The sequence below is a fragment of the Mitsuokella sp. AF33-22 genome (genome assembly GCF_003475755.1).
Taxonomy (GTDB): Bacteria; Bacillota; Negativicutes; order Selenomonadales; family Selenomonadaceae; genus Mitsuokella.
The window spans coordinates 93,346-151,016 of the sequence record NZ_QRQA01000004.1; the positions used below are offsets into that span (position 1 = coordinate 93,346).

A 57,671-nucleotide genomic window follows, 5' to 3' on the forward strand; every position below is an offset into this window, starting at 1 on the left:
CGACGGCCAATGCCGAGATGATCATGCGCGCGACGCACGATGGGGAACTCCTGCATATACTCAACGACTGCGCCCTCGTCGTGCCGGATGGTGCGGGCACGGTCTGGGCCGCGCATCACCTCGGCCATGAGATGCCGGAGCGCGTGGCCGGATACGACCTCGCGCAGGAGCTCATGCGCCGTGCGCCGGAGAAGAAGCGCCGCATCTTCTTCTTCGGTTCGGCGCCCGGCGTCGCGGAGCTCGCGAAGAAAAAGGCCGAGACGCTCTATCCGGGCATCGAGATCGTCGGCACGCGCAACGGCTTCTTCGCAGAAAAGGACGAGCCGGAAATCATCAAAGAGATCCAGGCGGCAAAACCGGATCTTCTGCTCGTGGCACTCGGCGTGCCCAAGCAGGAGAAGTGGCTCTACAAGTACCGCCGGGAACTCGGCGTGCCCGTCTCGATTGGTGTCGGCGGCACGCTCGACGTCATGGCCGGCGTCATGAAGCGCGCGCCGCGCTGGATGCAGAAGGCTAAGCTCGAGTGGCTCTTCCGCGGCATGCTGCAGCCGAAGCGCGCCGGCCGCCTCATGGCGCTGCCGAAATTCGTGCTCAAGGTGCACCGTGCGAAACGCTGAACTTGCGGCTTTTTATGGACAAAGCGGAACCTATCCGTTATAATTGAAAGATAGCAGGCAGGTCAGTGCAAACTGGCCTGCTAAGTCTGTGCGTGATGTCATGTGCCGGCCGTTTTTCACGGCCCTGTCATGACTCAAGATTTGTTCAGGAGGTGGAGTTTTGGCTCCGATTATTTCAGAGGGATACCCGTTCATCGGCGGCTGTTTCCTGCTGACCCTGCTCATGGCCTGGTCGATTCATCCCGCCGTGGCGGTCATCCCGTTCGTCCTCATGCTGTACTTCTGTTACTTCTTCCGGAATCCGAAGCGCCACATCGTGCTCGATGATACGGCCATCCTGTCGCCGGCTGACGGTACGGTTACGGACATCGTGCCGCTTGAGTCGGACGAATTTGTGCAGGAACCCTGCAACAAGGTCATCATCTTCATGTCCGTCTTCAATGTGCACGTCAACAGGAGCCCGATTGCCGGCGAGATCAAGCTGCAGAAGTACTTCTGCGGCCGCTTCCGCCCCGCCTACAAGGATACGGTGGGCTTTGAGAACGAGCATCACCTGCTCGGCATCGAGAATGACCGCGTGCGCATCTCGGTCAAGCAGATCGCCGGCATCCTCGCACGGCGCATCGTTTCGTATGTGACGCTTGACGACAAGCTCCAGCAGGGCGAGCTCTACGGCATGATCAAGTTCGGCTCGTGCCTCGAGGTCGTCATGCCGAGAAACGTCGCGGTGACAGTCGAGAAGGGCCAGAAGGTCACGGGAGGCAAAACCATTATCGGGAGGATAAAAGACTGATGGATTATCGCAGGTTAATACCGAATATGTGTACTTCATCGAACCTTGTCTTCGGCATGTGTTCGATTCTTTCCACGTACAGTGGCAATTTCTTCTGGGGCTCGCTCTTCATCCTGCTGGCCCTCGTGGCCGACGGCATGGACGGCCGTACGGCGCGCTTCTTCGGCGTGGCCAGCGAGATGGGCAAGGAGATGGATTCCCTTTGCGATCTCGGCTCCTTCGGCGTGGCGCCGGCCTTCCTCGCCTGGGCCTTCGTGCTGCACAATCACGGCCCGCTCGGCGTGGCCGTCGTCATCTTCTTTGCCATCTGCGGCATGTGGCGCCTCGCGCGCTTCAACGTCAACGCCTCGGTCGTACACGGCTACTTCATGGGCCTGGCCATCCCGGCGGGCGGCAACATCGTCGCGATGACGACGCTGCTCTTCTATGAGCTCGGCGTCGATCCCATGACGTTCGGCATCGCGTACCCTCTCATCATGGCCTTTGTCGGCTGGCTCATGGTCAGCCATGTCCATTATCCGAACTTCAAGGGCGATGGAGCGGAGCCTGTGTACCTGCTTTCGAAAGTCATTGCCGTCATCCTGTTCCTCGCCATCCTCTGGCTCGGCCATGCGGCACTCCTGGCGGCTCTTGCGGTTGCCGTATTCTGCACGTATGCGGTACTGGGCATCGTCAATTCTCTGCTGGCAAGTTTTGCAAAGAAAGGCTGATTGTTTTTGTTCACACATCCTTTTGACATCATCATGGTGCCAATGCAGATCCTGATTTTCCTCTTTACGCTCTACTTCTTCCTGATCGGCTTTTGCGGCATGTGGCGCCGCAAGGAGGTAAAGATCAAGACCCCGCGCAAGACGTTCGCGCTCGTCGTCGCGGCGCACAACGAGCATGCCGTCATCGGCCAGCTCGTCGAGAACCTCAAGCAGCTCAACTATCCCAAGGACATGTACGACATCTACGTCATTGCGGACAACTGCTCGGACAACACGGCGGAGATCGCCGAAAAGGCCGGCGCACTCGTACACGTGCGCACGCATCCGACGAAGAAGAGCAAGGGCTACGCCCTGCAGTGGATGTTTGACCGCTTGTTCAAGATGGACAAGCAGTACGATGCCGTCTGCGTCTTCGATGCCGACAACCTCGTGCATCCACAGTTCCTCATGGAGATGAACAACCGCCTCTGCAAGGGCGACAAGGTCATCCAGGGCTACATGGATGCGAAGAACCCGTACGATACCTGGGTGTCGGGCACGTTTGCCATCGCGTTCTGGGTCATCTGCTACATCTCGCATCTCGCGAAGTCGAACATCGGCCTTTCAGCCTGCCTCGGCGGCACGGGCATGTGCTTTGACTCCGAGATCCTCAAGAAGCACGGCTGGCAGGCAACCTGCCTGACGGAGGACATGGAGTTCACGATGAAGTGCATGGCTGAAGGCATCAAGACGAGCTGGGCGCATGACGCCATCATCTACGATGAAAAGCCGCTGACGTTCAAGCAGTCGTGGAATCAGCGCCGCCGCTGGGCGCAGGGCCAGTTCGATGTCGGCAACCGCTTCATCCCGAAGATGCTCAAAGCCGGCTGGAAGCACAAGGACATCCGCATGTGGGATGAATGCATCTACCTCATGCAGCCGCACTTCCTGATGATCTCGACCATCTTCATCGTCATCAGCTACATCCAGCTCGCGTTCCCGCCGTTCTACACGAATATCTACAATTTCATGCCGTCGCAGCTCATGACGGCCATCATGCTCGGCCAGTACATCCTGCCGATGATCATCCTCATCAAGATTCGCGCCAAATGGAAGTCCTGGCTCTACATGCTCCTGTATCCGGTCTTCATCTACTCGTGGATCCCGATCATCTTCCTCGGCTTCATCCACCGCAACGAGCACGAGTGGAGCCATACGCAGCACACGCGCGCCATGAGCATGAACGATATCGTGGGCAACGTCAAGAACACGAAGTCCATCGACAAACAAGAATAAACGCAGCATTGCGTGAAACCTCCCTTGCTTTGCATGAGGGAGGTTTCTTTGCAATCGTTTTCGGGAGGAATTTTTCATGTATACCTTAAAAGTAGAGGGCGCCTTCGAGGCTGCCCACCGCGTCGTCAATTACCCGGGCAAATGCGACCGCCTGCACGGCCACAACTGGCTCGTCGAGGCCGAGGTGCGCGGCACCGAGCTCGATGAACTCGGCATGCTCGTCGATTTCAAGCTCGTCAAGCAGGCGCTCAAGTCGGTCCTCGACCGCTTTGACCACCGCTTTTTAAACGAGCTCGAGCCGTTCGCCTCGGGACTCAACCCGACGGCGGAGAACCTCGCACGCATCATCTTCGAGGAACTCGAGCCGCATGAGGCCTTCGTGCGCGACAGCCATCTTCATGCCATCACCGTCTATGAGACGCCGAAATCCAGCGTGACGTATACGAAGGAGTAAGCGATGCAGGAAAATCTCATTGAAATTTTCTCGTCCATCCAGGGCGAGGGCAAATACGTGGGCTGCCGGCAGGTCTTCGTGCGCTTCGAGGGCTGCAATCTCGACTGCCGCTACTGTGATACGGAGAATGCGCCGGGCAGCCATCCCGTCTGCGAGGTCGAGACGAGTGCCGGCTCGCGCCAGTTCGAGCATGTAAAGAATCCGCTGACGGTCCGCGAGGCCGCCGATGCGATCCGCCGCCTGCTCGAGGCCGTGCCGCATCAGGCCGTGAGCTTCACGGGCGGCGAGCCGCTCCTGCACGGCCCCTTCATCCGCGCGCTCGCGGAGCATCTCGATGCGCCGGTCTTCCTCGAGACGAACGGCACGCTCTACAGGCAGCTCGAGGAAATCCTCGATATCGTCGACATCATCAGCATGGACATCAAGCTGCCGAGCATCGTGCGCGAGCCGCAGTGGGAGGCACACAAGGCGTTCATCCGCCTCGCACGCGAGAAGGACCTCTACATCAAGCTCGTCGTCTCCGCCGAGACGAGCGACGCGGAATTCCACACGGCCGTTGGCATCGTGGCGGAGCTTGCGCCGGAGGTGCCGTTCATCATCCAGCCGGTCACGCCGTACGGCGGCTGCGAGGCGGCTGCCCCCGGGAAGATCCTCACGTATCAGGCGTATGCACTCCAGTATCTCAGGGATGTCCGCGTCATTCCGCAGACGCACAAGATGATCGGCCAGCTCTGAGTCTGAGACAGCCGTGTTGTTTTTGTTTTATTTTATTGAGGGGAAAGAATCGTCATGAAACTTTTGGAAGAGAGAATCAAGCGGGACGGCATCGTGCTGCCGGGCAATGTGCTCAAGGTGGACTCGTTCCTCAATCACCAGATCGACCCGGAATTGTCGCAGGCCATGGGCAGAGAATTTGCGCGCCTGTTTGCAGACGCCCATATCGACCGCGTGCTGACCATCGAGGCGTCGGGCATCGCCATCGGCGTGATGACGGCGCTCGAGATGCACGTGCCGCTCGTCTTTGCGCGCAAGAAGAAATCGGCGCTCATCAATGAGCCCATCTACACGCATCAGGTCTATTCCTACACGAAAAAGGAATACTCGGACGTTCTCGTCTTGCAGAAGTTCCTGCCGGCCGGCGAGAACATCCTGATCATCGACGACTTCCTCGCCAACGGCGAGGCGGCGCTCGGCCTCGCGAAGCTCGTCGAGGAAGCGGGCTCGAAGGTCGCGGGCATCGGCATCGCCATCGAGAAGGCGTTCCAGCCGGGCCATCAGCGCCTGCTCGATAAAGGCTACCACCTCGAAGCGCTCGCGAGCATCGCGTCGCTTGACGATGGCCAGGTCCGTTTCGTCGCGGAAGACTGAGGGGGAAAACATCGTGAATACTGCTGCTGCCGTCCATCCCGTCGATCAGAAACTGCCGTGGGGCAGGACGCTCGTCTACGCCTTCCAGCATGTCCTGGCGATGTACGCCGGTGCCGTGGCCGTGCCGCTCGTGCTCGCCGGGGCCGTCCATCTGACGACGGAAGAACTCATCTATCTCATCAATGCCGATCTCTTCACCTGCGGCATCGCGACCATCGTACAGGCGCTGAGCATCCGCAACTTCATCGGCTCCAAGCTGCCGATCGTGCAGGGCTGTACGTTCACGGCCGTCACGCCGATGATCATCATCGCCAATACGCACGGCGGCGGGGCGGCAGGCCTGCAGGTCGTCTACGGTGCAGCGATTTTTGCCGGCGTGGCCTGCTTCGTCATCAGCAATTTCTTCAGCAAGATGCTGCGCTTCTTCCCGCCGGTCGTCACGGGCTCCGTCATCACGGTCATCGGCCTTTCGCTGATGCCGGTCGCCGTCAACTGGATTGCCGGTGCGAATCCTTCAGCACCTGACTACTGCGACCCGGAGCACATCCTCATGGCAGCCGTCGTGCTCGCCATCATCCTCGTCATCTACCGCGTCTGCCGCGGCTTCCTGCGTCAGATTTCCGTGCTTTTAGGCCTTGTCATCGGCACAATCCTCGCCGATGCGCTCGGCATGGCGGATTTCCACGCCGTAGGGGAGGCGGCAATGCTCGGCATCACGACGCCGTTTGCCTTCGGCTATCCGGTATTTGAACCGGTTTCATGCCTCGCGATGACGCTCGTCATGCTCGTGACGATGGCGGAGACGACGGGTGATATCGTCGCGGTCACGGAGATCGTCGGCAAGCCGATGACGGAGAGCATGCTGACAAAAGCCCTGCGCGCCGATGGCTTCTCGACGGCGCTCGGCGGCATCTTCAACACGTTCCCGTACACGGCCTTCGCGCAGAACATCGGCCTCATCGGCATGACGGGCGTGCGCAGCCGCTACATCGTCGCCGTCTGCGGCGTCATGCTCATGATCCTCGGGCTCTTCCCGAAGATGGCGGCCGTTGTCGCGAGCGTGCCGACGATGGTCCTGGGCGGCGCGGGCCTCGCGATGTTCGGCATGGTGGCCGCCAGCGGCTTTCAGGCACTCTCGAAGGCCGAGCTCCACAAGAAGGGCAACATCATGGTCGTCGCCATCAGCGTGGCCGTCGCGCTGATTCCCATCGGCGTGCCGACGTTCTACAGCAAGTTCCCGACCTGGGTACAGATCATCTGCAACAGCGGCATCACGATTGGCAGCATCACGGCCATCCTCCTGAACCTCCTGCTGCGCGATGCCCCGGAGCCCGACGAGGAGAAATTGCCCTTCCGGAAGTCCAACGAAAAATAAAAGCGCATTAATTCTGCATTAAAATCCATCGCCGCCAAGTGGCGGCCAAGCCCTGTCAGCCCATACCTTCTGCGGCTGGCAGGGCTTTTTTGCAGGTTAAAAAGTGAATGCTGTTCATAATATATTCATTATGCCGTTTACATCCACATCCCGTTCTGCCAGACGAAATGCCTCTACTGCGCCTTTTATCAGCAGGCCAGCCGCCAGCAGGCCGAGGATGCCTACGTCGAGGCGCTGCTCAAGGAAATCGCACATGATGCGAAGCTGGAGCAGATCCGCACGGCCACGATTGACAGTGTGTTCTTCGGCGGCGGCACGCCGACTTCGCTCTCGCCGGCGAACGCGGGCAGACTGCTCGCTGCCGTGAGGGAGCAGTTCCATCTGGCACCGGATGCGGAGGTGACCATGGAAGGCCGCGTCCACGACCTCGTGCCGGAGAAGATCGAGGCGTGGCTCGCCGGCGGCGTCAACCGGATCTCGCTCGGCGTGCAGTCTTTCGACACGGCACTGCGCCGCCGCGTCGGCCGCATCGATGCCAGGGAAGAAGTGTTGCGGCGCCTGGCGCTTCTGCGCCGGGAGGATGTGACGATCATCGCCGACCTCATCTACGGGCTGCCGGGACAGGACCTTGCGTCGTGGCTCGCGGACATCCGGACGCTCGCGGAGGCCGATGTCGACGGCATGGACCTCTACCAGCTCAACATCTTCCCGGGCAGCGATCTCGAGAAGGCCCTGCGCACGGGCCGCGTGCCCGCCTGTGCCGACCTTGCCGGGCAGGCCGACCTTTACCTCGCGGCCCGCGACCAGCTGCTCGCAGAGGGCACGGAGCGCCTGAGCTTCTTCCACTGGCGGCGCCGTCGTCTATCCGTTTGGCTGCGGCGCCGGCGGCAATTTCGGCGGCCTAAGCTTTATGCAGCAGAGGGAACCTTCTGCCTATCAGCAGATGGTATCCCGCGGCGAAAAGCCCATCATGATGATGGCGCATCAGCTGGACGAGCGCGAGCAGCGCCTCTGCGACAGCCTGGTCAGCGACCTGGAGAAGGGCTTCGTCGATTTCCGCCGCCTGACGATGCTCGATTCGCGGCTCGAGGCGCTCGAATATGCGCTATGCGGCCCTTTACCTGCAGGATGAGTGGACGCCGCAGCAAAGATGGCTGCTGATCCCTTCGGTGCGCTGGGATTACAGCGACGTCTTCGGCAGCAAGGTGACGGCGAAAATCGGCAGCACGTACCAGCTCAGCAGGAATACCCGCCTCAAGGCGAACTTCGGCAGTGCTTACCGTGCGCCGACGGCCAGCGAGCTCTACATGGACTGGTCGCACGCAAGCTATGCCTATATCAAGGGCAACCCGGACCTGCGCCCCGAAACGGCGCTGAACTTCGACATCGGCCTCGAAGCCGAGCGTGGACGCACCTCCGGCAAGCTCTCGTATTTCCACAACAAGGTCAAGGACCTCATCGACTACGAATACGAAGGCGTCACATCAGGACTCTATACGTACCGTTATTATAATGTCGACCAGGCCGTCATCCAGGGCCTCGAGGCCGAGGCGAAGCAGCGGCTCGGCGATAAATTCTCGCTGCGCAGCACGTACACGTACCTCGACGCCGTCGACAGCACGACGGATGAACGCCTCGCGAACCGCGCCCGCCACAACGTCAAGCTCATGCTCACCTACGATGATGAAAAGGAAAGCGGCATCACGGCAACGCTCTGGCAGGACTGGCTGCTGAACTACCGCTATGAACTCGGCACGGACAGCGGCGTCACGCACCTCAACACGTTGAATTTCGTCATCAACAAGAAATTCAGGAGCGGTCTGCAGGCGTATTTCGGCGTCGACAACATCTTCGACAAGCGCAGTGTCAATCTCTTCAACGACGGCCGCGTCTGGCGCGGCGGCGTGAAGTACACGTTCTGAGACTCACGCAGCAGGCATCATCCGGATTCGATTGCATAGAAAACGCCCCGCCTGCGAAGGGAATATCCTTCGCGGACGGGGCGTTTCATTTGTTATATGGCTGCGGCAGTCCCGCGTGAGCGGGCTCAGTCGCCGGCGCCCTGCTCAATCTGGCGGATCTCGTCCTTGGAGGCCTGGTCGAGGGCGGCTTCCTGGAAGGCACGGTTGTGCGGGAGGTCGAGGACGAAGCGGTCTGTCTTGTTGATGATGGCGCGGCCGCTGACGAGGTGCAGGTCGAAGACGTGGCCGCCGACCTTGCGCGCGTCATCAATGAAGTGGAAGTGCCAGCCCGGCGTGTTGACGCCGTCGAGGTACTTCGGGAAGTAGAAGCAGACCAGCGTACCGTGGATGGAGTTGAAGCGGAAGCGGTCCTCATCCGTCTGCAGGACCTCGGCGAACGGCTTGAACGGCTCCTGCTGGCGGAGCTCCGTGCGGGCAGCGACGAAGTGGAAGTAGCCGTCGACGCGCATGACGTACATATTGTTGGGGCCGCGGTTCTCGAGATATTCGTCGAGTGCGTGGCGCAGGGCGTCGATGCTCGTCAGCGCATCGAACCGGAGGGAGTCGTTCGTCTCCTCGTCGAGGAAGGCGACGCTGGCGAACGGCGTCGTGTCGTGGGGGCGGGCCTCGATGGCCTTGCCGCCCTTGACGATGCGGTAGCAGTGGCCATCGATGACGACGAGCTCGCCGTCGACGGCATCGAAGGTGCCAAGGCCCGTGTTGCCGTGCGTGAGCAGGTCCTGGACTTCGAGGCAGCCGTAAAAATTGCCCATGACGAGGGCCTGCAGGGTGGAAATCTGGTAGACAGGATTCCGCTGGTCGGAAGGGACGAGGGCAGAAGATGATTCGGGTTTCATGAGCTCCTCCTTGTAGTATGATAGGGGTAAACGATTGCTTATTCGTTAAAGACAATAGCTTGGAGTTATTTCTTTTATATGTAATAATCCCTCTCAATATAAGGGAATATCCGGAAATTGTCAAATAAAATCTGCATATAAAAATATAATGACCTCCTAAAATGGATAAATGTCCATATAAAATATCCGGGCCGGCCGGCGACTTTTCCGCAGAAGACCGGGCGGCCCACTGGACGGCAAAGAATTTTTTGCGTATAATGAATAATAGACTACGTCGTATCAAACGGGGGACTGCCCCGCTGCGAATAGAGGAGGATTTTTTAAATGAAGAGCACGAAACCGATTTATGTCACTGGCCATCGGAACCCGGATACGGATTCCATCTGCTCGGCGATCGGCTACGCCCATCTGAAACAGGCTCTGGGCGAGAATGCAGTACCGGCACGCGCCGGCAAGATCAACGCGGAGACGAAGTACGCGCTGGAGCACTTCAAGGTGGAACAGCCGCTGCTTTTGACGGATCTCTACCCGCGCGTCAAGGACATCACGCTCGACTGCAAGATCGTCGTCCGCCAGCACGATACGCTGCGCCGCCTCGGCGAAGTCATGCGCGAGCATGACCTCAAGTCCGTGCCGGTCACGGACAGCAAGGGCGTGCTCGTCGGCATCGTGACGGTTTCCGACCTCGCAAAACGCTACTTCCAGGAACTCAGCATGCAGCACCTCTCCGAGATGCGCGTGCGCTATCGCGACGTCATCGCCGCGACGGACAGCGAGGTCCTCGTCTCGGGCAATGAGAGCGATTTCATCACGGGCAGCGTCCGCATCGCCGCCGGCTCCATCAAGATGATCCAGGAAGTCATCGAGGAGAACGACATCGTCCTCGTCGGCGACCGCCACGATGAGACACTCATCGATATTGTCAACCAGGGCATTTCCTGCCTGATCGTCACGGGCAGCGGCCGCGTCTCGGCCGATGTCATCGAGGCAGCAGAGGCAAAGCACATGTTCGTGCTCTCGACGCCGTACGATACCTACACGGTCGCACGCCTCATCAACCAGTGCGTGCCAATCCGCCGCATCATGCATCCGGATCCGGTCTGCTTCAAGCCGCTTGACCTCCTCTCCGACATCAAGGGCACGATGGAAGAGACGAACTACCGCAATTATCCGGTCATGGAGAACGGCCGCCTCGTCGGCCTCGTGAGCCGCGACCAGCTCATGCTGCCGGAGCGCGACCGCGTGATCCTCGTCGACCACAACGAGCGCGGCCAGGCCGTAGAGGGCATCGAGGAAGCCAAGATCGTCGAGATCATCGACCATCATCGCCTCGGCGGCGTCCAGACGGGCGAGCCAATCTTCACGCGCGTCGAGCCGGTCGGCTGCACGGCCACGATCGTCTCGAACATGCACTGGGAGCACGATGTGGAGATTCCGCCTTCCATCGCCGGCCTGCTGCTCTCCGCCATCCTCTCCGATACGGTCCTCTTCAAGAGCCCGACGTGCACGCCGCGTGACAAGAAGACGGCCGAGCGCCTCGCTGAGATCGCCGGCGTCGACATCAACGAGTACGGCATGGCCATGCTCAAGGCTGGTTCCGGCATCGGCGACATGACGCCGGCTGAGATCGCCAAGAACGACCTCAAGGAATTCCAGATCGGCGACTACCGCATCATCGTCAGCCAGATCTCCGTCATGGACCCGAAGGAGGTCATGGACCTTGAGCCGCAGCTCATCGAAGCCATGAAGAACATCTGCGAGAAGGAAGGCTTCGACATGAGCCTCGTCATGGTCACGGATATTCTGCAGGAAGCCACGTACCTCTTGTTCGCCGGTTCGCCGCGCACGCTCATCGGCGAGGCCTTCAAGAAGGATGCCAGCGGCACGCACATCTATCTGCCGGGCGTCATGAGCCGCAAGAAGCAGATCATCCCGCCGCTTTCCGAGGCCGTCAAGCGCATCGCCAAGAAGTAAGGCGCAGACCCTGCAATTTCATGCACGACATCAAGCCTTCCCCTGCCTTATCGGGGGAAGGCTTTCCTGTCGCGTACATCGTTTTCAGCATCAAGAGGAACTTAGGAGGAAATTTTGGATATTTTCAGCGGACTGAATCCAGCACAGAAGAAGGCAGTGGAGCACACCGACGGGCCTCTGCTCATCATGGCCGGCGCCGGCTCGGGCAAGACGAAGGTCCTGACCTGCAAGATCGCGAATCTCCTTGCCCAGGGCGTTGCGCCCTACAGCATCCTGGCCATCACCTTCACGAACAAGGCGGCCACGGAGATGCGCGAGCGCGTCGACCGCATGATCGGGGAGAAGGCCAAGGATGTCTGGCTCAGCACGTTCCACTCATTCTGCGCCCGCTTCCTGCGCCGTGAGATCGAGGCGACGGACATCTACAAGCGCAACTTTGTCATCTACGATTCGTCGGACAGCCAGACGGTCATCAAGGAGTGCCTCAAGGAACTCAATCTCGACGACAAGCAGTACACGCCTGCAAGCGTCCAGAACGCGATCTCGAATGCCAAGAACCAGCTCATGGGCCCGAAGGCCATGGAGCGCGACGCCGACACGTTCTTCCAGAAGAAGGTCGCGGAGGTCTACCGTCTCTATGCACAGAAGCTGCGCCTCAACAACGCGCTGGATTTTGATGATCTTCTGATGATCTCGGTGCTGCTGCTCGAGGAGAACGAGGACATCCGCACGAAGTACCAGGGACGCTTCCGCTACATCCTCGTCGACGAGTACCAGGATACGAACGGCGCGCAGTATCAGCTCACGAAGATCCTCGCGGCGCGCCACCACAATCTCTGCGTCGTCGGCGATGCCGACCAGTCCATCTACGGCTGGCGCGGCGCCGACATCCGCAACATCATGGATTTCGAGCAGGATTATCCCGAGGCGAAGGTCATCAAGCTCGAGCAGAATTACCGCTCGACGAAGAACATCCTCGCCGCGGCCAATGCCGTCATCGAGCACAACGTCAACCGCAAGCCCAAGAAGCTCTGGACGGAGAATCCGACGGGCGAGAAGCTGACCTCGTATCAGGCCATGGACGAGCGCGACGAAGCGCAGTTCATCGTGACGACCATCCAGAAGCAGAAGACGATCTTCAATGCCTCGTACGGCGACATGGCCATCCTCTACCGCACGAACGCCCAGTCGCGCGTGCTCGAGGAGACGTTCATGCGCACGGGCATCCCCTACACGATGGTCGGCGGCCTCAAGTTCTACGATCGCAAGGAAATCAAGGACATCCTCGCGTACCTGCGCATCATCTACAATCCGCTCGATACCGTGAGCCTCATGCGCGTCATCAACGTGCCGAAGCGCGGCCTCGGCGCGACGACGCTCGGCAAGCTCAACGCCTATGCCGAGGAACACGAGCTCACGCTCTTCGACGTCATCTCGAATCCCGATGCCCTCGACGAGATTCCGGGCATCACGGCCCGCGTCAAGAAACCGCTCGAGCTCTTCACGACCTTCCTGTTCAACTTCATGAGCACGCATATGAACATGCACCTCGATGACCTCATCGACCGCATCCTCAAGGAATCGGGCTACCTGCGCGAGCTCGAGAGCGAGAGAAAGCCCGAAAATGAGTCGCGCATCGAAAACCTCAAGGAATTCATCGGCGTCGCGCGTGACTTCGAGAAGTCGGAGGAGAACCCGAACCTCGAGACCTTCCTCTCGCAGCTCTCGCTCGTCTCCGACATCGACAACGCCGACATCGAGGACGACCGCGTGACGCTCATGACGCTGCATTCGGCCAAGGGCCTTGAATTCCCAATCGTCTTCATGGTCGGCATGGAGGAGGGGCTCTTCCCGCACGCGCGCACGCTCATGAATCCCGAAGAAATCGAGGAGGAGCGCCGCACCTGCTACGTCGGCATCACGCGCGCCCAGCGCAAGCTCTACCTGACGAATGCCCGCCAGCGCACGATCTACGGCCGCACGAACTCGTATCCGCCCTCGCGCTTCCTCGAGGAGATTCCGGACGAATACGTGGAGCGCCTCGTGCCGCGCGCCAACGCCTACGGCTTTGCCAATGCCAATCATTACGGCGCCCAGCAGCGCTCAGGCTTCATGAGTTTCCGCCCGAGTGCCAGCCAGATGGGGCCGGGCACGCACTTTGCGGGCAAGCCGCAGTCGGCGCTCGAAGCGCTCGAGGCCCTGCAGAAGCGCCAGAATCCCGTACAGCCGGCAGCCGGCGTCATCCGTCCGGATACGAGCATCCGCTGGAAGGTCGGCGACAAGGCACGCCACGGCAAATGGGGCATCGGCACCGTCGTCTCGGTCAAGGGCAGCGGCGAGGAAGTTGAGCTCAAGATCGCGTTCCCGGGGCAGGGCGTCAAGGGCCTCATGCAGAAATACGCGCCAATCGAGAAGGCCTGACAGCAGGCCGTCGTGTGATGTTACGGCAAAGGGGGATTTTTGATGGCAGGAAAGACAGAGGAGGCCGAGCGCCTGCGCGCGCTGCGTGCGCCTGACTTCCAGGACCTTGAGGCGAAGGAGGATATCCGGGAAGTCAAGCGCGGGCTCACGCTTTTGCGCAAGGTCATCCGTTACCACAACAACCGCTATTACAATGAGGACAATCCGGAGATCTCGGACTACGAATACGACCAGCTGATGCTGCGCTTAAAGGCCGTTGAGGCGAAATATCCGGAGCTTGTCACGAAGAATTCGCCGACGCAGATGGTCGGCGGGCAGGCCCGGCGCACGGCCGGCGTGCTCGTCCGGCACGATGTGCCGATGCTCTCGCTGCAGGATGTCTTCTCGAAAGAGGAAATCTTCGCCTTCGTCGCGAGCATGCAGCAGGAGCTCGACGCGCCGGAATTCGTCGTCGAGGAGAAAATCGACGGCCTCTCCATGGCCCTGCGCTATGAGAACGGCGAGCTCGTGCGCGCCATCACGCGCGGCGACGGCATCGTGGAGGGCGAGGACGTCACGGAAAATGCCCGCGTCATCAAGGACGTGCGCCAGCACCTTCGGGACAGGCTGCCGTACTTCGAGATTCGCGGTGAGGTCTACATGGAGAAGGAGGCCTTCGAGGCCGTCAACGCGCGCCAGGAGCTCCTGGGGCTCAAGCCCTTCGCGAACCCGCGCAACTGCGCGGCCGGCACGCTGCGGCAGCTTGACAGCCGCATCACGAAGGAGCGCCATCTCTCGCTCTTCATCTTCAACCTGCAGACGGCCCGCGGGCGCGACTTCCAGACGCATACCGAGGCGTATGACTTCATGAAGGCGCAGGGCATCAAGGTCATCCACAATTACAAGGTCTGCCGCACGGCGGAAGAAGTCTGGCAGGCCATCACGGCCATCGGCGAGAGCCGCGGCAGCCTCGCCTACGACATCGACGGCGCCGTCGTCAAGCTCAACCGCTTCGCCGACCGTGAGAAACTCGGTGCGACGGCCAAGGTGCCGCGCTGGGCCATCGCCTACAAGTACCCGCCGGAGGAAAAGGAAACCGTCATCCGCAACATAGAGCTCTCGGTCGGCCGCACGGGCCGCATCACGCCGACGGCCGTCTTCGACCCGATCCGGCTCTGCGGCACGACGGTCGAGCGGGCGACGCTGCACAACCAGGACTTCATCGACGGGCTCGACGTGCGCCTCGGCGACACCGTGCGCGTCTACAAGTCGGGCGAGATCATCCCGAAGATCAAGGAAGTCGTTAAAGAGAAGCGCCCCGCCGGCACCGAGCCCTTCGTCATCGGCGATACCTGTCCCGTCTGCGGGGCGCCAGCCGTGCGCGAGCCCGACACGTCGGACATCAAGTGCCAGAATCCGAACTGCCCGGCCCAGCTCGAGAGCCACATCCTCAATTTTGTCGGCCGCACGGCCATGGACATCAAGGGCCTCGGCGAGGCCGCCATCCACGTGCTCATCGAGGAAGGCTACATCAGGAACATCGCCGACCTCTACACGCTGCAGGAGAAGCGCGGAGAACTCATCGAGAAGGGTATCATCGGCAAGCAGAAGAACACCGACAAGGTCCTCGCGGCCATCGAGGCGAGCAAAGCGAATGAGCCGCAGCGCCTGCTGACGGGCCTCGGCATCCCGGGCATCGGCCGCACGGCCGCCCGCGAGCTCATGCAGCACTTCGGCTCCATCGACGCGCTGGCCGCGGCCTCCGAGGAGGAGATCCTCGCGGTGCGCGACATGGGCGAGATCAGCGCGAAGGCCATCGCAAGCTATTTCAAGGACCCCGAGGACCAGAAGATCCTCGCCGCCTTCCGCGCTGCCGGCGTCAACTTCACGCAGCGGCAGACAGGTCCCGTCGATGAGCGCCTCGCGGGCAAGACGTTCGTCATCACGGGCACGCTGCCGAGTCTCAGCCGCAAGGATGCCGCCGCGCTCATCGAGAGCCACGGCGGCCGCGTCACGGGCTCCGTCTCGAAGAAGACGGATTACCTCGTGGCCGGCGAAGCCGCCGGCAGCAAGCTCCAGAAGGCACAGGACCTCGGCATCGCCATCCTCGACGAAGCGGGGCTCCAGTCCCTGTGCAGGGAACATCCTTCAGACTGATGACAGGAATTTGAACAGCAGGTATATTCGTGCATTCTGTGCGGACGTGCCTGCTGTTTGTGGTATAATGATGGAAAAGGCCGTAACGGAAGGAGAAGGTGAGGAATATGAAGCAGCAGAAGAGACAGAGAAGAACGGTCATGCGCGGCTGGCGCATCCTGGCGACGGCCATGGCCCTGGAGGCCGGCATGATGTTCGGGGGAGGCGTCATGCCCGCTGCGGCCGCTGAAGCTGAAATCGCGCAGGACACGCAGGCCGCTGAACAGGGGACGGGCTCCCTGCACGGCTACGTCTACACGCACGGCTCGGAGCGCGGCATGAAGATCGCTTCGGCGCCCGATGCCTCGGCAGGCGGCGTGAGCTGGGACCTTGCGGCGCCCAAGCACAAATTCTACGACAAGCCGGCTGACATCTGGCTGATTGATGAAGGCTACGCCCTCGAGAACCTCGGCGACAAGGCGGCGGAGGAATGGTACCGCACGGGCAAGCCTCCTGAGGGGGCGCCCATCTACCATGTGCAGACTGACAAGGAGGGCAAATACGCCTTCCGCGATCTGCCGGCGGGCATGTACTTTCTCATCGTCATCGACAGCTACGGGCGCGATGCCGCGCAGAACCTCACGGAACTCGACGCCAAGAAGCAGCTTTTCGCACGGCTGCCGAACGTCGAGGAATTTGAGATGTTCATCATCGGCTCGCGCAGCTGCCTCGTGCAGAAGGCTCGCATCAAGGCCAGTGAGGATACGGAAATCAAGCCGGGCGTCATCTGAGTATCATGGACATGACAAAAAAGAATCGCTGCGCAGAAGGATAAGTATATCTGTTTGTCGTATATTATGTAGCAATAAGTTCAACAATATGCATCGAGCAGCGTGCACGACAGCCGCAAGATACAGATGAGCAACAGTAGATCTGGTTATGACGGCGACGGCCGCTCCGGCAGGTGATGCATCGCCCGTCTGGCAAGCAAAAAATGGGGGAGTATGTATGAGGAATGATGATTCCTGCCTGGCGGCTGTGCCCGGCGCGTTTTGCCTGATCCGGGCGGATGAATCCGAGCACATTGCCTGGTTCAATGATCTGATGCTCTCCCTCTACCAGTGTGAGACGGCGGAAGAATTCCGGCAGCTCACGGGCGGTCTTTTCCGCGGCATGGTGCTGGCGGAAGGCTACAAATCTCTCGCGGAACAGATGGCGGGCTGGCAGCAGGCAGATTCTCCCGTGCGCTACCTCGACTTTGAGATCTGCACGGCGGCCTCGCACATCCGCCGCGTCGATGCCTACGTCCGCCACATCGAGCGGGACGGGCTGCCCTTCTGGTCGCTCTGCCTCATTGACGCCGGCAGCCGTCAGATTGGCATCGAGTCTGACGAGGCGGAGGGCCTCATGAAGCGCAAAGCCTTCTACCAGGCTGCCTTGCAGCAGTCGGAGAAGGACCGGGCGGAGGGCTGCTTCGGCATCCATTGCCCCGTCTACTTCAACATCACGAATTTCAAGCTCTACAATTCCATGCATGGCTACCAGGCGGGCGACGAAGTGCTGCGCCGCATGGCCAAGGTGCTCAGCCAGTCCCTGCCGGGCGCGCTGATTGCACACCTCGCCGCGGACAGCTTCATCGCCCTGGCCCCTGCTGAACGGCTGACGGAGCGCGTCGAGCAGATCTGCCGGCAGATGAACCGCCTGCTCGATTCCCCGGGGATTGAGGTCAAGTGTGGTCTGCGCTTTTACCGGCGGCAGAACAAATCGCCCGTGATCTCGGCTTTCGACGAGGCGAAGCTGGCCTGCGATGCGGCCAAGAAGGATGCGGGGCGCAGCTGGCTCGTCTACCGCGAGGAAATGGGCCGTCAGCTGCTGTTGAAGAATTACATCCTCACGCATTTTTCCGAGGCCTTGCGCAAGGGGCAGATCCAGATTTACCTGCAGCCCTGCATGCGGGTGCTGACGGGAAAGCTCTGCCACGTCGAGGCCCTGATGCGCTGGGATGATCCGCAGCACGGGCTGCTCTCGCCGGGCGACATCATCCCCGTGCTGGAGGAATCGGGCCTCATCCACGAGCTCGACGCCTTCATGATCGAGAATGCCGTGAAGCTTCTGCACTACCAGCAGGAGAACGACCTGCCGATGCTGCCGATTTCCGTCAACCTGTCCTCGCTGGACTTCTTTGAGATGGATCCGTTCACCATTGTCGAAGCTGCGACGGAGCGGTACGGCATCTCGCATGAATACCTGCACTTCGAGCTGACGGAGACGGCCGTCGTGCGCGATAAGGGCGTACTCCTCCGGGCCATCCAGAAATTCCACCGCGCGGGCTACTGCGTCTGGCTCGACGATTTCGGCAGCGGCTATTCATCCCTGAATGTGCTCAAGGATTATCCGTTCGACATGCTCAAGATCGATATGGTGTTTCTCAAGCGATTCAGCCAGAAAAGCCAGGACATCATCGAATCCATCGTGCGCATGGCCAAGAAAATCGGTATCCACACGCTCGCGGAGGGGGTCGAGACGGAAGCACAGCTGCGCTTCCTGCGCGCCATCGGCTGCGAGCGCATCCAGGGCTATCATTACGGCAAACCCATGACGCCGGAGACGCTGCATGAACGCTGCGAGAAGGGACAGTACGTGCTCGAGACGCGCGCCGAGGCACGGCTCTACAACGAGATCGGCCTCGCGGACATCCCCGCGCATGTGGCCGTCGCCCTCTTCGTCTTCGATGGTGAGAACCCGTCGATGCTCGCGGGCAATGAGTGGTTCTGGAATCATTCCCGGGAGTATGGCGTGCGCGATCTCCGCCAGATGAATCAGGCGCTTCACACCGCGAATCATCCGCTCCGCGTGCGCTTCCTGCAACACCGGCGGAAGGTGGAGCTTTTGGGCCGGCCGCAGACGATGACGTTTGCGGAGCATGAACGGTATTTCCGCGTCACGCTCTCCAGGCTGGCGGCTGACCATCATCTGGCCATCTATCAGGCGCAGTTCCACAATGTCACGATGGAACGCCAGTACTATGCCAAGGTGCGGCGCTTCGACACGATCATGCGCAATCTCTGTCTGATGTATCAGAATGTCTTTTTCCTGAATCTGCAGCAGGATACGTGTGAAGTACTCGTGGGTACGCACAGCTGGCTGGCACCGGATCGGGATATCCATGCGGGCATCCATGACTTCCTGACGGCCTATGCCCGCCGGATGGTCTATCCGACGGACCGGAGCCGCTTCCTGGCGTATGCCAGCGTCAAGTCGTTCCGTCAGACGCTGCTCGCGGAAGGCAGGATGTCCAAGAGCGGCTGCTTCCGCATCCGCCGGCAGGACGGCAATTACGACTGGATGCGCTTCGATGCCGTGCGGATCTACATCAGCGAGCAGAGTATCCTGCTCTGCGTCCAGCCCATGATCCTCGAGCAGATGCCAGGCGCATTGGACTGCCTGAAGCGGATTGCGGATTCTTACGGTTTGTTTGCCGATGCGAAGCTTTCAGAAGGGTGGCGGCGCGATGCCATGCTCTGGCGCAGCTACAGTGTGCAGGACAAGGCCTGCGTGTTCTGGAAGGATTGCGGGCGTCGCTTCCTCGGGGCCAATGCGGCATTCCTGGATTTCTTCGGCTTCAAGGATGTGAGCGAGATCATCGGCAGGACGGATCACGAGCTCGGTCTGCACATACTCGACAGCGCGTTCGTCCTGTCGGAGAAACAGGTCATCGGGGAGGGGAGGCCGCAGTACCGCCAGCTCGGGGAATGCCTCGCGAAGGGCGTCCCGCATGTCATCCGCTCGGATCAGCATCCCTTTTATGAAAAGGGGAAGATATCCGGGCTGATTGGCCGTTTCCAGGAACTTGACGAGTCATTCGATGATTATCGGGAGGCGATACGCGATCAGGAGACGGGCTTCGTCAATTACCGCGGTATGCTCATGGCGGGCATCGAGTTCATCGACAATTACCTGCAGCACGGCGAGGATTTTACGGCTGTCTATTTCTGCGTGCCGGCCATCGACGCAGCCGTGCGCATGTACGGGCAGGCGTTCCGCCGGGAACTTCTGCAGCGCCTCGCCGCAGAGTTCCGTCAGGGCATCGTGCCGGGCAGCGTCGTCGCGCACATCGGCTCGGGACGCTTCCTGTGCTTCCATAAGCTCATCCACGAGCAGAGGCTGCGCGATCGCATCCTCCGGCTCACGAATGCCGTCCACAATATCCGCAATGTCAACGGCTGCCCGTGCACGTTCTACCTGCAGTATGCCGTGGGCTACGGCTCGGAAACGAAGAGCATCGAGGGCCTGCTGCAGCTCCTCGTGACGCGCGCGGAGGCCGCGCGCAAGGACCATCTCGGCGAATCCATCTACATCGGGGACCGCATCGCCTTTGACCGCGAGAAATTCGACCACATGGACGAACGCGTCTACATGTGCGACCCGGAGACGTACGACCTCGTCTACATCAATCAGGCCGTAGTCCGCGACTTCCATCTGCCCGAGGACTTCTCATGTGCGGGCAAGAAATGCTACGAGGTCATCGTGGGCGGCAGGGAGCCGTGTGAGTTCTGCACGAATCACCTGCTGCGGCGCGACAGCTTCTATACCTGGACATACCACAATACACTCTCGGGCATCGACTATCTGCTGCGCGATACGCTCGTGCCGTGGCGCGGCAAGAACTACCGCTTCTCGATGGCCATCAACCTCAACGAATACCTGGCGCGCGACATCGAGAGCAACGAGCTCCTCTACCGCGAGGCCTCGATCAACGATGCCCTGAGCATCGCGCTGAGCGAGGAGGATCCCGACAAGGGCCTGCAGAAGATGCTCTGGAAGATTGGCTCGGAGCTCAATGCCGACCGCATCTCCATCTTCGAGCTCGAGGACGACACGGGCTTCGCCGACAATACGTACGAATGGTGCCGCGCCGGTGTCGAGCCGAAGAAGGCCATGATGCAGCACATCCCGCTCGTGCCGTGCTATCTTTACGATGGCTTCTGCGCGCAGCACATCGTGAAGATTCCCGACTACGAGAAATTCCTTGCAGAGAATCCAGGGGTCGAGCGCTATCTGCCCGATATCCGCCGCTTCATCGCCGTGCCGCTCAAGCTCTCGGAGAAGATCATCGGCCATCTGCAGATCGTCAATCCGAAGCAGGATCTCTTCCAGGCGTCGAGCTATCTCATGATGACGCTGAGCCGCTTCATCGCCATCATGATCCGCAACCGCGACGCCGTGCGCGAGCTCGAACACATGGGCCTGCGCGACCAGATGACGGGGCTCATGAACCGCCGCGGCCTCAACAACTACTTCAACGAATTGCCGAAGGGCATCTCGTGTGCCTTCATCTTCGGCGATGTCAACGGGCTCAAGCGCATGAACGACGAACACGGCCACGAGGCGGGCGACCAGCTCATCAAGACGGTGGCCGGCATCATGCTCAAGGCGCAGCGGGAAGCGGGGGGCGGCCATGTCTTCCGCATGGGCGGCGACGAATTCCTCATGATCGTCGAAGATATCGATGAGATGCGCACGGCTTCGCTCGTCCAGACCATGCGCGAGTCATTTGCTGCGCATCATGTGAGCGTGGCGCTCGGGTCGCTCGTGCTCCTGACGCCCATTCTTGATATGGATGCGGTCATCACGAAGGTCGACCGCGAGATGTACAAGGACAAGGGGCACCGGCACCGGTAAACGGCCGGCCCTGCATAAATAAAATGAGCTCACCCCTGCTCGATAGGGATGAGCTCATTTTATGATATATCAGCTTCTGATATTATGCGCAAATCAGAGGGCACGCTGAACCTTGCCGGAACGCAGGCAGCGCGTGCAGACATTGATACGTTTTACCTCGCCGTCAACAACAGCGCGGACACGCTGGATGTTCGGTTTCCAGGCACGCTTCGTCTTGAGATGGGAATGGCTGACGTTGTTGCCAGACAGCTCACCTTTTGCACAAACTTCGCAAACACTTGCCATGTGTTACACCTCCTTATTTTCTTGCAGAGGCACGGGACCCCTGAACACAATATAAGTATTCTAGCATAATTTCAGGCAGGTTGCAAGTATTTTTCCTTGACACCCTGCCGAAATTTGCCGGTATAGCGCGAAGGCCTGGTATCACTCGGCGCAGGCCGCCTCGAGTTCGTCGAGGCACTGGCGGAATTTCTCGAACGTGATGGCAAAGGGCTCCGTGCTCATCATGTCGACGCCCGCGCGGCGCAGGAGCTCGATGGAGTAGTCGCTGCCGCCGCTCGCGAGGTAGTCGAGGTAGGCCTTTCTCGCGGGCTCGCCTTTCGTGCGCAGATGGTGCGAGAGCGTCATGGCCGCGGCGTAGCCCGTCGCGTACTGATAGACGTAGAACGGGCGGTAGAAATGGGGAATGCGGCTCCACTCGGCTGCGAGCTCCGGGTCGAGCACGACGTCTTCGCCGTAATACGTGCGGTTGAGGTCCATCCAGATGCCCTCGAGCTTGTCGGCCGTCAGGATCTCGCCTTTCTCCACGGCTGCGTGCGTCAAAAGCTCGAACTCGGCGAAGAGCATCTGGCGGAAGACGGTCGTGCGGATCTGCTCGAGGTAGAGGTTGAGGAAGTAGAGGCGCTCGCGGCCCTCGGCGTGCTGCAGCATGTACTCGAGCAGCAGGTTCTCGTTCGTCGTCGAGGCGACCTCGGCGCAGAAGATTGTGTATTCGGAATTGACGAAATCCTGCTTTTGGCTGCTGTACCAGCTGTGCATCGAGTGGCCCATCTCATGCGCGAGCGTGCTCATGGCCTCGTAAGTGTCGTTCCAGCTCATGAGCACGAACGGATGCACGCCGTAAACGCCCCAGGAGTACGCGCCGCTGCGCTTGCCCTGGTTCTCACAGCGGTCGACCCAGCCCGCCTCGAGCCCGGCGAAAAGGTCGTGCTCATACGTCTCGCCGAGCGGCGCGAGGGCTTCCTTCAATATGCCCTTGGCCTGCCCGTACGGGTACGCGGCGGCGGGCCGTTCGACGACCGGCACGTAGAGGTCGTACATGTGGACCTTGTCGAGCTTCAGCAGCTGCTGCTTGATTTTCATGTAGCGGTGGAGCTCGGGCAGGAAGTCGTGCGTCGCGCGGATGGCGGAGTCGTAGACGGAAAGCGGGATGTTGCTGGCATCTAGTGCGGCTTCGCGCATCGTCTCATAGTGGCGCATCTCTGAAAGGAACTGGCTGGCCTTGACCGACGAGCTGTAGAGCGAGGCAAACGTGTTGCGGAAGCTGCGGTACGTCCGGAAGAGTTTCTCGAACGCATCCCTGCGGACCGCGCGGTCCTTCGAGCGCAGGAACGAGGTGTAGCGGCTCTCGGAAAGCGGCGTGAGACTGCCGTCCTCGCCGAGCGTGTCCGGGAATTTGAGATCGGCGTTGACCATGACGGTGTAGGTGTTGCGCGCCGTGCTGCGCAGTTCGCCCGTGCGCGCGAGGAAGGCCTCCTGCTCCGGGCTCAGGATATGCGCCTTCATGCGCAGGAGCTCCTGGAGCCGGAAGGCATACTTCTGGAGCCCCGGCAGGGCAGAGGGGAGGCTTTTGAGCACATCTTCGGGCAGGGCGAGCAGCTCGGGCTCGATGAAGGCCGTGGCGGCCGCGGCCTCGTCGAGCAGCGGCATGACGCTCGCGGCATCCGCCTGGTATTCCTGATTGGCCGTATCGGTATCGGCCATCATGCGCGCCCAGGCAAAGACGGCGGAGAGCGCGATCTCCATCTCATCCTCTTTCGTCAGGCAGTCGAGCAGGGCCTGGGGCTCATGGAGCCTGCCGGCAAAGGCGCGGATGGCGTCGAGCTGGCCGCGGATGCCGTCGCGGGCCTGTGCCCATTCTTCTTTTGTCGCGTAAATATCGGAAAGCTGCCACTTCTCATTGGCCGGGCAGTCCTTGCGGGCGGGAATTGTCTGGTTGTTCATGCAATCCATCCTTTCTGCGGGGCGCATCTTTGCATCCCCGGCTTTCGTGATCGCGGCGCCAAAGCGCCACCACCATTATATCATATTCCAGGCAAAAGGCATGAACACGGCCTCCTCCTGTTTCTTTCGACCGTATGTTTGTTTTTAAGATTGCTTTCTGTTGGATTTTCTTCTATAATGTAAAGTATGATAAAATATCGCAGAACGTGCGAATCGGATTGAACTGTCCGTGGCGGCGGCGTCAGACGCATGCACCGCAGACCATGGATAAATAGGAACGCGAGCAGGTGAACTCCATGAAAATCGATCGTATCAATCGTATTTATGAATTATTAGAACAAGTCCATCACATCTCCATCGATGAACTCTGTGACACCTTCAAGGTTTCCAAGAACACCATCCGTCGGGATATCGCAGAGCTTGACAAGAAGGGGCTCATCCAGAAAGTGTACGGCGGCATCCTGCTGGCCGAGGATGAAGGCGCGGCGGTGGAACCGCTGCTGTCGTCGAAGGGCCGGCATGCTGAGGCGCAGAAGACCATCGCGCGCCTGGCGGCTGAACGCGTGGAGGACGGCGACGTCATCTACATCGATTCGGGTGCGACGGCCATGCAGATGATCCCGTACCTGACGGAATGCCACCATCTGACCATTGTGACGGCCAGCCTGCATGTCATCAATGCGGCTTCGGCCTACCGGGACCTCAACGTCATCGCGACGGGCGGCTCCCTTTTCCTGCCGGCCAAGGCCTTCGTGGGGCCGCAGGTGCGCCGCTGCCTGTCCTGCTACAACATCACGAAGGTCTTCCTGACCAGCTCGGGGATATCCCTCGAGCATGGTGCGACGGATGATTCGCTGCTCGAGTGCGAGGTCAAGCGCTGCCTTATCGAGAAGCCATGCCGCCATTATCTCCTCATCGAGAGCTCGAAGTTCGACGTGGCCTCGCTGAAGGATTACTGTGCGCTCAAGGACCTCGACAGCGTCATCACGGACCGGCTGCCGTCTGAGAAATACCAGTCGTACTTTGAGGAGCACGAGGTGGAACTCATCACGCCGAAGCCAGCAGCGGTCTCTGCGACGTGAATCGGATTGCGGGAAGACAAACAAATGACCTGCTGAAGCACAGCACATGCCTTGTGCCCCGGCAGGTCATTTTTGTGTTCTTTTGTCCCGGCAAATGTCAAGTCTGGAAATTTTTCGTCAGCATGTTACACTAGAGGGAGTCTATTTGCACAGATCGTGAGGGATTGAGATGAAGGTAATCAATTTTTACGGCGGCGCGGCAATCGGCAAGAGCACGATCGCAGCCGATATGTATTCGAAACTCAAGCGCATGGGGTACCGCACGGAACTCGTCGGCGAATTTGCCAAGTGGCTCTGGTATCAGCAGGCGACGGATATCGTCGAGGACCAGCTCTACCTGTTTGCCGAGCAGGCGCACCGCACGCGCACGCTCGCGAAATACGGCGTGGATTTCGCCATCTGCGATTCGCCGCTGCCGCTCAACATCATCTACAACCGCGAGCCGTCGGAGGCGTTTGACACGCTCGTCATGCAGGAATTCAGCCGCTATGAGAATCTCAACTACCTGCTGCGCCGCAACGACGAGTTCCTGGCCGTCGACGGCCGCCCCGAGACGGACCTGCCGCAGGCAAAAGAAAAGGACCAGCAGATCCTGGACGTCCTTGAGAAATACGATGTGCCGTACCGCATCATCTCTCCCTGGGAGACGGACCGGGTCCTGCTGGACCTCAAGATCAAGCGCTGAGGCTCAATACCAGCGCGTCATCGGCAATTCGTTGTTGTTGCCCTTCGTCATGAGCACCTGATGGATGTCGATGTAGCCGATGTAGAACGCTGCCGCGCAGCCGCAGAGGTAGAGATCCCACATGCGCACGAACTCCTCGTTCTTCCAGCCCGCCACCGTGTCGTGGACCTTGAGGAAGTTGTGGTACCAGCACATGAGCGTCTTGTAGTAGTGGCGGCGCAGGCTCTCGACGTCGATGACGCGGAAGTCGGCGTCGTAGGCATCGGCGATGAGTTCGCGCAGCGACGGCAGCGTGCCGCCCGGGAAGATGTACTTGCGGATCCACGGCTCCGAGACGACCTCGTCGTGGCCCGTGATCGTGTGCAGCAGGAAGATGCCGCCGTCCTTCAGCAGGTGGTTGGCCGTCTCCATGTACGTCGCGTAATTCGAACGGCCGACATGCTCCATCATGCCGACGCTGACGATGCGGTCGAATTTGAGGTCCCTGTCTTCAAGGTCGCGGTAATCGACGAGATCGATCGTCACCATGCCTTCGAGGCCCTCCGCCTTGATGCGCTCCTGGCTCTTCTTCCACTGCTCCTTGCTGAGCGTGCAGCCGTAGCCCTTGACGCCGTACTTCTTGGCGGCCTCGATGAGCAGGAAGCCCCAGCCGCAGCCGATGTCAAGCAGCGTCATGCCCTGCTTGAGGTAGAGCTTCTCGAGGATGTAGTCCACCTTGTTGCGCTGGGCCTGCTCGAGCGTATCGTCCTCGTGCTTGAAGTAGGCGCACGAATAACTCATCGTCGGATCGAGCCAGAGCTTGTAGAATTCATTGCCCAGGTCGTAATGGGCGGAAACTTCCTTGGCCTGGTCTTTTTTCTTTTCGGACATGTAGAGGATGCCGCGCAGCCCCTTGCGGTCGAGCGAGAAGCGGTCGGCCTGGTCGAGGAAGGTGCAGAGCATGTGGAAGAGGTCGCCCTGGATCTCGATGTCGCCGCGCATATAGGCCTCGCCGAGCGCGAGCTCCGTGGAGGAGAGGAGTTCACTCTTCGGGATGTCCTTGTGGACGATGACCGTGAACTCCGGCTCACCCTTGCCGATCGTATACGTTTCATCGTGGAGCCTGATGTTGAAGCAGTGCTTGTCGAACTGGTTCAGATAGTGGATTAAAAAATTGTCCATCAGTTTCTTGAATTGCATTGAGAAAACTCCTTTCCTGTATTTCAAATAAGAAGGTAAGAGGGCAATTGCTCTCAAAGACAGCGGCATGGCTATTTCTTGGCTGTCTCTTGCCTATATCTTATCAAAGCATTCGACAATGTGCAGATGAACTCCTCTTTCTTTTTGGAAAAGTTCTCATTTTCTCCGTGAAAAAAGTTTTTCGCTGACAAGGATATATGCTTGACACAAGGGGCATAGTCCGCTATAATAGCCTATGTCAAGCAGAACGCCTTGGCACATAAGAGTTTACAGGCAGGGTGAGGGCAGGATGGAGCAGCTTTTGTATTTGTCAGCGCTATTCGATATATACGGGGCGCTGCTGACAGAAAAGCAGCAGGAATGCCTGAAGATGCATCTCTTTGAGGATTTCTCGCTGTCGGAGATCGGCGAGGCGCTCGGGATATCCCGGCAGGCTGTCTACGACAACATCCATCGTTCGGAAAAGGCCATGGAATCCTACGAGGAGAAGCTCGGGCTCGTCGCGCGCTACCAGAAGGAGCGCCAGGAGCTCGCCGGTATCTTTGATGACGTTGCCGCGCTCCGGACCGCAGCGAATGCCACGGCAGTCGACGCGGTGCTCGGACGCCTTTCGCCGTTGCTTGGGAATGGCCAGGAGGTATGAGTTTTGATTTTTGAAAGTTTATCCGATCGTCTGCAGGCGACGTTCAAGAAACTCCGCGGCCATGGCAAGCTCACGGAGGACGATGTCAATGAGGCCATGCGCGAAGTGCGCATGGCCCTGCTCGAAGCCGATGTCAACTTCAAGGTGGTCAAGGAGTTCATCAAGCGCGTCAAGGAACGCGCGATTGGCCAGGACATCCTCGAAACGCTGACGCCGGCACAGGTCGTCATCAAGATTGTCGATGAGGAGCTCACAAACCTCATGGGCGGCACGCAGAGCCGTCTGAACATCAGCCCGAAGCCGCCGACGGTCATCATGATGGCAGGCCTGCAGGGCGCCGGCAAGACGACGTCGGCGGGCAAGCTCGGCCTTGCGCTCAAGAAGCAGGGCAAGCATCCGCTGCTCGTCGCGGCGGATATCTACCGCCCGGCTGCCGTCACGCAGCTGCAGGTCCTCGGCAAGCAGCTGGGGATCCCGGTGTTCTCGATGCCGGCCGGCACGGACGCCGTGACGATCGCGAAGGACTCGCTGCCGTATGCGCTCTCGCATGCCTGCGATGTCGTCATCATCGATACGGCCGGCCGCCTGCAGATCGACGAAGCCCTCATGCAGGAGCTGCGCGACATCAAGGCCGCCGTTCACCCGCATGAGATCCTGCTCGTCGTCGATGCGATGACGGGCCAGGAATCCGTCAATGTCGCCAAGGCGTTCAACGATTCCCTCGGACTCGACGGCGTCATCATGACGAAGCTCGACGGCGATGCCCGCGGTGGTGCGGCACTCTCCGTCAAGGCCGTCACGGGCGTGCCCATCAAGTTCATCGGCCTCGGCGAGAAGCTCGAGCCGCTCGAGGTGTTCCATCCGGACCGCATGGCTTCGCGCATCCTCGGCATGGGCGATGTGCTCTCCCTCGTCGAGAAGGCGCAGGCCACGTTCGACATGGAAGAAGCCAAGAAGATGGAGAAGAAGCTCCGCAAGGACGAGTTCACGCTCGATGATTTCCTCTCCCAGATGCAGCAGGTCAAGAAGCTCGGCTCGCTCGAGAACATCCTCGGCCTGATCCCCGGCATGGGCGGCCTCAAGAAGCAGCTCGCCGGGCAGGACATCGATCTCGACGGCAAGGAAATGCGCCAGATTGAGGCCATCATCAAGTCGATGACCCCGAAGGAGCGCGCCGACATCAGCATCATCAACGGCAGCCGCCGCAAGCGCATCGCCATGGGCTCCGGCACGCGTGTCCAGGACGTCAACAAGCTCTTGAAGCAGTTTGGCGAGATGAAGAAGATGATGAAGAAAATGAAGAAGATGCAGAAGGGCAAGAAGGGCGGTTTTCCGGGCCTCGGTGGCATGGGACTCCCGAAGATGCCGTTCATGCGTTGAATATATCCTGAAACACGAAAGGTGGTGAATTGACATGGCAGTAAAGATTCGTTTGAACCGTATGGGTGCAAAGAAGAATCCGTTCTATCGCATTGTTGTAGCTGACTCCCGCGCTCCGCGTGATGGTCGTTTCATCGAGGTTCTCGGTAACTACGATCCGTCCCAGAATCCGGCAGCAGTTACGGTCGATGAGGACAAGGTTCTCGATTGGATGAACAAAGGCGCTCAGCCGACGGATACCGTCAAGAATCTCCTCAGCAAGCAGGGCATCATGGCTAAGTTTGCTGAAGCAAAGAACGCTAAGAACTGATTGGAGAGGACGACAGCATGAAAGAGCTGGTTGCAGTTATCGCCAAATCCTTAGTGGATCATCCGGAGTCTGTGCAGGCAGAGGAACGTGTTGAGGGCCGCGAGGTCATCGTTTCGCTGCATGTGGCAGAGGATGATATGGGGAAGGTCATCGGCAGGCAGGGCCGTATCGCGAAAGCGATGCGCACCGTTGTCAAAGCCGCGGCCACCCGGGAGAACAAGAAAGTCTCGGTTGAGATTATTTAAAGAAGAGCGGCATTGCCCTCCGCCATGGATCTTCTACGGTGCATGGTGGTGAAGGCATTGCCGCTGTTTTCATATCAGCAGAGAGAGAAGTATCAGCAAAGAAGAAAAGAGGGCAAATTATGGATACGATTTCGCTCAAGATGCCGGTAACCATCAAGGCAAAATTAACGGAGAAACTCAAGACGAAGATGCTCAAGGAACTCACGGAGGGCATCAACCGCGCCGAGCTCGAGATCCAGCAGATTGGCATTCAGGAGAAGCGCGTCATGCAGGAGAATACGCCGGCTGACCCGACGCCGCAGGACATCCAGCGCCTCAACGCCATCCGCCAGCATTTCGAGCAGGAGCGCCAGAAGCGCGCCGAGTACTGCGAGCAGGCCAAGGCACGCAAGGAAGAGACGGAGAAGCTCGTGCTCGGTGCGGAGATTGTGCAGGGTACGCTCGAGCGCCAGGTGGAGGTCCATGTGGGCGACAACATGCGCGAGCTCATGAATGTGGAAGTGCTGGTGGAAGATGACAAGATTATCGCCATCCGCGGCTGACAAGAAAAAGAAGCGGGCTATGGCGGGCCGCATCACCATCGGCAAGGTGGGTGCGGCGCACGGCATCCACGGCGAGATGCGCATCATCCCGCTGACGGATTTCGTCGAGCGCTTTGCGTCCATGAAGGAAGTCATGGTCGGCGATGAACTGCTGCACATCGAGAGCTGCAAGTACCACAAGCAGTTCGTGCTGCTGAAGTTCCGCGAGTACCCCGTGCGCGAGGAGGCCATGCAGCTGACGGGACGTCTCCTTACGATCGACCGCAGCGAGGCGGCGCCGCTTGAAGAGGGTGAGTTCTACACCTTCGACATCATCGGCCTGACGGTCTATGACGAGGCGGGCAGGGAGCTCGGCACGGTCGAGAACGTGCTCCGGACGGGCAGCAACGACGTCTATCAGGCGCGCACGCCGGACGGCGGGGAGCTCCTGATCCCGGCGCTCAAGGCCGTGGTCAAAGCCATCGATATCCCGGGCGGCCGCATGGTCGTCGCGATGCCGGAGGCGACGGACGATGCGCATTGACATGGTCACGCTGTTCCCCGACATGTTTGCGGGGCCGTTCGGCGAGAGCATCACGAAGCGCGCGGTGGACAAGGGCATCCTCGACATCCACTTCACGAATTTCCGCGATTACTCCTTCGACAAGCACAGGCATGTCGACGATTCGCCGTTCGGCGGCGGCGCCGGCATGGTCCTGAAGCCCGAGCCCCTTTACCGGGCCGTGCGCGATGTGCTCGCGAAGACGCCGGAGCACGAGGGCAGCCGCCGCGTGCTCATCATGGATCCGTCGGGGCCTGTCTTTAACCAGCAGAAGGCCAAGGAACTCGCGGGCTGCAGCCAGCTCGTCTTCATCTGCGGCCATTACGAGGGCTTTGACGAACGCATCTACCGCCTGGCCGACGAGGCCATCTCCATCGGCGATTTCGTGCTGACGGGCGGCGAGCTGCCGGCCATGGTCATCACCGACGCCGTCTCACGCATGCTGCCGGGCGTGCTCGGCGATGAGGATTCGGCGCCGACGGACTCGTTCTACGACGGCCTGCTGGGCTTCCCGCAGTACACGCGCCCGCGCGATTTCGAGGGCATGGAGGTGCCGGAGGTCCTGCTCTCGGGCGACCACGCGAAGATCCGCCAGTGGCGCCGCGAGCAGTCCCTGCGGAAAACACTCGCGAAGCGCCCGGACCTGCTGAAGGACGTCGAGCTCAGCGAGAAGGAGCAGCAGTTCCTCGCGGAGCTTTCGTCGCAGATGCAAGTCGAATGAGTCCACGGATCAAAGCAAAATCAGAATGAACACTGCTTTTGTCACCGGACAGGAGGAATCAGGTGTCTGGGAGTTGTCGCAGGTACGGCGTGCACGGCATGCCATAAGACAATTCCCGGGCACCTTTGTTTTTGTTGGGAGGAAATCATCATGATTCAGACGCGCATTCAGCAGGGGCTGCCGCAGGACGCCAGGGCGATCCGGCAGGAGGTATTCATGCAGGAACAGGGCTTTCAGCAGGAATTCGACGAGGTGGACCGGACGGCCTGGCACCTGGTCCTCTATCAGGAGGGCGAGGCTGTGGGCTGCTGCCGCTTTTTCCACACGGATGAATCGGACGCCTATACCCTGGGGCGCCTGGCCGTGCGCAGGGCCTGCCGGGGACGCCATTACGGAGAGCGGATCGTGCAGGAGGTGGAAGACTGGCTGCGCCGCCACCGTGTGAGCAGACTCGTCCTTTCTGCGCAAGTCCAGGCAAGGCCATTTTACGAGAGGCTCGGCTACCGGGCCTCGGGCGAGGAATACCTCGATGAACATTGCCCGCACATCCACATGGAAAAGGAACTTCTTGGGGCCCATCTGTCATAAATGCCACGATAAAGAGATCGGCATTTTCACGTGCTCTTTCTTTTCGTCATCGTATCTCGTATACTATAAATATAAGGATTTTTTGGAAAAGGGGGAGCCATCATGCAGGGACTGCCAATCGGTATGGATGATTTTGCCAAAGTCCGCAAGAGAAATTATTATTTTGTCGACAAGACCATGGCGATACGTGATTTTCTGGACAATCATGGAGAAGTCCTGCTGCTGACACGGCCGCGCCGCTTTGGCAAGACACTGTTCCTGTCCATGTTCTATTACTTTTTTGCTGCCGCGCATGGAAAAGAGCATCGGGAACTCTTTCGCGGCCTGGCTATCGAGGCAGCTGGCGAGCGATACATGGAAGAGCAGGGGACACGCTGCGTTCTTTTCCTGACCTTGAAGGATATCAAGCACAGGAACTGGCCGGATATGCTGGCGAAGTTCCGCTTTCTGCTCAGCGATCTCTATGACCAATACGCCTATCTGATGGAGGCTTCCATTTTTTCGCAGGCTGAGCGCCGCTATTTTCAGCGTGTCCACGACGGACTGGCGTCGCCCGTCGAGATGGAAGAAGCTCTGCGGCGCCTGATGGACATGATGAAACGCTATCATCATCAGCCCGTGGTCCTCTTGCTCGATGAGTACGATATCCCGGTACAACAGGCCTGGGAGCACGGCTTTTATGAAGACTGCATGGCATTCATGCGGAATTTCCTCAGTGCTGCCCTCAAAACGAATCCGTCTTTGGATTTTGCCGTATTGACGGGCGTATGGCGAATCGCGAAGGAAAGCATCTTCAGCGGCCTTAACAATCTTGAAGTCAGCAGCGTCATCAACGGGACGTATGCCGACTGGATCGGCTTCACGCCGGAAGAGGTGCGCGCGCTGGCTCATACACAGCAGCAGGATGCAGCGCTGCCTGTTCTCCACGACTGGTATGACGGCTACCGTTTTGGTGAGCAGGAAATCTATAATCCATGGTCGGTCCTCTGCTTCTTCAAGGAGCAGGGGCAGCCCCAGCCTTACTGGGCGCATACATCGGGAAATGCCTTGCTGAGCGAGTTGCTCAAGCAGACGGACCCCGTACAAGAAGAGAATCTGCTGCGTCTCATTCAGGGGCATACGGTAACGGCAGTCTTGACGGAATATACGATTTATCCGGAATTGGCCGATAATCCCGATGCCCTGTATACCATCCTGCTGCTGACGGGGTATCTGAAGATTGTTTCCCGCCGGCTCATCGTCGATACATGGGTCTACGTGCTGGCTATTCCCAACCGGGAAGTACGCAGTATCTACCGCAGTGAGATTTTGAGCCGCCTGAGTCCGGGGCGGACGACATCGTATCTGATGACAACCATGGAAAGCCTCATGGCGGGAAACGCTCAGGCATTTGCCCGTGGACTGCAGGAAATCCTGATGAAGGTAGCCAGTGTATACGATACGGCGAACCGGGAGGCTTTTTACCATGGCTTGCTGCTGGGGATGACGACGCTTCTTGTCCCCGAATATGAAGTCAAGTCAAACAGGGAAAGCGGCCTGGGCCGATACGACCTGGCCATCTATCCGACGCATAAGGGACAGTGTGGCGTTATCCTCGAATTCAAAGCGGCTGGTTCTCCTGCTGAACTCCTGTCAAAAGCACAGGAAGCACGTCACCAGATTGATGAAAAAGATTATGAGGCAGATTTTCGGATACGAGGCATCCATAAGGTACTGAAGTACGGCATTGCGTTTTGCGGCAAGCAGGTCGTCCTGGTGTAACGGCAGTATGGGGATTCCAGAAGAAAAAAGCGGTCCGCCGGCTCGTTTGAGTCGAGGGACCGCTTTTGACTGCTTTTGATTATTTGAAGACTTTGCAGCCGAAGCCGCTGTGGTCGGTGAAGCATTTGTTGCACGAGACGCATTTTGCTTTCCTGGTGTCGCCGCTGAGCCATCTGGCGACGAGATTGGGCTCGCAGATTAAGGGGCGGCTCATGGAGATGGCGGCCAGGCTGCCTTCGTTCAGGACGGCTTCGATGCCTTCGATGGTGCGGTAGCCGCCGACGCTGATGACGGGGATGCTGACGCTGGCGGCGATCTTCAGGGCGCCCTGCGTGAAGGTGCCGGCGGTCGGGCTTTTCGGCCGCTGGAAGGGCAGGGAGTCCATGGATTCAGCGAGGCCGGTGCTGATCTCGATGGCGTTGATACCGAGCGCTTCGAGCTGCTGGCAGACGAAGCGGCATTCGTCGCCGGTGAGGCCGGGCTGGATGAGGTCTTCGTAGTTGATCTTGATCAGCACGGGGAAGTCCTCGCCGACGTGTGCGCGGACGCTCGCATAGACTTCTTTCACGATGCGGCAGCGGTTCTCGATGCTGCCGCCGTATTCATCCTCGCGCTTGTTGAAATAGGGGCTGAGGAACTCGCTGAGCAGGTAGCCATGCGCCGCGTGGATCTCGACGGCGTCGGCGCCGCTCGCCTTGCAGACGGCGGCGGCCGTGCCGAAGTCCTCGACGACGCGCGCAATTTCTTCTTTCGTCATGGCCGTTGCGACGTTGCCGGCGGCGTCCGCATGGTCAGACGGGCAATAGGGATGCTCCCGCGTCTCGAGGACGACGACCCTCGCGCCGCACTGGCCGAGCTGCACGGCGATCTTCGCGCCGTACTGGTGGACGCTATCGGCAATCTTCCGGAACTCCGTGCCAAACGTCTTGCCGTAGATTCGGGTCATGCCGGGATAGGCGCAGGAGTTCGGACCGACGCCCATCATGCCGGTGATGATCAGGCCGACGCCGCCTTTCGCGAGGTCGGTGTAGACGTTGCCCAGCAGGTCATTCATCTCGCCGTCGTCGGCGCCGCCGGCCTCCAGGGTGGCGCTGCGCACGATGCGGTTCTTCAGCTGCAGGGTGCCGATGCGGATGGGGTCTGAGATCTTTTTCAAGGTAGATGCTCCTCTCTGTCAGTCGAGTGTGATGCGGCGGGGAAAATCAAAGCCCGAAGGCGTAGCCAGTGAGGGCCATGGAGCCGAGAGTGCGGACATTGTTGAAGATGTACGGGGACTCGCCTTCGGCGGCGCCGAGGATGTAGAGAAGCGGCAGGAAGTGGTCGGGCGTCGGGACGGCGTAGTCGGCGTCAGGGCAGCGCTGGAAGTCGATGACGGCTTCGTCCGCGCGCGCTTCGATGGCCGACTTGATGGCCTCGTCGAAGCGGTCGGCGGCAGGATTCCCGTGCTCGTTCTCCCATTCGACGAGGCGCAGGTTGTGGACGACGTTGCCGCTGCCCATGATGAGATAGCCCTTCTCGCGAAGCACGGCGAGCTTTTGGCCGAGCTCGTACGACTGGCGCGTATCCATGAGGCCGTTGACGGAGAGCTGGACGACGGGGATGTCGGCCCTGGGGAAGATGTGGACGAGGATGCTCCAGGCGCCGTGATCGATGCCCCAGCTGTCGTCGACTTCGACGCCATCGCCGAGCAGGTCTGTGACTTCTTTTGTCAGGTCAGCGCAGCCTGCGGGCTCGTAATTGAGCTCGTAGAGCTCCTTGGGGAAGCCGTACATGTCGTAGACCTGACGCGGCTTTGCGGCGCTCTGCACGAGCGTGCCGCGCGTGTACCAGTGTGCGGAGATCATCAGGATGGCCTTGGGGCGGCCAAAGCGTTTCAGGATGGTCTGGCCGAGTTCTTTATACGTTGCCGTCAAGTCGTTGTGTTCAAGTGCGATCATCGGGCTGCCGTGCCCGACGAAAATCGCCGGCATGCGCGTTTTCTGCTGTTCCATGTCAATTCCTCATTTCTTTTTGGCTTTATTTCACATCGTATCGGAATAAGAGGTATATTTTTTTTACTAGATATCTTGTTTATATTATATGTATCCTCTATAATGAGAACAAGAACGATATTTAACTTGACCCGGTATAAAATGCTTGCGTAATGGAGGTTTTTCGCTATGAAGAAGGTTGATTCGGAATTGTTCGGCGTCTGTCCGTTCGTGACGTCGCAGAAGGTCCTGCAGGGAAAGTGGGCCATTCTCGTGCTGCATGAGCTCAGCCAGGGCACGAAGCGCTTCAATGAGCTTGAGCGTGCGATCAAGATCACGCACGCTTCGCTTTCCGCGCAGCTCAAGTATCTCGAGCGCGAGGGCATTGTGAGCCGCACGGTCTACCCCGAGGTACCGCCGCGCGTCGAATATAGCCTGACGGCCATCGGCCGGCAGTTCCGCCCGGTCCTCGCAAGCATCGAGGCCTGGGGCAATTCCTACATCGAGTATCTGCACGCCAACCGCTGACAAGACCGTGCGTGCCTGACGCCCAAGGACCTCTTCCACCGCTGGCGCGGTCCCCCTTCTCCCTGCGGGCTACGACGTTGGACAGGGCTTGCCATTTGTTTCGCTTGAATGCCGCACGCCCAAGGACCTCTTCCACCGCTGACGCGGTCCCCCTTCTCCCTGCGGGGAGAAGGCTATGGGCTCGTGGTCTTCGGCAGAATATACGAGCGTACAAAGCGCAGCCTTCCCCGCGCACGGGGAAGGTGCCCCGAAGGGGCGGAAGAGGTCCATGGCCTTGCGGGCACTAATGCGACTTGACTGCAAACACCAGCGAGCGGCATAGCCCTGCGCACAGGCGCGAAGCGGAGAAGGTGATGGAAGAGGTCCATGGTCTGGCTTTATCTTAGGCGTTGCGCTTCCTGGCCGGCAGCAGGAAGGTGGCGCCGGCGCAGATGGCGGCGAGCAGTACGAGCAGGCCCATGACGGCGGTGATGCCGTAGATGTCAGCGTAGCGGCCGAGGGCGGGGGCGATGACGCCGCCGATGCTCATGGAGATGCCGAGCGTGACGCCGGAGGCAAAGCCGATGTTCTTGGCGAGGTATTCCTGGCCGATGACGACGAAGGAGGAGTACGGCGCGAGCATGGCGAAGCTCAGTGGCAGCAGCATGGCGTAGACGGCGTAGATGCTGCCGGAGAAGACGGCGATGGCGAGGAAGGGGACGAGCAGGAAGTTGCCGAGGCGCAGCGTCCTGCGGTAACCGTGGCGGTCGGCGAACCAGCCGCCGAAGAGCGTGGCGGCGACGCCGGCGATGCTGATGATGGAAAGCGTCATCGAGCCGATGGCCTCACTCGTGCCGAGTGCCTGGATGCAGAAGAGCGGCAGGAAGCTCGATATGCCCGTGAAGACCGTTGAGCGGAAGAGGATGACGACGAAGAGACGCCCAAAGGCATGCCAGTCATTGACGGCAGGCTGACCGGCGTCTTTTGACTCTGCCGCGGCCTTTTCCTGCGCCTTTTGCTGGTTGGCGGCAATGGCACGGCGCAGATGAGGGATGGCCAGCAGGAGCAGGAGGCTCATGGCGATGGCCGTGATGCCGTAGAAGGCCAGACCGTGCATGCCGAAGGTCGTGACGAGGAAGACGGCGAGCAGCGGGCCGAAACCGAAGCCGCCGTTGCCGCCGACGCTGAAGATGCTCATGCCCTTGCCGCGTGCCCCCTGTGAGACGCCGTTGACGCAGCGGGCCGCCTCCGGATGGAAGATGGAGGTCGCGATGCCCATGACGGTGACGGCGGCAAAGATCAGCCAGTAATCGGTGACAAAGCCGGTGAGCGCCAGCGAGGTCCCCGCGAAAAAGACGCCGACGGCCATGAACCACTGGCGCGAGCCTTTGTCCGCGAGCCAGCCGAACAGAGGCTGGATGATGGAACTCAGGAAGGAAGACGCGAACATGAGACCGGCAATCGCCGTGTAATCCATGCCGTAAAAGCTGACGAAGAAGGGCAGCAGGGCGGGCAGGGAGCCCGTGTTGATGTCGTTGCTCAGATGAGCAGCGGCGAGCAGATAGAGATATTTCTTGTTCAGAGGATCAGGTCCTTTCGCATGATGAGTGGATGTTTTTATTTTCGCCGGATGTTACCGGCGAAGCTTTTTCCAGCCGAGGTAGAAGTGGGCGGCGAGAAAGAAGGCCATGCCGATGAGGAAGAGGCCGGCGGCGACAGGCGTGGAGGTGCGTCCCCAGGCGGCTTCGCCGAAGGTCATCGTGCCGGCGACGTTGACCATGACGAGGAACAGGAACGCCTTTAGCCTGTAGAGACGCTGCAGGCGGCCGAGACGCTGCAGGGCCAGCGTGAAGAGCGTGAAGCCGAAGGTCTGGATGATGGCGTAGGCAAAGACATGGGCAATGGTCAGAAGCATGAGCGAACCTCCTGGAGGAAATCGTGATACATGGCGGCGTCCATCAGGTCGGGCAGCTGCCGTTCGTAGGTGCGGCCCGAGAAGCCCCGATGGGGCAGTGCGACAAAATGGCAGGTGTCCGGGACGATGGGCGCGTAGAGCGGGTCGGCGATGACGAGGCGGGCGTCCCGGAGGCGCGGCCGCAGCTCGTCTTCATCGCAGAGCAGCAGCGTGCCGGCAGCGAGGATCTCCCGGTCCGTCTCGACGGGGACGATGGCCGTGAAGGCCTGGCCAGCCGCCTGTGCAAGCGCATGAGCCAGGGACTGGGCAAAGATGGTTTCCCCGATGATGCAGCAGGGAGCAGGAGATGTCTCCTGCTTTTTTTGTATGCCCGGTTTATCCCCGCCGTGTGGCCAGAGCGCGCCGGAAAGCGGAGCCTGGCAGGTCTTGAGCGCTGCTGAGAGGACTTCGCCGGCCGCGCCAAAGGGAGCACCGCAGACGTAGGGAATGCCGGCTTTCTCATAGAGCAGGTGCGCGGCGCCGAGGCCGCCGTAACTCATGACGAGGCTGCAGTCGGCATTGCTTGCGGACGCCGCGATCTCCTCGAGGCTGCTGCCCATGGCCCAGCAAGCCTCGAGCGTGAAGCCGTTTTGTGCGAGCCATTTCGCCGCCGAGGCGGGGGCCGTCGCGGCGCCGTAATCGAGCGGCGTGAGGCCGAGCAGGTTGATCCTGCGGTTGACGGTGCCTGCTTTACGGGCAGGCTTTGGCAAAAGATTCCTGCCGGAAGGAGACGCCGCACCCTTTCCAAGTGCCCAGGCCGCCAGATGCTCGAGGGCCAGATAGATGCCGCGCTCGTAGTAATGCATGCTGTTGGTCGGCAGCGTGAACGCGGGGATGCCCGTCTTTTTTTCGAGGATGCGGCAGATGGCCCGGCAGTCGGTGCCGATGAGATGCGCAATTTGCGAGGGAATCAGGCAGATGAAGCGGGGCTGCTGCTGGCGTGCGGCCGTGACGATTTCCTCAATGAGGCGGTGGTCGTCGCCGAGCACGGCATCGCGCTCCGTCATGGCGGAGACGTAGATGAGGCTGTCGTGGTCGTACCAGCGCGGCTCGTCGTGCGTCGTATACGTGGAGTTGCAGCCCGACGGGTCGTGGATGACGATCATGCCGCCGAGCTCAAAGAGGGCCGAGCAGACGCCGAATGTATCGGCGGAGTACGTAGATAAGATATGGGCAACTTGTTTCATAGGATTGAGGGACCTCCCCAGGCCTTGGGACTGACGGCGGCACGGATGTCCTGCGGATGATGGCAGGCTTCCGCCATGAGACGCGCAAGCTCCGTGACAGCCGCGAAGCCCCAGCTGCCGCTGCCCTCGACGTAGTTGACAAAATACGGCGTACTGCAGAAATACGCGGCCTTCTGCCCGAGGGCCAGCGTGCGGCCGTCCGCTTTGCGCGGCAGGATCCGCATGTCGGGATTTTTCGTCGCGAAGAGCTCGATTGCACCCGCATGCTGCTGCAGCCAGAGGAAATCCGCTTCTTCCTCTGGCAAAAAGGCATCGCTGTAGAGCCGCGTGACATGGAACCCCTGCTCGACGAGCAGGCGCGCGAGATTCAGCGGCCGGAACGTGAAGGTGAGGTCAAGCGCGACGGGCCGCGTGCCGACGACGGCTCTGGCGGCCTGCAGGGCCTGCTCGGCCCGCTTTTGCCAGAGACGGATGTCCAGACGGGATGCTTCCCGCTGCGTTTCGGTGAAGTCCAGGCGCGACAGCAGGGCCTGCAGGGCAGTTTCGATGTCGGCGGCGCGCCAGACCTGCGGCAGGTAGAGGAAATCCTGTCCCAGTCGCTTCTTGAGTTCCCGGACGGCGGGAAGGCTGAAGGGATTCGTGTAGAGGTTGAGGCAGGAGCCGCCCATCTGGAGGAAGTCGTCGTAGGCGCTATAGCGCGTCATGTCGCGCAGCAGCCAGCCGCCCTGCTGGAGCAGCCGGGCAAAATCGCTCTGCGGGTCCGTCTTCAGATTGCTGCCGATGATGTTGGCTGTCCGCGGCGTCTTTGCCTGCGGCGGCAGCAGGCGGGAGATCGCGCGGCGCAGCCGCTCCTCCGGCGTCAGGCTCTTCGTCTGGCGGATGGGATCCATGAAGCATTCGGCAAAATCCACCTGCGGGAAGCGCTCGCGCAGGGTCTTGTAGACGTAGCGCAGGTCGCAGCCGAGGAAGTGGTGGACGCAGGCCGGGAAGAGCAGCACGGCGCGAGGAAGCTGCGGGAGGTTCTGCAGGATGTCTGTGACGCCTTGGATGAGCAGCTGCTCGTTGTCGGTCTGCACGAGGTCGCGTTCCTTGAGCTCGATGGAGGAGAACCGGTCCATGAGGCCCATCTCGGCCGCCGTCAGTACGACGCCGCGCAGGCAGCCGGAGGCACATGCGAAGATCTGGTGGCTTTCCGGGAGCGTCATGCCCGTATGGACGATGTTCCAGGTGCCGCGGCAGGCCGGCGAGTATTCAAGTTCATGGGGAAAGGGTGCGGGAAAGCTGGCATCCCGCAGCAGCAGGCAGGCGCGCGAGGGCCGGTCGTGGATTCGTTGCAGCAAAAAATCACCTCGTTCAGTCCCCTCATTCAAAGAGAGGTATCAGCAGATGCGCGGCAGGAGCTCGCCGCCGGGCTCCGGCAGAAGCGTTCTCGTGCCGAGCTCCGTCTCGACGATGACGCTGCCGGCCGGGTCATCCGTGATTTCCCCGATGATGGCGGCACTTGTTCCGTAGGGAGACTGCCGGAGCACGGCGAGAAGCTGCGGCGCGATTTTCTGCGGCGCCACGATCACGAGACGCCCTTCGCAGGCAAGATAGAGGGGCTCGAGGCCGAGCATGCCGCAGACGCCTTTGACGGCGGGATCGACGGGGATGGCGGCGGACTTGAGGCGCACGCCGACCTGGCTCTCGCGGGCAATCTCGTAGAGGACGGTGCCGACGCCGCCGCGCGTGGCATCGCGGATCGTGTGGATGGCCTTCTTGTCTTCCATGGCGTCGAAAAGCTGCTGGACCATCTTTGCGAGCGGCGCGCAGTCGCTCGTCACATCGGCTTCGATGCCGAAATCCTCGCGCGCGAGCAGAATGGCGCAGCCGTGGCGGCCGATATCGCCCGTGACGAGGACGGCATCGCCGGGACGCGCCCGGCTGCCGCTCGGGGCAGCACCCGGCAGCACTTCACCGATGCCGGTCGTCGTGATGAAGATGTGGTCGACCTGGCCGCGGCCTGCGACCTTCGTATCGCCTGCGACGATGCGCACGCCGGCTTCTTCTGCCGTCTTGGCCATGGCGGCGGCGATAGCCTTGAGGTCTTCGATGGCGAAGCCCTCCTCAATCTGGAAGGCGCAGGAGAGGTAGCGGGGTACGGCGCCCATGCAGGCGAGGTCGTTGACCGTGCCGCAGATGCTGAGCTTGCCGATGTTGCCGCCCGGGAAACGCCAGGGCGAGACGATGAAGCCGTCGGTCGTGAAGGCCGCGCGCGTGCTGCCGAGCGGCAGCACGGCGGCGTCGTCGGCCGTGAAATCCGGGTTGCGGAAATGATGCGCAAAGACCGTATCGATGAGGGCAGCCGTCTGGCGGCCGCCGGCACCGTGTGCAAGCGTGATGGTATCGGACATGGCGGGATTCCTTCTTCCTGTAAGCTGCTGAGTTGCAAAGGGTATCGTGTATTATTGCAGATTGATTGTCGCGTACTGATAGTAGGCCGAGCAGGCGCCTTCGCGCGACACCATGCAGGCGCCGACGGGGTGCGCGGGCGTGCAGAGCCTGCCGTAGAGCGGGCATTTTGTCGGCAGGCACTTGCCCTGCAGGACCTCGCCGCAGCGGCAGGCCGGGTTGGCCTGGCTGTGGAGCTCCGGGATGGCGTAACGCTTCCTCGCGTCGAAGCGGGCATAGGCCGCGCGCAGTGCCAGGCCGCTGTCCTTCATGACGCCGAGGCCGCGCCACTCCGCATCGCAGGGCTCCATATACGTCTGGACGAGCTTCCGGGCGGCCGGGCTGCCATCCGGCGTGACGACGCGCGGGTAGCAGTTGACGAAAAACGGCTGCTGCTGCCGGCTTTTCTCGACGATGACGGCAAGCGCCGTTAAGAGCTCGCTGGCCGTGAAGCCCGCAACGACGCCCGAGATGCCCCGGCTCGTGAGCGCGGCAATCCTTTTCGTGCCCGTGATCGCGCAGACATGGCCGGGATACAGATAGGCGTCGCAGCTTTTGCTCATGGAAAGATACGCGGCGTCCATGGTCTTGTTGGCCGTCAGCAGCGTGAAATTCGTGAGGTCCAGGGCCTCGGCGCGCCGGACGGCCAGGCAGGCAGCCGGCGTCGTCGTCTCGAAGCCGACGGCGAGGAAGGCGACATCTTCCGCGGGATGCTCCTGCGCATACGTCACGGCATCGAGCGGCGTGTAGACGACCTGCACGCGCCCTCCTCTGGCGCGCGCTTCGCCGAGATTTTCCCTTGTGCCCGGCACGCGCACGAGATCGCCGAATGTGCAGATGGTCACGTGCCGCTCAAGCGCGAGATAGAGGGCCTCGTCGATGAAGCGCACGGGCGTGACGCAGACGGGGCAGCCGGGCCCCGAGATCAGCGTGATATCGGGCGGCAGCAGCTGGCGCAGCCCGAGGCGGAAGATCTCATGCGTATGCGTGCCGCAGACTTCCATGATGCGCAGCTTTTTTCCCTGGTAGCCCGTGACGATGGCGCGGGCCTTGGCGATGGCTTCGTTTTTCTTCATGACAGGGACTCCAGGACCGAGGCGCTTTCTTCCTCGTCGTCGGCCGTGATCTTGGCGATGGCGAGGCCCGCGTGGACCATGACGTAATCGCCGGGGTCAACGGTGTCGAGGAGTTCGGCGGAGACTTCGCGGCGTGCGCCGGAGGCATCGACAATGGCCATGCCGTCCTTGACGCGGATGACCTTGGCTGGCAAACCTACACACATGATGATGACTTCCTTCCTAAGATAGACAATGATGATCAATCGTGACAGCCCCCGCAAAACGAGCTGCCATAGAGCAGGGGAGCTGCTCATGACGGCCTGGCCGCAGGAGCCTCCCGGGCCGCCAAATGGAAGCTGGCCGCGGCCGCCTGACCGAGGCAGATGCCGCCGTCGTTTGGCGGGATCAGGCTGTGCAGCAGCACGGTGAAGCCCTGCGCCTCAAGCCGTGCCTTCGTCAGGCGCAGCAGCAGCAGATTCTGGAAGACGCCGCCGCTCAGCGCGACGGCCGCAAGGCCCGTCTTTTCGCGGGCTTCCTCACAGCCGTGCACGATGAGCCGGGCGAGGGCGGCATGGAATTCATACGCAAGGGCGCCGGCATCCACGCCGTTCAGGCGCTCCCTGACGAGTTCATCGAAGAGCGCCTGCGTCGGCAGCAGGAAACGCCCGTCTGACGATGCGGGCATCCCGGCGCGCACATCGTCCATTTCTTCCGGGGCGGCATGCTCTTCGGCCCAGGCTTCAGCGGCGAACTGCAGGTACATGGAGGCCTCGCCCTCAAAGGTCGAGGTGCGGCGGATGCCGAGCAGCGCACTGACGGCATCGAACAGGCGGCCGGCGCTCGTCGACATCACGGTGTTGACGTGGTGTTCGAGCATGAAGGATACGGCTGCGAACTCCTGCTCCGTGGCGAGCTGCAGGCGCGCGGCAATCGTGCGGGCTTCTTCCTTCCCGTGCGTGGCGAAAAGCAGCGCGAGGGCAATGCGCCAGCCCTCGCGGCTCGCGCGGTCGCCGCCCGCCTGCGCGAAGGGCTCGATGGAGCCGAGCCGCTCGAAGGATTCGTACGAGGCCATGAGGATCTCGCCGCCCCAGACCGTGCCGTCGGTGCCGTAGCCCGTGCCGTCAAACGAAACGCCGATGACGGGGCCCTCCGCCTCGTTTTCGGCCATGCACGAGAGGATGTGCGCGTAGTGGTGCTGTACGGGCAGCAGCGGCAGGCCGAGCGCTCTGGCGGCCGTTGTTGTGTTGTAGCGCGGATGCAGGTCGCAGGCGACGAGCTGCGGCTCATTCTCGAGCAGCGATGCCATGAGGGCGACGGAGTCCTTGAGCGCGAGCACCGTGCGCAGGTCGGACATGTCGCCGATGTAGGGCGAGGGGTAGAAGAGGCCATTGCTCACGAGGCAGAACGTGTTCTTGAGCTCGCCGCCGATGCCGAGCACCTGCCCCTTGGGGGCGTTGCCCACGAGGAAGGGCAGCGGCGCAAAGCCGCGGCTGCGGCGGATCATGTAGGGCCTGCCCTCGAACCAGTCCATGACGGAATCGTCCGCACGCAGGCGGATGCGGCGGTTGTGCGAGAGGATGATGTCGCATAAGGGGGCGAGGACTTTCCTTGCTTCCTCGTCGTTATGGCAGATCGGCGCGCCCGAGGGATTGCCGCTCGTCATGACGAGTGCCGCGGGGATGACGGCATCGTCTATGGGATAGTCAAAGATGAGCATGTGCAGGGGCGTGTAGGGCAGCATGACGCCGACCTTCGGGTTCCCCGGGGCCACGCTTGGTGCAAAGACGGCATCCCGCTTGCGCCGCAGCAGCAGGATGGGCTTCTGATGACCCGTGAGCATTTCCTCCTGGCCGGGCTCGAGCCGGCAGGAAGCCCTGACGGCGGCGAGGTCCCGCATCATGATGGCGAACGGCTTGACCGGGCGGTGCTTGAGCGCGCGCAGCCGGGCGACGGCCGCTTCATTCGTGGCGTCGCAGCAGAGGTGGAAGCCGCCGATGCCCTTGATGGCCGCGATGCCGCCATTTGCGATGACGTGCCGCGTGGCCCTGATGGCCGCGTCGCGCCGTACCGTCTCATCGCCGAGCACGTAGACCTCAGGGCCGCAGTCGTTGCAGCAGACGGGCTGGGCATCGTAGCGCCGGTCGTCCGGCGTCACGTATTCCTCATGGCAGGCCGGGCACATCGGGAAATCCTTCATGCTCGTGCGCTCGCGGTCGTAGGGCATGGCCTCGAGAATGGTCAGCCGCGGCCCGCAGGCCGTGCAGTTGATGAAGGGATGCAGGTAGCGGCGGTTCCCGGGGTCAAAGAGCTCCTCGCGGCATTTGTCACACGTCGCGATGTCGGGCGAGACGAAGATATCGCCGCGCTCCTTCGCACTCTCGATGATGGCAAAATCCGAAAAATTTCTGGAAGCCGCTTCAGAAGCCGGTTCTTCTCGCACATCGATCTTGAGGATGCTCGCGCGCTCCGGCGCCTGCTCCCACAGTCCCCGGCGGAAGGCCGCGAAATCCTCCGGCGTGCCCTGGGCGTTGACCTCTACATAGGGCCCCCTGTTGCAGACGTTGCCGCGGATCCGGCAGGCTTCAGCGAGCCGGCTCACGAACGGGCGGAAGCCGACGCCCTGCACGATGCCGTAAATCTTGATATTCCAAAATGACATAACGAAAGTCCTCATTTCTTCTGGTCTTCTGGTGCATGTGTGCTGCTTCTTGGATGGTTTGTGCCGTGTCTCCCGGTCAGCTGTTTTCCGTATTCTGTCTTTTGGAACTGCGGTCAGGACGCGGAGGTCGTGCCGGAGACGGCAAAATGCGGCAGCGCGAGGAAGCGGCCGCCGAAAGAGGGCAGGGCCCGCCGGAGCGACGGATCGCCGACGATTGCCGTGAAACGGCCGCCTGCCACAAACGCCTGGAACTCGTCTTCCTCGCGGAAGACGGCATCGCCGGGCTCACTCGTTCCCGCCGGCTGCTCGAAGAAAGTCGCGCAGGTGATGGGCCCATGATGCCCGCCCTGACGAAGCGCCCTGCGCAGGGCACCGGCCAGGACCTGCTGGTGGATGATCAGCACGTGATCCTCTTTGGCAAGACCAGAGGCGATTTTTGCGGCCAAATCGTTCAAAAATGCTCCGGGCAGGCCAATTTCATACGGGATGCCGCAGTGCTCGGCAAGGAAGCGTGCGGCCGGCAGACCCAGGGGCGAGACGACGAGATTCTTCCGGCAGCACGGCTGCGTGAAATCCGTCAGCCGGTCGTAGCAGCAGACGGCTGACCAGCCTTCCTCGCGCAGGGCATCAGCCAGACGGTCGCGTTCTCCTGCGGAAAAATCGAGCGGTGTCAGGCCGAGCAGGCCGATGGTTCCGCAGTGCCCAGCCGTCTGCCCTTTGGCAAAGGCGCGGCAGAGCGCGAGCAGGGCCTTGCCGCCGCCCGCGTCGTAGAGCTTCGTGCCGTCGCTGTCCACCGCGATGGCCGGGAGGCCCGTCGCTTTTTTTGCCATGCGCGTGAGGGCCCGGTAATCCGTGCCGATGACGGCCGGTACGGGCGTGCCGATGAAGGCGATGAACTGCGGCTCAATCTCCTCGCAGGCCAGGCGGACCTTCTCGATGAGCTTGTCGTCGCGTCCCATGATGGCATCCATATCGCGCAGGCCCGCGCTGAATACGGCACTTTTCGCGCCCTCCTCCTGCCAGCGCGGCTCGTCAAAGCCGCAGATATTGCCGGCGCAGCCGCCCGCGTCGACGATGACGACCATGCCGCCGAGCGGGTAGAGCACGGCCGCGGCGCCCGAGGTATCCGGAGCGAACGGCGGCAGGTATAAACGCAGTCCCTTCATTTCGCGGCCTCCTTCCTGCTGCCCTTGGCGTTCGCCGCTTCCGCGGCCGCCATGGCCTCCGTCATCGCGTGGAACAAGCTGCGCACGCCCTGATGGCCAAATGGCTGGCATTCCTCATTCCATGGCACCTGCGCGGCTCCGGGGTGGTAGTAGCAGGCATCGGCACCCAGCGCCAGCTCGACGGGATGCTCGCGTTCCTCATAGTGCAGCATGGACGGCGAGAGGTTCGTGTAAAGCCTGGCCCTGGGCGCGAGAGAAGCGAGCCGGCGAATGTAGAAAAAGTCCGTGAGACTTGGCACGGCAAAGATCTCGCGGACATCGAGTCCTGCCTCAAGGAGTGCCAGCGCGAGCTCGAAGGGATTCGCGTTCAGGCGGCTGCCGACGGCGACGGAAAGCCCCCGATACCGCGAAACGAATGCATTGCGCGCGGCCTCGGCCTGCTCGCGGTACGCGCTGTCATCCAGGCGGACGCCGAGCACATGAGCGAGCCCTTCGTACTGCCGGGTAATCTTGTCCGTCTCGTAGAGGCGCTTGAGCTCGATGGCCGGGATCTGCAATTCCTTCTGGAACCAGCTCGCGGCCTGACGGGCCTCGGGATCGAGAACGAGGTTGAAGTTCGCGGCCGCCAGCTCTTCGTAAGCGGCGAAGTCACGGCAGCGCGCGAGTTCGCCGATGTGGCGCACGCCGATGCTTTGGAGCAGGGCATAGAGCTCCGAGTCATCGGCCAGCGGCGTGAAATAGCCCAGGAGATTCACCTGGCTGCTGCGCTTCTTGCGCGGCTTCAGCAGGCTGTAGACGGTCTGGCGGATGGCGGTCATCGGCGGCAGGCGGCTCTCGCGCGTCAGCGCGTACATGTAGCAGGGGCGCACGGGCAAGGAGATTTGCGCTTCCACCTGCCGGCAGACGCGCTCCATATCCGTGCCGAGCAGGGCATCGACGCAGGTGATGCAGATCATGAGAGCCGTGGGCACAGCCTCGCGGCTCTTCACGAAGGCCTCGGCTGCGGCCGGGATCTTGCGCAGGTGCTTGCCCGTCACGATGTCATTTTCCGAGAGCATCAGGTAAGCGAAGCGCTCGCCGCAGCCGCCCGGTGCCTGCAGGGCCTTCGTGTTGCGGCCGCAGCAGCCCGGGGCAATCAGGAGCATGATGCTGCCGGGCACCGCGAGGCCCGCGCGCTTGACGCCGAAGCCCTGGGCGCCCGGCGAATTGAAATCGAGCGCGGCAGGTGAATTGTAGATGAGGTGCGTATCCGTCTGGAGCTCGGCGGGGATGGCCTCCGGGCCGCAGGCAGCCAGCTCCTCCATGGTCAGGAAATACGGAACGCCAAGCTGGCGTACATCTGGCATGATGATCCCTCACTTTCAGGGCGCCGGCGAAGGAGCGGCATCCTCTCCGGCGAGCAGGCGGTCGGCAAGCTCCAGGAATTTCCGGCTGATGGGCAGCGACCTGTCGCCCTCGATCACCGTCATGCCGCGCTCCTCATAATTGTTGATGGCATCGCTGCGCGGGATGTCGGCCACGATGGAAAGGCCATGGCCTTCGGCAAACGCCTCGACCTTGGCGCGCTCGTCCGGCACGTTGCGGCGGTTGAGAATGACGCCGCCGACCTTCGCATAGCCCCGGTCGGCAAAATTCTCGACGGCCTTGGCGATATTGTCCGCCGCGTAGAGCGCCATCTTCTCGCCCGACGTCACGATGAGCACCTCTTCGGCATAGCCCTCACGGATCGGCGCGGCAAACCCGCCGCAGACGACATCGCCGAGCACGTCGAAGAGCACGACATCGGGACGGAACGTCTCAAAGAGCTCGAGGTCCTCGAGCAGGCCGAACGTCGCGATGATGCCGCGCCCCGCACAGCCGAGCCCCGGCGTCGGCCCGCCCGTCTCGATGCAGAGCACGCCGCCGAAACCCTCGCGCGAGATCTCCACCAGACTCTCCGGCTCGCGGTCGTACTCGCGCATATAGCCCATGACGGAAAGCAAGGGCTTGCCGCCGAGCAGATTGATGGTCGAATCGGCCTTCGGATCACAGCCAATCTGGATGACGCGCTTCCCACGTGCAGCAAACGCCGCCGCCAGATTGCTCGTCATCGTCGACTTGCCGATGCCACCCTTGCCGTAAATCGCGATCTTGCGCATACTAGAACCCCCTGTTGCAAAAAGTATCTAATCTTTATTATATCGACAAAGGACTATACTTTCAATTTATTCTTATCGGCCTGCTGAGTAAGATTCAGCCTATAGTGCAAAAGACAGCGCAGACGCTTGCCAATATGATTGCTTGGGATGTTGAGTTGGCAATGTTCCTTACGGCTATCGACAGGAACCATGAGGGTGCGACAGATTCCTTGAATCATCGTCGTGCAGTCTGAGAGAGTGTCAGGTCAATGCTGATAGAGACTGGCGTCCTTGCTGCAGAGAAGCAGGATGTTGGAAAAATTTAGCGAATAAGTAAGAGTAAAGAGCTTGGTCAAGATTAATTAACTCAGACTTTGTACACCTGAAATCCTTATGAGATAAGACTCTTGCAAAGTAGGGAAAATCCTGCTTTAGGAAAGCAACGAATAAATTGATGCTTGAGGGGATTATTTTCCAGTGATGCAGAAAGCCGTGTCCCGGCTGAGTATCCGGCTCATTGAAAAAGGAGAGAAAAAGGTCATGCTTTACTTGATTACGGATACGCACTTGGGCCATCGGAATATGTTGAAGAGCTGCGGCCGTCCGGCGAGGTTCACGAACCTTATCCTGGACAACTGCCGCAAGATGGTCAGGAGCAATGACACGCTGATTCATCTCGGTGATGTGGCGTGGAACGAAGAAGAACTCATGCGCTTCATGAAGCTGCCCGGCCGCAAGATCCTGGTGCGCGGCAATCATGACAGGAAGTCGACGCCGTACTATATGGAGGCTGGCTTTGATCTTGTCGTTGACTCGATGACGATGACGCTGCAGGGCATCCGCATGCTTTTTTCACATGCACCGCAGTATGCCCATACGGCTGACATCAACATCCACGGTCATCAGCATGATTTGCACGGTGAGGATGTCTTCCGTCGCTATTGGCCATTGGTTCTGGAGCACATGGGCTATAAGCCGCTGCCTCTCGATGACAAGACCGTCGGTGTCCTGCAGAGCTGGGTAAAGCGGGGACGCAATCCGTCGAAGAAAGAGCTCTATGCTCTGCATCAGGGATATCTCGGAGCAGCGACGATGCGGGATTACATCGGCAACACAAAGGCTGCCATGCCCAAGCCACTCTGCTTCTGGGCTGCAGATGGCACGGAGCACTTTGTCGGCAATGACGATGTCGCCTGCTTTCACTATCATGCGGACTGCCTGTTCCTGGCCATGACGCGCGAGTGCTTCGAGCAGCGGCTGGGCAGAACAGCCTATACCGCCGTACAGCTTCCCTGGGAAGACGAGCGCTTCGTCCAGCCCTGTCACATCACTGAGCAGCAGGCGGAGACTGTCAGACGTGAGAACAGTCCATTCTCATTCGATATGGTGCTGTGCTGGTTCCGCGTAGCCGGATTTGCGGATAAACACGATATGGCTTTGTGATCACAAAAAAGCATGCCCCCACGCAGGCATGCTTTTTTGATAGGATTAACCTTCTCGGATTGGCAAATCAGGTCATAATCCTCATGCGAGGCCTGAGGCTGCCCCTCCAGGTTTATAGCAGAAGGCCGTACCGCGCAAGCAGGGAGGCACGTGCTTTCCGCAGGCGGCAGATGGCGGGGATTTTGCTTCTGTGCTAAAATATACGATATACCATTGATACGATTGACATATTTGTCCGGGGAATCAGAACGATATAATGGGGTGCAGAAGATATGGGAGACAGCTTGTTGAGCAAGATCCAGCCTGTGGTGCAGAAAACAGCGCAGGCCATTGCGGATGTGATTGGTCTGGAAGTAGAGGTTGCAGACTGCAATTTTATCCGCATTGCGGGAACGGGTAAATATCATACGCAGTTCGGTGAACTGATGAATGCGGGGTTTGTCTACAAACATGTCATGGAAACCAAGCAGCTGATCCTGATTGAACATCCGGGTTTCCATGTCCTGTGCGAACCCTGTCCGAATTACCGGCACTGTCCAGAACAGACGGAACTGGCAGCACCTCTCGTCCTGCATGGCAAAGCGGTCGGAGCAATCGGTCTGGTGAGCTTCACGCCTGAGCAATCCAAGCATTTCTTTCAGAATAAGGAATGGATGATCCAGTTCCTCACGAAGATGGCAGAACTCATCGTCAGTAACCTGAGCTGTGTGGAGCAGGAGGAACAATCCGTAAAGACCGCGCCGAATCTGAATCTGGCTTCGCTGGAGAAGGAAACGATACGGCGTGCCCTGGCAGAAGTGAAAGATGAGGCACGCAAAACAGACCGGACAGATAAGGCAGCCTCGCTTCTGGGGATTAGCCGGGCGACACTGTACCGAAAAATACGTGAATACAATTTATAAATGAGTATTTTGTGATTGACATATTTCTCAAAATGAGATATATTTATCTCAGAAAGAGAAAAGCAATGGCGCTGAGAGATGAATCTCAGCGTCTATTTTTTTAGGAGGATGATGCTATGCAAGCAGCAGATTTCCCTCGCAGGCCGGATGACTGGCAGGCTCCGGCCTGGCTGAATGAACAAGCGATACAGGAGGTACGGCAATTCCATGCATCGTTCCCCCTGTATCAAAAGACTCCGCTGCGCGATTTGAAATATCTGGCCGGGCTCATGGGCATCCGGAAATTCCTGGTGAAGGATGAGTCGTATCGCTTTGGCCTCAATGCTTTTAAGGTACTGGGCGGCAGTTATGCCATCGGCAATTATCTGGCAAAGAAATTGGGTATTCCTTTGAAAGATTTGCCATATGAGCGCATGATTTCCGATGAGATTCACCGGCAATTGGGAGAGATCACGTTCATTACGGCCACGGATGGCAATCATGGCCGGGGTGTCGCCTGGACGGCCAATCAATTAAAGCAGCATGCGGTCGTCTACATGCCGAAAGGGACGAGCCCGGAACGTCTGGAGAATATCCGGAAAGAGGGAGCAGAAGCTTCCATCACGGATCTCAACTACGATGATGCTGTGCGCAAAGCAGCGCAGGAGGCCAGGGAAAAGGGCTGGATCCTCGTGCAGGATACATCCTGGGATGGCTATGAGGATATTCCCCGCTGGATCATCCAGGGCTATGGCACAATGGCCTTGGAAGCTTATGAGCAGCTTCCGGAAAGGCCGACACACATCTTCCTGCAGGCAGGTGTTGGCTCCATGGCATCTGCCGTGAGCGGATTCTTTGCCAATGTTTACCCGGGAGAAGAGAAACCCGTCATCGTCATCGTGGAACCGGATCAGGCAGATTGCATCTTCCGCACGGCACAGGCCGCAGATGGCAGGCTTCATTCTGTAACGGGCGATATGCCGACGATGATGGCAGGCCTTGCCTGTGGGGAACCCTGCCGCCTTGGCTGGGATGTACTGGCCGGAGCAGCCGACTATGCACTGCATTGTGATGACAACATTGCTGCCAAAGGCATGCGGATTCTCGGAGCTCCTGTCGGTGATGATCCTCGTGTCATCTCGGGAGAAAGCGGTGCGGTCACGAGCGGCGCAGTTGTTTCTCTGCTGATGAATGAGCAGTATGAGAAACTGAAAGAAAAGCTCCATCTGGATCGTGATTCTGTCATCCTCTGTTTCAGTACGGAAGGAGCGACGGATATCCTGAATTATCGTCGTGTGGTCTGGGATGGCGAGCACGCCAGCCTTTGAGAAAGGAAGGGCAAATATGGAACAGGAACGCAAGGAACAGGTAATAGGATTTTGCCGGGAACTGATTCGTATCCCGAGCCTTTCCGGTCAGGAAAAAGGTGTGGCCGAGCATCTCATGGCCTTCATGAAGGCGAATGGCTTTGATTCTGCGGCAGCAGATGATTACGGCAATGTGATTGGCTGCATTAAGGGCAGGCGCCCGGGGCCGAAACTCCTGTTTGATGGCCATATGGATACCGTTCCGGTGCCGGATCCATCGGCGTGGCAGCACCCGCCTTTCGAGGCAGAGATTCATGATGGCCGCATCTATGGACGCGGCACATCGGATATGAAGGGCGCTCTGGCTGCCATGGTTTCAGCGGCAGGCTTCTTTGCCAAGGACAGCAAGCGGGATTTTGCCGGCGAAATCTATGTGGCCGGTGTTGTGCACGAAGAATGCTTTGAGGGCGTTGCCTCCCGGGCCATCAGCCAGCAGGTTCATCCAGATATCGTCGTCATCGGCGAAGCCTCGGGCCTCAATGTCAAAGTTGGTCAGAGGGGCAGAGCTGAGATCGTCCTGGAATCCTTTGGCAAGCCCTGTCATTCGGCCAATCCGGAAAAAGGCATCAATGCCGTGTATAAAATCACGAAAGCCATTGAAGCGCTTCGTCAGGTGAAGGCGCCGCATCATCCGATACTGGGAGATGGCATTCTGGAACTCACGGATATCAAATCATCTCCGTATCCGGGTGCATCCGTCGTCCCTGCCTATTGCAGAGCGACGTATGACCGCCGCCTCCTGACGGGAGAAACACCGGAATCGGTACTCGCACCGCTGCAGGCGGCTTTGGACAAGCTGATGCAGGAGGACCCGGAAGCTTCCTACAAAATCTCGTACGCTGTGGGCAAAGAAACATGTTGGACAGGAAATGAGATCACCGGCAAGCGTTTCTTCCCAGGCTGGCTTTACGACAAAGAGGAACCGTTTGTGCAGAAGGTTGTGCGAGAACTGCAGGCAGATGGCTTTGCTCCGGAAATCACACAGTACAATTTCTGCACGAATGGCAGCCATTACGCAGGCGAAGCGGGCATCAAGACCATCGGCCTGGGACCATCGCGAGAAAATCTCGCCCATACAATTGATGAGTACATCGAAGTGGATCAGCTGCTGAAGGTAACGCAATGCTATGAGGATGTCATGAAAGCATTGCTGGCATAAAATTATCTTTTATAAAATAAATGGTTTACAGCAAAGGCGCTGCAATACGGATCATGATGATTCGTATGCAGCGCCTTTTTTGATAAGGAGGGAGTTACGATGACGGTTTCATGGATTGTCATTGCAGTCGTGATTGCCTACATGGGCATCATGCTTTTCGTTGGCTGGTATGCCAAGAACAAGATTTCAAGCAACAAGGATTTCATGGTGGCGGGACGCCGCCTGGGCCCGATCCTCATGGCCGGCACATTGGCCGCCACGGAGATTGGCGGCGGCAGCTCACTGGGTGTTGTGCAGCAGGGCATGGGCAAATACGGCATCAGTTCAGCCTGGTACGTCATTGCCATGGGTTTTGCCTTTGTGATTTTGACATTCCTGGCGCCCAAATTCCGTGATGCCAAGGTCAAGACGGTGCCTGAGTATTTCCGCCGCCGTTACGGCCGGCTTTCCGGCCTCATAACGGCGGTCATCATGCTCCTGCCTCTTATTGGCCTGACGGCCGGTCAGATGATCGCATCGTCCGTTATCCTTTCGACGATGCTGGGCATCAGCTTCAGCACGGCCGTGATTCTCATCTGCGGTATCGTGACGGTTTATTCCGTTATGGGCGGCTTGTGGAGCGTTACGCTGACCGATTTCATCCAGGTGTTCTTTATCGTCTTCGGCATGGCGATTGCCATCCCGTTCGCGTTTAATCTGGCTGGCGGCTGGGATAATGTCGTGGCCAATGTCCCGCCTGAAACATTCAATCTTTTCGAGGGATACAGCGTCGTCGATGTCATCGGTCTCACCATCATGTACATTGCCACGTTCACGGTTGGACAGGAAGCCGTATCGCGCTACTATGCCGCACGTGACGGCAAGGCGGCACAGCAGGGCTCCATCGCAGCTGCTCTTATCAATTTTGTTTATGGTTTTATCCCCGCTATTCTTGGTGTGACCGTTCTGGGCCTGGTCAACATGGGAATCTTTGACCCAGCTCAGTTCCAGAGCGTCGGTTCCCGTTATGCACTGCCGGTTCTCGCTGTCCATGCCATGCCGCCATTGATTTGCGGCATCCTGTTTGCCGGTGTTATCTCGGCTACGATGTCCAGCGCAAGTTCCGATCTTTTAGGTGCAGGTTCCATCTTCGCCAATGATATCTATCGCGAATACATCAATCCAGAAGCCACGGATGAGATGGTCATGAAGATGGCGCGCACGGTCATGGTGCTCTGCGGACTCTTGTCGCTTGGCGTTGCGCTTTTCAATACGTCGAGTATCATCACCATCCTGATGTTCTCGTTCACGTTCCGTGCGGCTGGTGCCTTTTTCCCGTATGTACTGGGGCATTACTGGAAGGGCGCTTCGACGGCAGGGACGCTGGCCTCGCTGCTTGTTGGCACGATTGTAGTCATTTACGTTCAGAATCTGGCCGGCGGGTCTCTTTTCGGCATTCATGTCAGCCAGCCCATCATTCCTGGCTTGCTGGCTGCTCTGTTCTCCTTCCTGGTTGTCTCGAAGCTGTGTCCGCCGCAGGAGGAGACGACAGAACTCTTGCCGGATATTCATGAATCGTAAGGAGTGAAAAAAGGAGGATTCTTATGCGGACACAAATACGTAACGTCATGATTGTGGATGGAAGCGGCACCAAACCGTTTCCGGGCAATATTCTGCTGGAAGACGATAAGATCAGCAGGATCGGTCAGAAAGATGTGCCTGCCGATGTCGTGATAGACGGGCATGGCTTGTACGCAGTTCCGGGCTTTATTGATACGCACAGTCACAGTGATCTGTGTGTGCTGACGCAGCCGGAACTCCGCCCCAAGATCATGCAGGGCATCACGACAGAGGTCCTGGGGCAGGATGGCATCTCCATGGCTCCTTTGCCAGAGCCGTATATCAGTTCCTGGCGAAAAAACCTGGCGGGACTCGATGGTGACAGCGATGCGATTGACTGGCATTATCATACGACGGCAGCCTATCTTTCGGCAATTGAACAGGCGAAGCCGGCCATCAATGAAGCCTATCTGGTACCGCATGGCAACGTGCGCATGGAAGCCATGGGCCTGGCAGACAAACCGGCCAGCCCGGCAGAAATCAAACGCATGCAGGAAATCCTGCGTCGGGAACTGGAAGCCGGGGCCTATGGGCTCTCGACCGGTCTCATTTACATTCCCTGTGCCTATGCGAAAACAGAGGAACTGATTGAACTTTGCAAGGTGGTGGCTGCGTATGATGGGAGTTTTGTTATCCATCAGCGCAGTGAGGCGGATACGATCCTGGAATCGATGCAGGAAGTCCTGCGCATCGGCCGGGAATCCGGCGTCAAAGTGCATTTTTCCCATTTTAAGGTATGCGGCCGGCAGAACTGGAAGTACATCGACGGCATGCTGAAGCTCCTGGATGAAGCCAAAGCAGAGGGTATACGCGTTTCGTTTGACCAATATCCTTACGTGGCAGGCAGTACGATGCTCGGCGTCGTGCTGCCGCCGTGGGCACATGACGGCGGCACCAATCAGCTGATGATAAGGCTCAAGGATCCGGCTGCACGAAAGCGCATGATCCACGATATCGAGTATGGGATTCCGGGCTGGGACAACTTTATCGCCTTTGCCGGTTTTGACCAGATCTACATCACCAGCGTCAAGACGAAGGCCAATCAGCCTTTGGTCGGCCTGTCTTTGACGGAAATGGCGGAGAAGCGCCATCAAAATCGCTATGATGCCCTGTTCGATTTGCTTTATGAAGAAGAGAATGCCGTGGGCATGGTCGATTTTTACGGCACGGAAGATCATGTCAAGACCTTCATGCAGCGGCCGGAAATGAATCTGTGCACCGACGGGCTGCTGGCCGGCAAGCCGCATCCCCGCGTTTTCGGCGCATTTCCACGTTTCCTTGGCAAGTATGTGCGGGAAGAAAAAGCATTGACCATGGAACAGGCGATATACAAGATTACGAAGAAACCTGCAGCAACACTCGGCATCGAAAAGCGCGGCGAGCTGCGCCCCGGGAATTATGCGGACCTGGTCTTGTTCGATCCTGCTGCCATCCGGGATAAAGGAACGTTCGTGAACCCTGCACAATATCCGGAAGGCATACAGGATGTCTTTGTCAACGGCGTCCATCTGGTCAGAGATGGCATCTATCAAACGAGTCAGCGGCGTAACGGGTATGTACTGAGAAAATAAGAGGCTTGAAGATACAAAGAGGGCTATATGCTGGTGTGAGCATATAGCCCTTTTGGTGTCAATAAAGTGAAAACAAGGTGGGCAGGAGGCCGGTGTCCTGCAGGGCCTCGATGAACTCCATGACGCCGATGGCCACGACGAACCACAGGGCGTCGCCAGCGGCGTGGCGGAACACACCGGGAACGACCTCGTAGAGCCTGGGCTCATGGAAGAGATGCGGATTCGGCAGGAAGCTCGGGACCTCGCGCAGGTAGTCGGCATACGGTTCGCCGAAAATCCGGATGAGCTTCGTTTCCTCCGTGTGGATGATGGAGCGGTAGAGCAGACCGAAGGCGACGATGAGGAAGGCCGTCAGTGCCAGGGATTCCGTGCAGAGCCCGACGCCAATCGTGCCGAGGAAGCTGAAGAAATAGAGGGGGTTGCGGCACATCGAGTAGGGGCCTTCGCGCACGAGTGTGTTGTCCTTGTAGCCGGCAATGTACTGTGCGCACCAGAGCCTGCCGACGATGGCGATACCTGCCAGTGCGCAGCCGACGAGGAACAGCACGCCTGAGACCTCCGGCGCGGTAAGATCGAGCTTCTTGTCCGTGAACATGACCAGGAAAAGGAACAGCAGACCAAAGAGCTGTGACAGGCGCGTGCGATAGTAAGCGATGAAATGACTCATGATACTCCCTCGTTTCTCCATGATGATAAGTTTCTTTCGAATGGCAGGTGATGTCATCTGCCTTCTTGATGCTTCCAGTTTAACGTTTCTGTTTAAACGAGACTAGAACGAAGTTTAACGATAGGATAAACAAGGAAATATATTCCTGTAAACAAAGGTATCAGCAGGATGCAGCTGCCTGCTTTTGACAGGCGAACAAATCTTTCATGGCGTCTTTTGTGGAAAGAGGCAGGAATCGCCCTGTCCGTGTAGAATTTTTATCTTGTCAATTAAAAATGCATGAGACAAATATAACGAACAGATGAAAGCGGGCGGGGAATTGGATCCCTGCCGAGAGAAATGAGTGAATGGCGATGGAGTTCAAACAGTCATGGGCAGTGCTGCAGGAGAAGCATCCGGGTTTCTGTGCCTTGCTGCGCACGATATACAGC

General features: G+C 59.7%; 52 protein-coding genes and 1 pseudogene (2 of these 53 only partly in view). 35 read left to right on the forward strand and 18 right to left on the reverse strand.

What is annotated here, in order from left to right; translation table 11 throughout:
* The 11 genes and pseudogenes from DWZ54_RS03590 to DWZ54_RS03635 all read left to right on the forward strand — a co-directional run.
* Positions 1-617: the 3' portion of a WecB/TagA/CpsF family glycosyltransferase gene (locus DWZ54_RS03590; RefSeq protein ID WP_118474609.1), read on the forward strand. Its footprint begins 61 nt before the window's first position; only the last 617 of its 678 coding nucleotides appear in the window; its start codon lies beyond the left edge, outside the window; it ends in the stop codon at positions 615-617.
* A gap of 160 nt (positions 618-777) precedes the next feature.
* Positions 778-1,410 carry a phosphatidylserine decarboxylase family protein gene (locus DWZ54_RS03595; protein WP_118474539.1) on the forward strand — a complete coding sequence of 211 codons (633 nt, stop codon included), beginning with the start codon at positions 778-780 and terminating at the stop codon, positions 1,408-1,410.
* Positions 1,410-2,120, forward strand: a complete 711-nt coding sequence (pssA, locus tag DWZ54_RS03600) for a CDP-diacylglycerol--serine O-phosphatidyltransferase (RefSeq protein WP_118474540.1) — start codon at positions 1,410-1,412, stop codon at positions 2,118-2,120. Before DWZ54_RS03595 ends, pssA begins: the two co-directional genes overlap by 1 nt.
* Positions 2,121-2,153: 33 nt before the next feature.
* A complete protein-coding gene (locus DWZ54_RS03605; protein WP_118014461.1) occupies positions 2,154-3,395 on the forward strand; it encodes a glycosyltransferase family 2 protein in 1,242 nt (413 codons plus the stop codon).
* Positions 3,396-3,471: 76 nt separating this feature from the next.
* Positions 3,472-3,849, forward strand: coding sequence for a 6-carboxytetrahydropterin synthase QueD (queD, locus tag DWZ54_RS03610; RefSeq protein WP_118474541.1), 378 nt, complete (start codon positions 3,472-3,474; stop codon positions 3,847-3,849).
* Positions 3,850-3,852: 3 nt separating this feature from the next.
* Positions 3,853-4,584 (forward strand): 7-carboxy-7-deazaguanine synthase QueE, encoded by a 732-nt coding sequence (locus DWZ54_RS03615; protein WP_118014324.1) that lies wholly within the window; start codon positions 3,853-3,855, stop codon positions 4,582-4,584.
* A 54-nt stretch (positions 4,585-4,638) separates the two neighbouring features.
* Positions 4,639-5,217: a xanthine phosphoribosyltransferase gene (locus DWZ54_RS03620; RefSeq protein WP_118014322.1), complete on the forward strand. Its 579-nt coding sequence runs from the start codon at positions 4,639-4,641 to the stop codon at positions 5,215-5,217.
* Between the two features lie 13 nt (positions 5,218-5,230).
* A complete protein-coding gene (locus DWZ54_RS03625; RefSeq protein WP_370245731.1) occupies positions 5,231-6,592 on the forward strand; it encodes a nucleobase:cation symporter-2 family protein in 1,362 nt (453 codons plus the stop codon).
* 147 nt (positions 6,593-6,739) lie between these two features.
* Positions 6,740-7,180, forward strand: a pseudogene (locus DWZ54_RS12130) (radical SAM protein); the annotation flags it as partial.
* A gap of 322 nt (positions 7,181-7,502) precedes the next feature.
* On the forward strand, positions 7,503-7,724 hold the full coding sequence (locus tag DWZ54_RS11995) for a hypothetical protein (protein ID WP_233541606.1): 222 nt from the start codon (positions 7,503-7,505) through the stop codon (positions 7,722-7,724).
* Positions 7,693-8,514: a TonB-dependent siderophore receptor gene (locus DWZ54_RS03635; protein WP_118474542.1), complete on the forward strand. Its 822-nt coding sequence runs from the start codon at positions 7,693-7,695 to the stop codon at positions 8,512-8,514. Before DWZ54_RS11995 ends, DWZ54_RS03635 begins: the two co-directional genes overlap by 32 nt.
* A gap of 125 nt (positions 8,515-8,639) precedes the next feature.
* Here DWZ54_RS03635 and budA read toward each other — a convergent pair whose 3' ends face one another.
* A complete protein-coding gene (gene budA, locus DWZ54_RS03640) occupies positions 8,640-9,410 on the reverse strand; it encodes an acetolactate decarboxylase (protein WP_118474543.1) in 771 nt (256 codons plus the stop codon).
* A 324-nt stretch (positions 9,411-9,734) separates the two neighbouring features.
* Here budA and DWZ54_RS03645 point away from each other — a divergent pair, with 324 nt between their 5' ends.
* From DWZ54_RS03645 to DWZ54_RS03665, 5 genes are all read left to right on the forward strand, one after another.
* The gene (locus tag DWZ54_RS03645; RefSeq protein ID WP_118014318.1) at positions 9,735-11,384 is read left to right on the forward strand and encodes a putative manganese-dependent inorganic diphosphatase; all 1,650 of its coding nucleotides are present in this window, start codon (positions 9,735-9,737) and stop codon (positions 11,382-11,384) included.
* Positions 11,385-11,498: 114 nt separating this feature from the next.
* Complete coding sequence (gene pcrA / locus DWZ54_RS03650) at positions 11,499-13,805, forward strand: DNA helicase PcrA (protein ID WP_118474544.1); 2,307 nt, start codon at positions 11,499-11,501, stop codon at positions 13,803-13,805.
* Positions 13,806-13,847: 42 nt separating this feature from the next.
* Positions 13,848-15,941 carry an NAD-dependent DNA ligase LigA gene (ligA, locus tag DWZ54_RS03655; RefSeq protein ID WP_118474545.1) on the forward strand — a complete coding sequence of 698 codons (2,094 nt, stop codon included), beginning with the start codon at positions 13,848-13,850 and terminating at the stop codon, positions 15,939-15,941.
* Positions 15,942-16,048: 107 nt separating this feature from the next.
* Positions 16,049-16,711, forward strand: coding sequence for a carboxypeptidase regulatory-like domain-containing protein (locus DWZ54_RS03660; RefSeq protein ID WP_118474546.1), 663 nt, complete (start codon positions 16,049-16,051; stop codon positions 16,709-16,711).
* A 217-nt stretch (positions 16,712-16,928) separates the two neighbouring features.
* Positions 16,929-21,602, forward strand: coding sequence for an EAL domain-containing protein (locus DWZ54_RS03665; RefSeq protein WP_158573602.1), 4,674 nt, complete (start codon positions 16,929-16,931; stop codon positions 21,600-21,602).
* 93 nt (positions 21,603-21,695) lie between these two features.
* On the opposite strand, the gene rpmB is transcribed toward DWZ54_RS03665, so the two are convergent.
* Both rpmB and pepF read right to left on the reverse strand, forming a co-directional pair.
* Positions 21,696-21,887 carry a 50S ribosomal protein L28 gene (gene rpmB, locus DWZ54_RS03670; RefSeq protein WP_118014308.1) on the reverse strand — a complete coding sequence of 64 codons (192 nt, stop codon included), beginning with the start codon at positions 21,885-21,887 and terminating at the stop codon, positions 21,696-21,698.
* Between the two features lie 141 nt (positions 21,888-22,028).
* Positions 22,029-23,828, reverse strand: a complete 1,800-nt coding sequence (gene pepF / locus DWZ54_RS03675) for an oligoendopeptidase F (protein WP_233541607.1) — start codon at positions 23,826-23,828, stop codon at positions 22,029-22,031.
* Positions 23,829-24,124: 296 nt separating this feature from the next.
* Between pepF and DWZ54_RS03680 the strand changes: the two genes are divergently transcribed.
* Positions 24,125-24,910, forward strand: a complete 786-nt coding sequence (locus DWZ54_RS03680; RefSeq protein ID WP_118014304.1) for a DeoR/GlpR family DNA-binding transcription regulator — start codon at positions 24,125-24,127, stop codon at positions 24,908-24,910.
* A gap of 169 nt (positions 24,911-25,079) precedes the next feature.
* A complete protein-coding gene (locus DWZ54_RS03685; RefSeq protein WP_118474549.1) occupies positions 25,080-25,595 on the forward strand; it encodes an AAA family ATPase in 516 nt (171 codons plus the stop codon).
* A gap of 3 nt (positions 25,596-25,598) precedes the next feature.
* Here DWZ54_RS03685 and DWZ54_RS03690 read toward each other — a convergent pair whose 3' ends face one another.
* Complete coding sequence (locus tag DWZ54_RS03690) at positions 25,599-26,774, reverse strand: class I SAM-dependent methyltransferase (protein ID WP_118474550.1); 1,176 nt, start codon at positions 26,772-26,774, stop codon at positions 25,599-25,601.
* Between the two features lie 289 nt (positions 26,775-27,063).
* Between DWZ54_RS03690 and ylxM the strand changes: the two genes are divergently transcribed.
* The 9 genes from ylxM (at position 27,064) to DWZ54_RS03735 (ending at position 33,505) form a co-directional block, all read left to right on the forward strand.
* Complete coding sequence (gene ylxM / locus DWZ54_RS03695; protein ID WP_118014298.1) at positions 27,064-27,417, forward strand: YlxM family DNA-binding protein; 354 nt, start codon at positions 27,064-27,066, stop codon at positions 27,415-27,417.
* Between the two features lie 3 nt (positions 27,418-27,420).
* Complete coding sequence (gene ffh, locus DWZ54_RS03700) at positions 27,421-28,797, forward strand: signal recognition particle protein (protein ID WP_118474551.1); 1,377 nt, start codon at positions 27,421-27,423, stop codon at positions 28,795-28,797.
* A gap of 34 nt (positions 28,798-28,831) precedes the next feature.
* A complete protein-coding gene (gene rpsP / locus DWZ54_RS03705; RefSeq protein WP_118014294.1) occupies positions 28,832-29,107 on the forward strand; it encodes a 30S ribosomal protein S16 in 276 nt (91 codons plus the stop codon).
* Between the two features lie 17 nt (positions 29,108-29,124).
* Positions 29,125-29,352 carry a KH domain-containing protein gene (locus DWZ54_RS03710; RefSeq protein WP_118014292.1) on the forward strand — a complete coding sequence of 76 codons (228 nt, stop codon included), beginning with the start codon at positions 29,125-29,127 and terminating at the stop codon, positions 29,350-29,352.
* Positions 29,353-29,471: 119 nt separating this feature from the next.
* Positions 29,472-29,894 carry a YlqD family protein gene (locus DWZ54_RS03715; protein WP_118474552.1) on the forward strand — a complete coding sequence of 141 codons (423 nt, stop codon included), beginning with the start codon at positions 29,472-29,474 and terminating at the stop codon, positions 29,892-29,894.
* Complete coding sequence (rimM, locus tag DWZ54_RS03720) at positions 29,866-30,417, forward strand: ribosome maturation factor RimM (protein WP_118474553.1); 552 nt, start codon at positions 29,866-29,868, stop codon at positions 30,415-30,417. Before DWZ54_RS03715 ends, rimM begins: the two co-directional genes overlap by 29 nt.
* Entirely contained in the window at positions 30,407-31,156 is a 750-nt protein-coding gene (trmD, locus tag DWZ54_RS03725; RefSeq protein ID WP_118474554.1) for a tRNA (guanosine(37)-N1)-methyltransferase TrmD, read from the forward strand. Before rimM ends, trmD begins: the two co-directional genes overlap by 11 nt.
* A 150-nt stretch (positions 31,157-31,306) precedes the next feature.
* Positions 31,307-31,744 carry a GNAT family N-acetyltransferase gene (locus DWZ54_RS03730; protein WP_118474555.1) on the forward strand — a complete coding sequence of 146 codons (438 nt, stop codon included), beginning with the start codon at positions 31,307-31,309 and terminating at the stop codon, positions 31,742-31,744.
* Between the two features lie 102 nt (positions 31,745-31,846).
* Positions 31,847-33,505: an AAA family ATPase gene (locus tag DWZ54_RS03735; protein WP_118474556.1), complete on the forward strand. Its 1,659-nt coding sequence runs from the start codon at positions 31,847-31,849 to the stop codon at positions 33,503-33,505.
* Between the two features lie 79 nt (positions 33,506-33,584).
* Here DWZ54_RS03735 and DWZ54_RS03740 read toward each other — a convergent pair whose 3' ends face one another.
* The gene (locus DWZ54_RS03740; RefSeq protein ID WP_118474557.1) at positions 33,585-34,661 is read right to left on the reverse strand and encodes an NADH:flavin oxidoreductase; all 1,077 of its coding nucleotides are present in this window, start codon (positions 34,659-34,661) and stop codon (positions 33,585-33,587) included.
* A 46-nt stretch (positions 34,662-34,707) separates the two neighbouring features.
* The gene (gene ygiD, locus DWZ54_RS03745; RefSeq protein WP_118474558.1) at positions 34,708-35,496 is read right to left on the reverse strand and encodes a 4,5-DOPA dioxygenase extradiol; all 789 of its coding nucleotides are present in this window, start codon (positions 35,494-35,496) and stop codon (positions 34,708-34,710) included.
* Positions 35,497-35,664: 168 nt separating this feature from the next.
* Here ygiD and DWZ54_RS03750 point away from each other — a divergent pair, with 168 nt between their 5' ends.
* Positions 35,665-36,003, forward strand: coding sequence for a helix-turn-helix domain-containing protein (locus DWZ54_RS03750; RefSeq protein WP_118474559.1), 339 nt, complete (start codon positions 35,665-35,667; stop codon positions 36,001-36,003).
* Positions 36,004-36,385: 382 nt separating this feature from the next.
* Here DWZ54_RS03750 and DWZ54_RS03755 read toward each other — a convergent pair whose 3' ends face one another.
* The 11 genes from DWZ54_RS03755 to DWZ54_RS03805 form a co-directional block, all read right to left on the reverse strand.
* Entirely contained in the window at positions 36,386-37,603 is a 1,218-nt protein-coding gene (locus DWZ54_RS03755) for an MFS transporter (RefSeq protein WP_370245734.1), read from the reverse strand.
* A gap of 12 nt (positions 37,604-37,615) precedes the next feature.
* Positions 37,616-37,897, reverse strand: a complete 282-nt coding sequence (locus DWZ54_RS03760; RefSeq protein ID WP_118474561.1) for a hypothetical protein — start codon at positions 37,895-37,897, stop codon at positions 37,616-37,618.
* Complete coding sequence (locus DWZ54_RS03765; RefSeq protein WP_118474562.1) at positions 37,888-39,123, reverse strand: nitrogenase component 1; 1,236 nt, start codon at positions 39,121-39,123, stop codon at positions 37,888-37,890. Before DWZ54_RS03765 ends, DWZ54_RS03760 begins: the two co-directional genes overlap by 10 nt.
* Complete coding sequence (locus DWZ54_RS03770; RefSeq protein ID WP_233541608.1) at positions 39,120-40,463, reverse strand: nitrogenase component 1; 1,344 nt, start codon at positions 40,461-40,463, stop codon at positions 39,120-39,122. The genes DWZ54_RS03765 and DWZ54_RS03770 overlap by 4 nt, the downstream gene beginning before the upstream one ends.
* A gap of 39 nt (positions 40,464-40,502) precedes the next feature.
* Positions 40,503-41,516, reverse strand: a complete 1,014-nt coding sequence (gene hypE / locus DWZ54_RS03775; RefSeq protein ID WP_118474563.1) for a hydrogenase expression/formation protein HypE — start codon at positions 41,514-41,516, stop codon at positions 40,503-40,505.
* Positions 41,517-41,567: 51 nt separating this feature from the next.
* Positions 41,568-42,629: a hydrogenase formation protein HypD gene (gene hypD, locus DWZ54_RS03780; RefSeq protein WP_118474564.1), complete on the reverse strand. Its 1,062-nt coding sequence runs from the start codon at positions 42,627-42,629 to the stop codon at positions 41,568-41,570.
* The gene (locus tag DWZ54_RS03785; protein WP_118474565.1) at positions 42,626-42,835 is read right to left on the reverse strand and encodes a HypC/HybG/HupF family hydrogenase formation chaperone; all 210 of its coding nucleotides are present in this window, start codon (positions 42,833-42,835) and stop codon (positions 42,626-42,628) included. Before DWZ54_RS03785 ends, hypD begins: the two co-directional genes overlap by 4 nt.
* A gap of 86 nt (positions 42,836-42,921) precedes the next feature.
* On the reverse strand, positions 42,922-45,270 hold the full coding sequence (gene hypF / locus DWZ54_RS03790; protein WP_118474566.1) for a carbamoyltransferase HypF: 2,349 nt from the start codon (positions 45,268-45,270) through the stop codon (positions 42,922-42,924).
* A 113-nt stretch (positions 45,271-45,383) separates the two neighbouring features.
* Positions 45,384-46,436 (reverse strand): nitrogenase component 1, encoded by a 1,053-nt coding sequence (locus DWZ54_RS03795; RefSeq protein WP_118474567.1) that lies wholly within the window; start codon positions 46,434-46,436, stop codon positions 45,384-45,386.
* A complete protein-coding gene (locus DWZ54_RS03800; RefSeq protein WP_118474568.1) occupies positions 46,433-47,782 on the reverse strand; it encodes a nitrogenase component 1 in 1,350 nt (449 codons plus the stop codon). The genes DWZ54_RS03795 and DWZ54_RS03800 overlap by 4 nt, the downstream gene beginning before the upstream one ends.
* Positions 47,783-47,797: 15 nt before the next feature.
* A complete protein-coding gene (locus tag DWZ54_RS03805) occupies positions 47,798-48,574 on the reverse strand; it encodes an AAA family ATPase (RefSeq protein ID WP_118474569.1) in 777 nt (258 codons plus the stop codon).
* Between the two features lie 519 nt (positions 48,575-49,093).
* Here DWZ54_RS03805 and DWZ54_RS03815 point away from each other — a divergent pair.
* The 6 genes from DWZ54_RS03815 to DWZ54_RS03840 all read left to right on the forward strand — a co-directional run bounded on the left by DWZ54_RS03815 (position 49,094) and on the right by DWZ54_RS03840 (position 56,573).
* On the forward strand, positions 49,094-49,996 hold the full coding sequence (locus DWZ54_RS03815; RefSeq protein ID WP_158573603.1) for a metallophosphoesterase: 903 nt from the start codon (positions 49,094-49,096) through the stop codon (positions 49,994-49,996).
* Positions 49,997-50,283: 287 nt separating this feature from the next.
* Positions 50,284-50,898 (forward strand): helix-turn-helix domain-containing protein, encoded by a 615-nt coding sequence (locus DWZ54_RS03820; protein ID WP_158573604.1) that lies wholly within the window; start codon positions 50,284-50,286, stop codon positions 50,896-50,898.
* A 116-nt stretch (positions 50,899-51,014) separates the two neighbouring features.
* Complete coding sequence (gene dpaL, locus DWZ54_RS03825; RefSeq protein WP_118474573.1) at positions 51,015-52,205, forward strand: diaminopropionate ammonia-lyase; 1,191 nt, start codon at positions 51,015-51,017, stop codon at positions 52,203-52,205.
* Positions 52,206-52,221: 16 nt separating this feature from the next.
* A complete protein-coding gene (locus DWZ54_RS03830) occupies positions 52,222-53,403 on the forward strand; it encodes a YgeY family selenium metabolism-linked hydrolase (RefSeq protein ID WP_118474574.1) in 1,182 nt (393 codons plus the stop codon).
* A gap of 99 nt (positions 53,404-53,502) precedes the next feature.
* A complete protein-coding gene (locus tag DWZ54_RS03835) occupies positions 53,503-54,963 on the forward strand; it encodes a sodium:solute symporter (RefSeq protein ID WP_118474575.1) in 1,461 nt (486 codons plus the stop codon).
* 23 nt (positions 54,964-54,986) lie between these two features.
* Positions 54,987-56,573, forward strand: a complete 1,587-nt coding sequence (locus DWZ54_RS03840) for an amidohydrolase family protein (protein ID WP_118474576.1) — start codon at positions 54,987-54,989, stop codon at positions 56,571-56,573.
* A gap of 58 nt (positions 56,574-56,631) precedes the next feature.
* On the opposite strand, the gene DWZ54_RS03845 is transcribed toward DWZ54_RS03840, so the two are convergent.
* Entirely contained in the window at positions 56,632-57,240 is a 609-nt protein-coding gene (locus DWZ54_RS03845; RefSeq protein ID WP_118474577.1) for an isoprenylcysteine carboxylmethyltransferase family protein, read from the reverse strand.
* A 353-nt stretch (positions 57,241-57,593) separates the two neighbouring features.
* On the opposite strand from DWZ54_RS03845, the gene DWZ54_RS03850 reads away from it, so the two are divergent.
* On the forward strand, positions 57,594-57,671 hold the beginning of the coding sequence (locus DWZ54_RS03850) for a hypothetical protein (RefSeq protein WP_147369888.1). Its footprint extends 2,964 nt past the window's final position; the window shows 78 of its 3,042 coding nt (coding positions 1-78); its start codon is at positions 57,594-57,596; its stop codon lies off the right edge, out of view.

Excerpts from the sequence above, each read along its gene's own strand:
- pssA (WP_118474540.1), top strand. The coding sequence starts at position 1,410 with ATGGATTATCGCAGGTTAATACCGAATATGTGTACTTCATCGAACCTT.
- DWZ54_RS03605 (WP_118014461.1), top strand. The coding sequence starts at position 2,154 with ATGGTGCCAATGCAGATCCTGATTTTCCTCTTTACGCTCTACTTCTTC.
- queD (WP_118474541.1), top strand. The coding sequence starts at position 3,472 with ATGTATACCTTAAAAGTAGAGGGCGCCTTCGAGGCTGCCCACCGCGTC.
- DWZ54_RS03615 (WP_118014324.1), top strand. The coding sequence starts at position 3,853 with ATGCAGGAAAATCTCATTGAAATTTTCTCGTCCATCCAGGGCGAGGGC.
- DWZ54_RS03620 (WP_118014322.1), top strand. The coding sequence starts at position 4,639 with ATGAAACTTTTGGAAGAGAGAATCAAGCGGGACGGCATCGTGCTGCCG.
- DWZ54_RS11995 (WP_233541606.1), top strand. The coding sequence starts at position 7,503 with ATGCAGCAGAGGGAACCTTCTGCCTATCAGCAGATGGTATCCCGCGGC.
- DWZ54_RS03635 (WP_118474542.1), top strand. The coding sequence starts at position 7,693 with ATGCGCTATGCGGCCCTTTACCTGCAGGATGAGTGGACGCCGCAGCAA.
- budA (WP_118474543.1), bottom strand. The coding sequence starts at position 9,410 with ATGAAACCCGAATCATCTTCTGCCCTCGTCCCTTCCGACCAGCGGAAT.
- DWZ54_RS03645 (WP_118014318.1), top strand. The coding sequence starts at position 9,735 with ATGAAGAGCACGAAACCGATTTATGTCACTGGCCATCGGAACCCGGAT.
- ligA (WP_118474545.1), top strand. The coding sequence starts at position 13,848 with ATGGCAGGAAAGACAGAGGAGGCCGAGCGCCTGCGCGCGCTGCGTGCG.
- DWZ54_RS03660 (WP_118474546.1), top strand. The coding sequence starts at position 16,049 with ATGAAGCAGCAGAAGAGACAGAGAAGAACGGTCATGCGCGGCTGGCGC.
- DWZ54_RS03665 (WP_158573602.1), top strand. The coding sequence starts at position 16,929 with ATGAGGAATGATGATTCCTGCCTGGCGGCTGTGCCCGGCGCGTTTTGC.
- rpmB (WP_118014308.1), bottom strand. The coding sequence starts at position 21,887 with ATGGCAAGTGTTTGCGAAGTTTGTGCAAAAGGTGAGCTGTCTGGCAAC.
- pepF (WP_233541607.1), bottom strand. The coding sequence starts at position 23,828 with ATGAACAACCAGACAATTCCCGCCCGCAAGGACTGCCCGGCCAATGAG.
- DWZ54_RS03680 (WP_118014304.1), top strand. The coding sequence starts at position 24,125 with ATGAAAATCGATCGTATCAATCGTATTTATGAATTATTAGAACAAGTC.
- DWZ54_RS03685 (WP_118474549.1), top strand. The coding sequence starts at position 25,080 with ATGAAGGTAATCAATTTTTACGGCGGCGCGGCAATCGGCAAGAGCACG.
- DWZ54_RS03690 (WP_118474550.1), bottom strand. The coding sequence starts at position 26,774 with ATGCAATTCAAGAAACTGATGGACAATTTTTTAATCCACTATCTGAAC.
- ylxM (WP_118014298.1), top strand. The coding sequence starts at position 27,064 with ATGGAGCAGCTTTTGTATTTGTCAGCGCTATTCGATATATACGGGGCG.
- rpsP (WP_118014294.1), top strand. The coding sequence starts at position 28,832 with ATGGCAGTAAAGATTCGTTTGAACCGTATGGGTGCAAAGAAGAATCCG.
- DWZ54_RS03710 (WP_118014292.1), top strand. The coding sequence starts at position 29,125 with ATGAAAGAGCTGGTTGCAGTTATCGCCAAATCCTTAGTGGATCATCCG.
- DWZ54_RS03715 (WP_118474552.1), top strand. The coding sequence starts at position 29,472 with ATGGATACGATTTCGCTCAAGATGCCGGTAACCATCAAGGCAAAATTA.
- rimM (WP_118474553.1), top strand. The coding sequence starts at position 29,866 with ATGACAAGATTATCGCCATCCGCGGCTGACAAGAAAAAGAAGCGGGCT.
- trmD (WP_118474554.1), top strand. The coding sequence starts at position 30,407 with ATGCGCATTGACATGGTCACGCTGTTCCCCGACATGTTTGCGGGGCCG.
- DWZ54_RS03730 (WP_118474555.1), top strand. The coding sequence starts at position 31,307 with ATGATTCAGACGCGCATTCAGCAGGGGCTGCCGCAGGACGCCAGGGCG.
- DWZ54_RS03735 (WP_118474556.1), top strand. The coding sequence starts at position 31,847 with ATGCAGGGACTGCCAATCGGTATGGATGATTTTGCCAAAGTCCGCAAG.
- ygiD (WP_118474558.1), bottom strand. The coding sequence starts at position 35,496 with ATGGAACAGCAGAAAACGCGCATGCCGGCGATTTTCGTCGGGCACGGC.
- DWZ54_RS03750 (WP_118474559.1), top strand. The coding sequence starts at position 35,665 with ATGAAGAAGGTTGATTCGGAATTGTTCGGCGTCTGTCCGTTCGTGACG.
- DWZ54_RS03760 (WP_118474561.1), bottom strand. The coding sequence starts at position 37,897 with ATGCTTCTGACCATTGCCCATGTCTTTGCCTACGCCATCATCCAGACC.
- DWZ54_RS03765 (WP_118474562.1), bottom strand. The coding sequence starts at position 39,123 with ATGAAACAAGTTGCCCATATCTTATCTACGTACTCCGCCGATACATTC.
- hypE (WP_118474563.1), bottom strand. The coding sequence starts at position 41,516 with ATGTCCGATACCATCACGCTTGCACACGGTGCCGGCGGCCGCCAGACG.
- hypD (WP_118474564.1), bottom strand. The coding sequence starts at position 42,629 with ATGAAGAAAAACGAAGCCATCGCCAAGGCCCGCGCCATCGTCACGGGC.
- DWZ54_RS03785 (WP_118474565.1), bottom strand. The coding sequence starts at position 42,835 with ATGTGTGTAGGTTTGCCAGCCAAGGTCATCCGCGTCAAGGACGGCATG.
- hypF (WP_118474566.1), bottom strand. The coding sequence starts at position 45,270 with ATGTCATTTTGGAATATCAAGATTTACGGCATCGTGCAGGGCGTCGGC.
- DWZ54_RS03795 (WP_118474567.1), bottom strand. The coding sequence starts at position 46,436 with ATGAAGGGACTGCGTTTATACCTGCCGCCGTTCGCTCCGGATACCTCG.
- DWZ54_RS03800 (WP_118474568.1), bottom strand. The coding sequence starts at position 47,782 with ATGCCAGATGTACGCCAGCTTGGCGTTCCGTATTTCCTGACCATGGAG.
- DWZ54_RS03805 (WP_118474569.1), bottom strand. The coding sequence starts at position 48,574 with ATGCGCAAGATCGCGATTTACGGCAAGGGTGGCATCGGCAAGTCGACG.
- DWZ54_RS03815 (WP_158573603.1), top strand. The coding sequence starts at position 49,094 with ATGCTTTACTTGATTACGGATACGCACTTGGGCCATCGGAATATGTTG.
- dpaL (WP_118474573.1), top strand. The coding sequence starts at position 51,015 with ATGCAAGCAGCAGATTTCCCTCGCAGGCCGGATGACTGGCAGGCTCCG.
- DWZ54_RS03830 (WP_118474574.1), top strand. The coding sequence starts at position 52,222 with ATGGAACAGGAACGCAAGGAACAGGTAATAGGATTTTGCCGGGAACTG.
- DWZ54_RS03835 (WP_118474575.1), top strand. The coding sequence starts at position 53,503 with ATGACGGTTTCATGGATTGTCATTGCAGTCGTGATTGCCTACATGGGC.
- DWZ54_RS03840 (WP_118474576.1), top strand. The coding sequence starts at position 54,987 with ATGCGGACACAAATACGTAACGTCATGATTGTGGATGGAAGCGGCACC.
- DWZ54_RS03845 (WP_118474577.1), bottom strand. The coding sequence starts at position 57,240 with ATGAGTCATTTCATCGCTTACTATCGCACGCGCCTGTCACAGCTCTTT.